The organism is Flavobacterium sp. (assembly GCF_040402835.1).
Taxonomy (GTDB): Bacteria; Bacteroidota; Bacteroidia; order Flavobacteriales; family Flavobacteriaceae; genus Flavobacterium.
The window spans coordinates 1-57,671 of record NZ_JBBALW010000009.1; the positions used below are offsets into that span (position 1 = coordinate 1).

Genomic DNA, 57,671 nt, shown 5'->3' on the forward strand with positions numbered 1-57,671 from the left:
ACAGTACCTAACAAAGGAAATTTAGATTTTTTCTAAAACTTTCGGATAGCTGTGAAAAAATTTATATCAAATTTAGGTTATGTTTTAATTTCATTATTAAACTTATTAAACCTCAAACGTTTCCAACTCTAGAACCCAAACCCAATAGCTCAATAAAATCAATAGTGATTAACCCGTTGGGTGTAATTAATTTATTTGATTCTTAATATTATTAATTGGTCTATCAAAGATGAATTTATTGACATATTGAACCAATGTTAATGCTGTTATTTTAGCTAAAATTCTTGTTTTAAATCCCTCGAAAGATTTAGCGTAATTGTTTCTAATTTTGAACTGGTCACATAATTGAGAAAATAATGTTTCAATTCTTTTTCTTGATTTTCTAAAGATATAAGCCTGTGGTTTATAATCTACTTGATTTTTTCTTTTTGGAGTTTCTAATTTGATATTTACCGTTTGAAACAAATCCAATTGAATAGTTTTTGACAAATAACCTCTATCTCCAAGTAGCACACAATCAGACATTTGTTGTTTTATATTCTTTAAAAAATGTACATCATGAACTTCTGCTTTTGTAATATCTAACGAATGAAAAATACCTGATACAGAACAAACTCCGTGAACCCTATTGATTTGTTCTCAAATCAAATCTTAAAATTTCTATCTGAATTAGTTGAAAAAATGCCGTGAAATTATATCGGATTTAATAATCAATTTTATTACAAAAATGTTGCTTGGCTTAATCTTCATTTTTTGCATATTTTTTCATTTTGAAGCTAATTTATATTTTAAGAAACTATATACTAATTTTTTGTTAGTAAACATAGATATGTAAACAAATTTGTTTATTTTTGTATTATGAAATCAGAATTAAATCACTTAAAGGGAATTCATCCCGGCTTGGTATTGAATCGCGAATTGGATAAACGCCATTTGCGAAAAGGTGCTTTTGCACTCTCTTTACAAGAATACCCTCAAACCCTGACCGCTATTACCAAAGGTAAAAGAGGAATGAATACAGCGTTGTCTCTAAAAATTGAAAAAGCTCTCGGATTAGAAGAAGGTTATTTTATGATTTTACAAGTGTATTACGAAATTGAAGAAGAAAAAAGAAAGCTAAATAAAAGTTGGACTAATTTACCGCAATTGCGACCTGTATTGTTCTGGGATACTAAAATGACATCCCTTGACTGGGAAAAACAGAAAAAAGCAATTATCAAAAGAGTTTTTGAGCGTGGTAATGATATAGAGAAAAACGAAATTATTCGATTTTATGGAGCTAAAACTGTTAATGACTTACTAAATAAACATCTGCAAAATGCTTCATTATAATACTGTAACGCCTTTGCTGCGTAAAATTTTAGCCGAATTAATGATTGCTGATGTCTTTGCAGATTTCAGACTTGTGGGAGGAACTGCATTAAGTTTACATAGAGGACACAGAATGTCTGTTGATATAGACCTTTTTACTGATGTCGATTACGGTTCTCTAGACTTTAATACCATAGATTCTTTTTTACGTTCTAATTATCCTTATGTTGACACCAACAATTATGACGTTATAGGAATGGGAAAATGTTATTTTATTGGTGAAAATAAACAAAACTGTATAAAATTAGACTTGTTTTATACTGATTCATTTATTGATAAAACCTTATTAATTGATGGCTTGCGTTTGGCCAGCATTGAAGAAATAATAGCGATGAAACTTGATGTAATAGTAAGAGATGGTAGGAAGAAGGATTTTTGGGATATACACGAATTAAAAGATGATTATTCAATTTCTGATATGCTTACCCTTCATGAAAAGCGCTATCCTCATACTCACGATAGAGCAACATTAATAGATAAGTTTAGTTATTTTAAGAGCGCCGACGATGATTTTGAACCTGATTGTTTAAAGGGCAAATATTGGGAATTTATAAAACTAGATATACTAGATTTTATAAAAGAAGTTAAATAGAAGGTTATAAATCTTTGAATTTCTATCTGAATTAGTTGAAAAAATGCCACAAAAAAACCTCTAGATTACTCTAAAGGCTTTTGGTTCAACAATGTGAAGGCAGAAGGATTCGAACCTTCGACCGCCTGCTTAGAAGGCAGGTGCTCTATCCAGCTGAGCTATGCCTCCATTGCTCATTAAAAAAGTCGGGGTGGCAGGATTCGAACCTGCGGCCTCCTGCTCCCAAAGCAGGCGCGATAACCGAGCTACGCTACACCCCGTTAAAAGATAATTAATATCTTTAGTAATCTCAATATTTTTTAATAATTCTTAAGTGCGACCTTCACGCCTTGCGTGACGCGATAACCGAGCTACGCTGCACCCCGAATAAAAACATAAAAAGCGGAGAGTAAGGGATTCGAACCCTTGGTACAGTTACCCATACGCATGTTTAGCAAACATGTCCTTTCGGCCACTCAGGCAACTCTCCAATGAAGAACGTGTCTTCTCCTTAAGCGGTTGCAAATGTAACGTACTAATCTATATTTTACAAATTATTAATCGGATTTTTTAAATGTTTTTTAATTGTTAATTTAAAATCATTAACTATCAATCGTATAGCGTTATTTAAATTCAAATATCAGTTATTTTATTGTACCACCCTCAAATAAACTCTTGAATAAATATAGAATTTTATATTTTACATCTTTTTTTGAAATAATAATCTCGGTTTTCTAATTTAGTATTTACTCAAAATGATTAAATTCGCAGTCTAAAACTAAAACAATGATAAATAAAAAAGTAGTAATCGTATCTGCCGTAAGAACTCCAATTGGAAGTTTCATGGGTTGTTTGTCCACTGTCTCAGCACCTCAACTTGGAGCTATCGCCATAAAAGGAGCCTTAAATAAAATTAATTTAGATCCTAATTTGGTCGATGAAGTCCTTATGGGAAATGTAGTCCAAGCTGGCGTTGGTCAAGCTCCTGCTCGTCAAGCAGCATTATTGGCTGGTCTTCCAAATACTGTAATTGCAACTACAATAAATAAAGTTTGTGCCTCGGGAATGAAAGCAGTAATGCAAGGCGCACAGGCAATTATGTCTGGCGATGCCGAAATTGTAATTGCTGGTGGAATGGAAAATATGAGTTTGATTCCTCATTATATACATCTTAGAAATGGACACAAATTTGGTCCTGCAAATATGGTTGACGGAATGCAAAGAGACGGTTTGTCTGATGCTTACGACAATAGTGCGATGGGAGTTTCTGCCGATTTATGTGCTTCTGAATATAAAATATCCCGAGAAGAACAAGATAATTTTGCAGTTCAATCCTACGAACGCTCAGCAAAAGCTTGGGAAGCCGGAAAATTTGATGCCGAAATAGTTCCTGTTGAAGTGCCTCAAAGACGTGGCGAACCAATTATTGTTTCTAAAGACGAAGAGTTTTCTAATGTCAAATTAGATAAAATTCCAACATTAAACCCTGCTTTCACAAAAGACGGAACGGTTACAGCAGCGAATGCATCTACCATAAATGATGGTGCTGCGGCAGTTATATTAATGAGTGAAGAAAAAGCAATTGCATTGGGTTTAAAACCTTTAGCCTATATTAAAAGTTATGCCGATGCTGCTCAAGAACCAAAATGGTTTACCACTACCCCATCAATCGCAGTTCCTAAAGCATTAGCAAAAGCAGGGATTTCCATTGGAGATGTAGATTTCTTTGAGTTCAACGAAGCCTTTTCAGTTGTGGGTCTTGCCAATTCAAAAATTTTAGGGTTGGATGCATCTAAAGTCAATGTTAATGGCGGTGCGGTTTCGTTAGGACATCCTCTTGGTTGTTCTGGTGTAAGAATTATCGTAACTTTGATAAATGTTTTGGAGCAAAATAATGCAAAAATTGGTGCTGCCGCAATATGCAATGGTGGCGGAGGTGCTTCCGCAATTGTGATTGAAAGAATTTAAAATTATTTTAAATTATGAATTATAAATTTTAAATTTAAATAAAAAAAAATGTTCGGAATTTGTAATTTAGCGATTATACCTTTAAGATTGGAACCAAACGACAGAAGCGAAATTGTTTCTCAAGTCTTGTTTGGAGAGCATTTTGAAGTGTTAGAACAGTTAAAACAATGGTCGAAAATTAAATTGCAGTTTGATAATTATGAAGGTTGGGTTGACACCAAACAATATCAGGTAATTTCAAAAGAAGATTTTAAATACATTTCCAAAGATGTTATTATTTTAAATGGCGACTTAATAGATTATATAACCGCTCCAAATAATTTTTTGCTTCCAATTCCGCTTGGTGCCTCACTTTCATTTCTAAATAATACAGCTATAAATACTGCCAATTATGATTTTGAAGGTGCAAAAGATAGTGGAATTAAACCAAAATCAGAGCTTATAAATACTGCTTTTATGTATTTGAATGCTCCCTATTTGTGGGGCGGGAAAAGTCCCTTTGGAATTGATTGCTCGGGCTTTACGCAAATGGTGTACAAGTTAAACGGATATAAATTATTGAGAGACGCATCACAGCAATCAAAACAAGGCGATGCTTTGAGTTTCATTGAAGAAAGTGAACCTGGAGATTTAGCTTTTTTTGATAACGAAGAAGGCAATATCATTCACGTGGGTATTATGATGGAAGACAATTATATTATTCACGCCAGTGGAAAAGTCAGAATTGATAGACTAGATCACTTAGGTATTTACAATGCGGAAGCCAATAGACATACGCACAAACTTCGAGTTATTAAAAAAATTATATAAAAAAATACCGACTTGTTTATTAACAGTCGGGATTTTAATTTTAAGAGAAAGAGTTTATTTTTTCAATTTATCTTTCAATAGTTTTGCTTTATCCGTAAATTCAAGTGCATTATAAACCCCAATTAGAGTTTTGATTGCATCAACATTTTCAGGGTCTAATTCTGTTACTTTTTCTAAATAAGGAATAGCACTTTTATAAACATCTTCTCTTTGTTTTTTCAAAACATCATATTTTTTCATTTCAGCAGGTGAAGTCCCTAACTTATTCATTTTTTCAATTAGTATTTTTTCAGAATCTAATTTCAAAATAGCTAAGTTTAAGTAGGCATTGGTATATTTAGGATTAATTTCTATGGCTCTCAAATAATATTTTTCCGAATCTACTAATTCCTTACTATTATAACTGACTACTCCTAAATTGAAAACTAAATCAGCATTGTTTGGATTTTTAATTAATGCTTCAGAAATCAATCTTTTGTATGTTATCATATCATTTGATTTCAAATACAAATCAGATTCGGTAATAATCAATGCTACATCGTCTGGGCTTTCAATTCTAGCTGCTTTAATAGCGGTTTTTGCTTCGTCTGACCTACCTAACTCTACTAATATCAAAGCAATGTTTTTAAAAATTTCAGGTCTTTTTGAAACAACTTTTTCATCACGGGGATCAGTATATAATTTTAACTTTGTCTTTGTTTCCCTATCTAATTTTGCATCAGGAGTATTTCCAAAGTAATCTTCTTTGTCTGTGAGGACACTTTTAGCATAATAGGCGGTACATTCTCCTGTGTAATTTAGATTTTTTAATTCCTGATAATATTGCAATGCTTTAACATACTCTTTCGCATTAACGGCGTAGTTTGCGGCAAAATACAATTTTTCAACATCTTTTTTATCTAATTCATAAATATTAGCTAAAACAAGCGCTGCATCTTTTAAATTTGATTCATTTGCTAGAGCAATAGCGTAATTAACCAACATCGGTTTAAATGAGTTTATTGTTTCTTCAATTTTTTTGGAATAAACCTGTTTTCCTGACTTTTTTTCATAGGCCAAAGTAGCATTTAAGTTTAAAACCAATTGATTGACATTTTCAACTGTTAAGTACTTGGTTATAAATCCAATTTTGTTAACGTTTTCTGGTTTTGACATAACAGAATTCAATTCCAAAACTGAAGTTATCGCCTTATAAAATCCGAAATAAACTTTGTCATCTTCGGTAGAATTTAAAACTAAAGGTTCTGTTTTTATTAAAGTTGCTTTATATTCTGCCAAATCTGCATCAGAGATTTTCTCTTTTGCATATAATTTTTTTAGTGTTTTTAACTCGTCTTTTTGAGCAAAAATACCTACCGACACCATAAAAAATCCAGTAAGTAGTACAATTCTAATTTTCATAATACCAATTTTAATGTTTTTACTAATTATTCTTCACTATCGTCTTCAGATTCATCATCAGAATCCGCATCGTCGTCTTCAGAAACTTCATCGTCGTCATCATCGTCATCATCAGCAGCGCCTTCTTCATCTTCAAGAATTTCCAAAACTGGTTTCACTCTTTCGATTGCTTCTACTTCAATAACATTTCCATCTTCATCCAAAACTTCTTCAACTACATCGTCTTTCATAACTTTGGTTACAGCTGCGATGGAATCATTTCCTTTAATGTTGATAAGTTTCACACCTTGTGTTGCACGACCCATTACTCTCAAATCCTCAACTGCCATTCTAATGGTCAATCCAGATTTGTTGATAATCATTAAATCATCGGCATCGGTTACGGCGTTAATAGAAATTAATTTACCCGTTTTCTCCGTGATATTAAGAGTTTTTACCCCTTTTCCACCACGGTTGGTAATTCTATATTCATCAATACTTGAACGTTTTCCATAACCATTTTCTGCAACAACAAGTATTTCACTACTCATATCATTTACAGAAACCATTCCGATTACTTCATCAGATTCATCTCTTAAAGTAATTCCACGAACTCCAGAAGCTGTTCTTCCCATTGGACGGGTTTTGCTTTCTTCAAAACGAACCATTTTACCAGATTTAACCGCAATCATAATTTGACTGTTTCCATCTGTTAGTTTCGCTTCTAATAATTCATCGCCTTCCTTAATAGTAATTGCGGCAACTCCGTTCACACGTGGTTTAGAATATTTATCAAGTGACGTTTTCTTAACTTGACCTTTCTTAGTAACCATAATAAGGTTGTGACTGTTGGTATATTCTTTATCTTTTAGATCTTGTGTACAAATAAATGCTTTCACTTTATCATCACTTTCAATGTTGATTAAGTTTTGTAAAGCACGTCCTTTTGCGGTTTTACTTCCTTCTGGAATTTCATAAACACGCATCCAGAAACATTTTCCTTTTTGAGTGAAGAACATCATATATTGATGATTTGTTGCTACAAACATGTGTTCTAAGAAATCTAAATCTCTTGTTCCAGCACTTTTTTGACCAACTCCTCCTCTATTTTGAGTTTTGTATTCTGTAAGATTGGTACGTTTAATATAACCCGCGTGAGAAATTGTAATTACTACATTTTCATCGGCAATTAAATCTTCAATACTTACATCGCCACCAGAATATTCAATTACAGAACGACGCGCATCTCCATATTTATCACGAATTTCAACCAGTTCTTCTTTAATTAAATCGGTTCTTAAATTTAAATCTGCCAATAACTCTTTCAAATGTCCAATCAATTTCATCAATTCATCATATTCCGCTCTCAATTTGTCTTGTTCAAGACCTGTTAACTGACGCAAACGCATTTCTACAATTGCACGAGATTGAATATCTGATAATTTGAATCTTTCAACTAATTTTTCTCTTGCTTCTTCTGTGTTTTTTGAACTACGGATTAATGCAATTACTTCGTCAATATTATCAGATGCAATAATTAAGCCTTCTAAAATATGCGCTCTTTCTTCAGCTTTACGCAATTCAAATTGCGTTCTACGAACGACAACTTCGTGACGGTGCTCGATGAAATAGTGAATCATATCCTTCAAATTCAACATCTGAGGACGCCCTTTCACCAAGGCAATATTATTTACACTAAAAGAAGATTGTAATTGTGTGAATTTATAAAGTGTATTCAAAACTACGTTTGGCGTAGCATCTCTCTTTAATATATACACAATTCGCATTCCGTTTCTATCCGATTCATCACGGATATTCGCAATACCTTCAATTTTTTTATCATTAACTAAATCAGCGGTTCTCTTAATCATATCGGCTTTATTCACCTGATATGGAATTTCTGTTACAATAATAGATTCTCTTCCGTCAACCTCTTCAAAGTTCACTTTAGCTCTCATTACAATTCTTCCACGACCTGTTTTGAATGCTTCACGAACACCTTCGTAACCATAAATTATTCCACCAGTAGGAAAATCTGGGGCTTTAATATGATTCATCAATTCGTCAATTTCAATGTCTGTATTGTCTAAGTACGCCAACGTTCCATTGATAACTTCCGTTAAATTATGAGGTGGCATATTGGTGGCCATACCAACAGCTATTCCCGTAGCTCCGTTTATCAACAAAGTAGGAACTCTTGTAGGCATTACTTTTGGTTCGTATAAAGTATCGTCAAAATTCAATTGAAAATCAACGGTTTCTTTTTCTATATCTGCCATAATCTCTTCCGAAATCTTACGCATTCTCGCTTCAGTATACCGCATTGCTGCAGGACTGTCGCCATCAACAGAACCAAAATTTCCTTGTCCGTCAACTAAAAGATACCGCATGCTCCATTCTTGAGCCATACGAACCATGGCGTCATAAACAGAAGTATCTCCGTGTGGATGGTACTTTCCTAAAACTTCTCCTACAATTCTTGCAGATTTTTTATGGGCAGATTTCGAAGTAATCCCCAATTCGTGCATTCCAAAAAGTACTCTTCGATGCACTGGTTTCAAACCGTCTCTAACATCTGGGAGTGCTCGTGATACAATTACCGACATCGAATAATCGATGTATGCTGTTTTCATTTCATCTTCTATGTTAATTGGAATTAACTTTTCTCCGTCAGACATATTATATAGTTATATTAAAATTATTTTGTTTCAAAAATCTTGCTAATATAGTCTTTATTAAATATTTTTAACGCTAATTTGCACATAAATTTAGGCAATTTATTAACAAAATTATTAGCGAATTCAGTTGATAAATTAATTTTCAATTTCTCTTTCATTATCAGATATTTTTTTGTCAATTAGCTGACAGTACTTACACGGTAGGTATGATTTTTGTATTTATTACATAAATTAACTAAATTTACAATAAGCAATAAGAATAATATGGATGATAATTTTTCACCAAGAGTAAAAGATGTAATAACATTCAGTAAAGAAGAAGCCTTTCGTTTAGGTCATGACTTCATTGGAACAGAACACTTAATGCTCGGTATCTTGAGAGATGGCAACGGAACAGCCATTGATATTTTGAATAATTTATCAATAGATTTGGATTTTTTACGCAGAAAAGTAGAAATTCTAAGTCCCGCCAATCCGGGGAAGGAGATCAACAATGAAAAGAAAAATTTGCATCTTACTCGTCAAGCGGAAAGAGCTTTAAAGACTACTTTTCTTGAGGCTAAAGTGTTTCAAAGCACCTTAATTAGTACAGCACATTTACTTTTGTGCATACTTCGAAACGAAAATGACCCAACAACCAAGCTGCTGAATAAGCTAAAAATAGATTATGACACAGCTAAAGAACAATATTTAAACATGACACCAAATAATAGTGAAGGTGAATTCTTAGAAAATTTACCAAAAGCAGAATCTTATAATGAAGATTCAGGACAAGATGACAGTCTGAAAGGCGATAGTTTTAATAATCCCGCCAATAAATCAAACAAAAAATCCAAAACCCCTGTTTTGGATAATTTTGGGAGAGATTTAACGGAAATGGCCGAAGAAGGAAAATTAGACCCTGTGGTGGGTCGTGAAAAAGAAATTGAGCGTGTTTCTCAAATTTTGAGCCGCCGTAAAAAGAACAATCCATTGCTAATTGGCGAACCTGGAGTTGGTAAATCTGCTATTGCAGAAGGTCTTGCTTTGCGAATTATCCAAAAGAAAGTATCTCGAATTTTGTTTAACAAACGCGTGGTAACCCTTGATTTAGCCAGCCTTGTTGCAGGAACAAAATACCGTGGACAGTTTGAAGAACGCATGAAAGCGGTAATGAATGAATTGGAAAAAAATGAAGACATTATTCTTTTCATTGATGAAATTCACACTATAGTTGGTGCTGGTGGCGCAACAGGTTCTTTGGATGCTTCCAACATGTTTAAACCCGCCCTTGCCCGTGGAGAAATTCAATGTATTGGCGCTACAACATTAGACGAATACAGACAATATATTGAAAAAGATGGTGCTTTAGAACGTCGTTTCCAAAAGATAATCGTCGAACCGACTTCTGTTGAAGAAACGATTACCATATTAAATAATATCAAAAATAAATACGAAGACCATCACAATGTAACCTACACAGACGAAGCAATTGAAGCCTGTGTGAAATTAACAAACCGATACATGTCAGAGCGTTTCCTTCCAGACAAAGCCATTGATGCGCTTGACGAAGCAGGTTCTCGTGTTCATATTACTAATATTGAAGTGCCAAAACAAATTTTAGAATTGGAACTTCAATTAGAAGAAGTTCGCGAAATGAAAAATACTGTTGTTAAAAGACAGAAATATGAAGAAGCAGCAAAACTTCGTGATGATGAAAAACGCATCGAAAAAGATTTGGCTATAGCTCAAGAACAATGGGAAGAAGATGCCAAAAATAATCGTATTTTAGTTACTGAAGACAATGTTGCCGATGTAGTTTCTATGATGACTGGAATTCCTGTGAATCGTATTGCACAAACTGAAAGCAATAAGTTAGCTAAACTTCCTGAACTTATTCAAGATAAGGTAGTTGGACAAAATGAAGCAGTTATGAAAATCGCTCGTTCAATTCAACGTAATCGTGCGGGATTGAAAGATCCAAATCGACCGATTGGTTCCTTCATTTTCTTAGGACAAACTGGGGTTGGGAAAACACAATTAGCCAAAGTTTTAGCCAAAGAATTATTCGATTCTGAAGATGCGTTGGTTCGAATTGACATGAGTGAATACATGGAAAAATTTGCCATTTCAAGATTAGTTGGAGCGCCTCCAGGATACGTTGGTTATGAAGAAGGTGGTCAATTAACCGAAAAAGTACGTAGAAAACCGTATTGTGTCGTATTATTAGATGAAATCGAAAAAGCGCATCCTGATGTTTTCAATATGATGTTACAAGTTTTAGACGATGGTTATTTAAATGATAGTTTGGGTCGCAAAATAGATTTTAAAAATACGATTATCATTATGACTTCTAATATTGGTGCGCGTCAACTCAAAGATTTCGGTCAAGGTGTAGGTTTTGGAACCGCTGCTAAAATTTCGCAAGCCGATGAAAATTCTAAAAGCATCATTGAAAATGCACTTAAAAAAGCATTTGCACCTGAGTTTCTTAATAGAATTGATGATGTAATTGTTTTCAATGCCTTAGAAAAACACGATATTGACTTGATTATTGAAATCGAATTGAAAAAATTATACGTAAGAGTAAAAGAATTGGGCTACAATCTTAATTTATCAGATAGCGCCAAAGCGTTCATTGCCGATAAAGGATTTGACAAACAATTTGGTGCCAGACCTTTAAAAAGAGCGATTCAAAAATATGTTGAAGATGCTTTGGCAGAAGAAATTATTACCAGTAAAATTAGTTCAGGAGACGAGATTTATATGGATTTGGATGAAACTTCGCAAGAATTATTCGTGAATGTAAAAAAAGCATCGGAACCTACAAATCAGTAGATTTTGGTGCTTTGAATTATTTAAAAAAACTTTTCTGTAAGTTTACCTTTTAGTAAATCAGATAATTTTTTATTAAAAAAATTCATATGTGTTTTCTTAAAGCTTCTTTATACAAGTCTTCATATAAAGGTACGATATTTTTAATGTCGAATTGCTTTGCAACGGACAACGCATTTTCTTTAAATTTAGCTAAGACAGCAGTATCACTTAAAATTTTGATAGCATTTTGAGCCATTTCTTGAGTATTTCCAACATCGCTTAAATAGCCTGAAACACCTTCAAAATTTACTTCTGGTAGTCCGCCAGAATTACTTGAAATAACAGGAACTCCCCAAGCCATTGCTTCTAAAGCTGCTAGTCCAAAACTTTCTGTTTCAGATGGCAAAAGAAACAAATCAGTATAACTCAGAATTTTATCGATTTCATTGCTATTACCGAAAAAAATAACTTTATCAGAAATGCCTAATTTTTTACACAAATTTTCTGCAACTTCTTTTTCTGGACCGTCACCAACCATCATTAATTTAGATGGTATTTGTTGTTGAATTTTATTAAAAATTTCGATTACATCTGGAATGCGTTTAACTTTTCTAAAATTACTAATATGCGTAATGATTTTTTCATTTGTATTTGCCATAACCGAGCGCCGACAAGCTATATTTGAATCTATTTTTATTTTATCCAATTCAATAAAATTTGGAATCACGTGGATTTCCTTTTTAATATTGAAAAGTTTATAGGTTTCATCTTTCAAATTTTGAGATACAGAAGTAACCACATCTGATTTATTAATACTGAAACTTACCGCTGGTTTATAGAACGGATGATTTCCAACCAAAGTAATATCTGTGCCGTGAAGTGTTGTTACCATTGGAATTTTAATCCCTTCGGCTTTCAACATTTGCTTTGCCATATATCCTGCATAAGCATGAGGAATAGCATAATGAACGTGTAAAATGTCGATTTTGTAAAGTTTTACCATATCCACTAATTTGCTTGACAAAGCCAATTCATAAGGTTGATAAAGAAACAAGGGATATTCTGGAACGTTTACTTCGTGATAATGAACATTGGGATTTAAAAGTGCCAAACGAACAGGCTGACTGTAAGTTATAAAATGAATTTCGTGCCCTCTTCGAGCCAATTCAAGACCTAATTCTGTAGCAACAACGCCACTTCCTCCAAATGTTGGATAACAAACTATTGCGATTCTCATTTTTGAATTTTAGTGTAACGAAAGTAACGAAAATTGATTGTAGAACAATTAAACTTACGTTAAAAAATATTTAATGGTAATTATCTCTCAATTGCATCGTAAATTACCTTCTGAATATCTTCCCGGATATTCTCTTTTGATAGTTTATTTACTGTTGCTTCTGGAAAAGTTCTATTGGATAAAAAGACATATACAATTTCATTTTCAGCATCTGCCCAAGCAATTGTTCCAGTAAAACCAGTATGTCCGAAACTTATCATTGGCACACAACCACACGTTGGACCAGAAGCACCCAATTGAGGTTTGTCAAATCCAAGCCCTCTCCTATTGCCTTCTTTGCAGAAATAACAGGTGTTAAAATCGTCAAAGGTTTTAGATGAAAAATACTGAACATTTCCATAATTTCCCTTTTGCAAATACAGCTGCATCATTTTTGCAACATCCATTGAATTCGAGAAAATCCCAGCGTGACCGCCTACTCCACCTTCCATAGCCGCTTCCATATCGTGAACATAACCCTGAATTATTTGGTGACGGAAATACGTATCGATTTCTGTTGGTGGAATTGCATTTTTATCAAATTTTGTTAATGGATTGTATAGTGTATTGTTCATTCCAAGTGAATTATAAAAATTTTCTTGACTCAAAACATCCAACTTTTTACCAGTCATTCTCTCTAAATAATCCTTTAAAATAATAAATGTAAAATCACTGTATTTATATTCTTTTTTGAGTGATAACTTACTGTTTACAATTATTTTCATAATTGTATCGTGATAATCATTTCTTATAAATAAGCTGTCAGCAACCTTTTTTGAAAATTGATCGTTACTTATTTTGCTATAATATTTAGGTAAGGGAACTTTCGAACTGTCTAATGTTGCTTTATAAAAAGGAATCCAAGCTTGAAAACCTGCATAATGCGATAATAAATCTTTAAATGGGATTGCAGCTTTATCAGAATTTTGGAAAATTGGAAGCATATCTCCTAATTTTGTATCCAAATTCACTTTATTTTGATCATTCAATTGCATTACATTTGGCAACGTAGAAATAATTTTTGTTAACGATGCAATGTCATAAACATCCGAATTTTTAACTTTTGCAGTGTTTTCATAAGTATGTGAACCAAACGATTTTTGATAAATTACTTTTCCTTTTCGAGCCACTAAAATTTGTAATCCGGGTGTCATTTTATTATCAATTGCTTTCTTTGCTAAAACATCTATTTGAGCCAAAATAGCAGGATTCATTCCAACATTTTCAGGGGTAGAAAAACCTAAACGATTAATTTTTTCTGTTGACAAGCCATCATTTACATTAAAATTTGGAAGAATAGAAACAGGAAGTTTTCCTTTTGCTTCAATAGCTCCGAATAGTAATTCGGCCGAAACTTCTTGAGCTATATCTGCATTTTGATACGAAACAACTACTGCTTCTATTTCATCAAAAGTGGTTACGGGAAGTAGCGAATAGGGTTTTGTAAATGCGTCTAAAATAACTACGTTTTTCTTAGCAATTTCTTGCAACCAAAGTAATTCCGTTTCTGTAAAATCTTGCTTTTTCCAAGCCTTGTCCGATTTATGGAAACCAACAATTACCGTATTAAATTTGCTTAATTGCACATTTAGACTATCAATATTTTCGTTTGTAATTTCTGTAATTTCTGTGTATTTTTTTAACGTTGAAACAAAAGAACTGTTTGTATCATCACCTAACTTTACATATGCTATCTTATTGTTTTCTAATGACTTGATAGGTAAAATTTCATTTTTATTTTTCAAAACGGTAATTGCATTTTCATACAATTGATACTGTAAAGCATCGTTTGAAGTTGGCGTAATTTCCTTAATTAAATTAACAGTATCTATAGGTTTGAAATTATTTAAACCTGCAAAATACTTGAATTTAAATATTTTCTTCACTGATTGAGACAATCTAAATTCAGAAATCAATCCGTTTTGGTATGCCAAACAAATTTTTTCAATTGCGGCTGGAACATTTTCTGAAAATAAAAGAATATCATTTCCTGCCAAGAATGCTTCCAAATCAATATCGCCAGGCGTTAACGGTATTCCATCTTCCCTTTTGTAGTTACTGGCGCCTTTCATATTCAAGGCATCGGTAAAAATTAAGCCGTCAAATCCCAATTGATTTTTAAGAATATTGGTAACTACATTATAGGATATTGATGTCGGATAATTAATTCTTGGCTCTAAACTTGGAACGCTTAAATGCGCAACCATCACTGAAGCCAGCCCTTCCTGAAACATTTTTTTGTAGGGATATAACTCAACCTCATTTATTCTTTCTTTTGAAAAACTAACTAATGGCAATGATAAATGCGAATCTGCTTCTGTATCGCCGTGACCTGGGAAATGTTTTCCAGTTGAAAAAACGCCTTGTTTTTGAACACCTTTCATCAATGCAATGGCGCTATTGGTAACGTTTTCTTTATTTTCCCCAAAAGAACGAAAACCGATAATTGGATTTTTTGGATTGGTATTGATATCTAAAACTGGGGCAAAATTGAAATGAACGCCCAATCTTTTGCTTTCAAATCCCATTTTATCACCAACTTTTTCAATTAATTTAGTGTCTCGAATGGCACCTAAAGTCATATTCCAAGGAAAACGATACGTAGAATCCAAACGCATACTCAAACCCCATTCGGCATCAATGCCTATAAATAATGGTAATTTAGATTTGGATTGGTAGCGATTTGTCAAATTGGCTTGACGAACGGGTCCGCCTTGAAAAAAAATCAAACCTCCAATTTTTGATTCTTTAATAAGTTTGTCAATGGAATTTATATGAATAGAATCTTTGTTGGAATAGGCAGCTACCATAAAAAGTTGCCCTACTTTTTCATCAAAACTCATTTGATTATAAACACTATCAACCCATTGTTCTTCTGCTCTTGATTCAGAAAAAAAAGGATTTTTGAAAGGTTTTTTATCTACAAATAAATTAGCATCAAATTCATTTGCAATTGAATTTTTAGATTTGACATGCTTAATTGAAGAACAAGAAATTCCAAATGCAATTAGCATTACACCTAAAAAAAAACGAAGAAGAACTGATTTCATTAAATGAATTTATTTTAAAAAAAGCGACTGTGCCAACTATCCATTGCTGGAACTTCCCAAGATTCATTGTATTCAGCGATATTATTTATCAAATTATTGAAGACAATTGTGTTTTCTGTAACTGCTTTGTCCTTTGCCATTTTTTTGAAATCAAGCAAGGTTTTATGTGCAACGTGTTCACCTAATTTGAAAGTAACATTCATTTTATCCAATAAATCTACTTCATATTTCTGTTCTAAATTTTGAATAAATTGAACCGAAGAATCTATAGAACAGCCTGTTGCTGCTTGAACTTCTTGATTTACGGCAAGAATTATAAACCGATTGTATTTTAATTCAAAAGACGCTTCCAAACTGGTTCCGTGTGCTGCCCAATTTTCAATAAACACTTTTAAATCAACTTCAATTGCTGCAAATTCCTCGTCAGAGAATTTTCTATTGGATTGATAAATCCATATTTTAGATTCTTCTGGTAAATTTTCGAAAGGAATATACATGATAATTTATTTTTTAAATTCTGATTTATATAATTACAAATCTTGAGCATTTGCAATTAGTTCGGCAATATCCATAACTTTAACATTGCCTTCTTTTTCTTTGTTTTTGATTCCGTCGGTCATCATTGTATTGCAAAATGGACAACCAGCAGCAATTATGTCAGATTTTGTTTCCAAAGCCTCTTCCGTTCTTTCGATATTCACTTCTTTATTTCCTGGTTCTGCATCCTTAAACATCTGCGCGCCACCAGCACCACAACACAAACCATTGGCTTTTGAACGTTTCATTTCAACCAATTCGGCATCCAATTTGCGAATTAGTTCTCTTGGTGCTTCATATACATTATTGGCTCTACCCAAATAACAAGGGTCATGAAAAGTGATTTTTTTGCCTTTAAACTGACCGCCTTCAATAGTTAATCGACCGTCATCTAACAACGATTTTAAAAATTCTGTATGATGAACCACTTCGTATTTTCCACCTAATTCGGGATACTCATTTTTCAAAGTATTGAAACAATGCGGGCAAGCGGTAACTATTTTTTTTGCTTCATATGCGTTCAAAACTTCAATGTTCATCATTGCTTGCATTTGAAACAAAAATTCATTTCCAGCACGTTTAGCAGGATCTCCAGTACAACTTTCTTCGGTTCCAAGTACAGCAAAGAAAACATTGGAACGATTTAATATCTTCACAAATGCTTTTGAAATTTTCTTTGCTCTATCATCAAAACTTCCTGCACAACCAACCCAAAATAAAACTTCGGGTTGTTTTCCTTGTGCAAGCATTTCTGCCATTGTTGGAACTACTAAACTTTCTGACATATTATTTATATTTATTTATGACAACTAATGCGTTATCATTATTTATTCGTGATGTTCGTCATCAAAAACCTGAATTGTAACTTCTTTATCAACTAAATCTGTAAATTTTCCTCTGTATCTTGTAGCTTTAACTAAGTGATTATCAATCCAATGGTAATTTCCTCCACGTGGTTTTCCCATTACCATTCCGTGGTATTTGAAACCGTGTAGTTTCAACCAAATTTCAGTATATTCTCTGTGCGCTTCTGTTCGTGAGGTAAAAAAGAAGATAATGTGCCCTTCATCGTACCATTTATTCAAGGTAATTAATGCGTCAGGATATACTGCTGCTGTCAACATTCTCTCAGGTTCTTCGTTTGGAATATCATCACTAACGGTTCCATCAATGTCTATTAAATAATTTTTTACTCCTTCTGGTAATATTGGACTAATTGTGTGACCATTTTCTGATGCAGCAACTAATTGCCTGTCTAAATCTTCTGAGTTCATTTTTGTTGTGTGTTGTGTTTGTAATTTAATTTAATTTAAAACATTTAAAGTTCTTAAGAACTCTCTTAAACTCTCCTGTAAGAGAATTTTTAATGTGATTATTGTTATTCGTTTTTCCAATTCAAACGATCTTGCTGATTGTATTGCCATGGTGCGCCGTTGTTTTCAATATTACTCATCATAGCATTTAAAGGCATTGGCGCAGCACTTTGCTCCATAACTAAATACCTTCTCATATCCATAATGATGGATAACGGACTAATATTTACGGGACATTCTTCAACACAAGCATTGCAGGAAGTACACGCCCAAAGTTCTTCAGGAGTGATAAAATCGTTTAATAATGTTTTGTTATCTGGAATAAAAATCCCTTTATTCGCATCTATATTTTTACCAACTTCCTCTAAACGGTCTCTGGTATCCATCATAATTTTTCGAGGAGATAGCTTTTTACCCGTTTGATTTGCAGGACAAACTGAAGTACATCGACCGCATTCAGTGCAAGTATAGGCATTCAATAGTTGCACCCAATTCAAATCTTGAACATCGCTTGCGCCAAATTTTGAGGGAAGGGCATTTTCATCAATTGGAGCTGTTGCATAAGGATCTGCATTTGGATCCATCATCAATTTCACTTCTTTTGTAACCGATTCTAAATTGTCAAATTGTCCTAAAGAATTTAAATTAGCAAAATAAGTATTTGGAAATGCTAATAAAATGTGCAAATGTTTTGAGAAATACAAGTAGTTTAAAAATATTAATATTCCAATAATATGCATCCACCAAACAGCTCTTTCAATCATCATGACCAATGATTCTGAAAATCCGTTGAAAATTGGAGCAATAAATTGTGAGATTGGAAAAGATCCTTCTTGAGAATAATGACCGAAACCTCCTGGAATATTTTGCAAATGTAAATCGGCGGCATTCATTAATAAAAACAAAGACATCAGCACGATTTCAAAATATAAAATATAATTGGCATCGCTTTTTGGCCACCCTTTTAAATCAGAATGAACAAATCTTTTTAGTTTAATAATGTTTCTACGAGCGTAAAAAACAAGTACTGCAACCAAAACTAAAAAGGCTAATATTTCAAAAGAGCCAATTAAAATATTATAAAATGTTCCTAAGAATGAAAATACACGATGGGTTCCAAAAAGTCCGTCAATTATGATTTCTAATAATTCTATATTAATGATTACAAAACCAACGTAAACAATTATATGAAGTACTCCAGCAATTGGTCTTTTTACCATTTTAGATTGTCCAAGCGCAATCATTGCCATATTTTTCCATCGAAAAGCAGGATTATCTGAACGATTAATAGGCTGTCCTAACTTAATGTTTCTGATAATTTTTCTAATATTAATAGTAAAAAAACCAAAACCTAAAAGTAAGATAATTGCAAATAAAATAGTGTCTAAATAACCCATAAAGTATTATTTTTTAGTATTTGAAAGGGTGTCTTTCGGACTTGTATACGGTTTGTTTTTCTTTCCAAAAAGAGAAACATTCACATATCTCGTGGGATTTAGGCGAACATCTTGAAGTAACAACTCCAATTCTTTTGAAGTTTTATCTAAATTATTATACATCGATTCATCTTTAACCATCTTTCCAAAAGTTCCTTTGCCAGATTGAACTTCACTCATTATCTTATCAACATTAACAAGGGTTTTCTCAAGATTTCTAACTATTTGTCCAAGGTTAGCTTTTGATAATGAATCTGAAATTTTAGTAAAATCAGAAGAAACTTTGTTTAAATTAGTTAATGTTCCATCAATTTTACTTTTATTATCTCCTAAAATAGCATTAACATTTTTAGCCGCTATATTAAATCCTGCTAATGTTTCATTTAAGTTAGAAATACTACTTTTTAAATTTTCCTTAGATTTTGTATCCAAAACATCGTTCAAATTTTTTAGTAATAAATCAGCATTAACTACCATTTTCTCTACTTTTTCTTGCAATGGAGATAATTTATCTGCAACAAGATCAGTCAATCCTTTTTTGACGGCGCTTTTCAAAGTATCGCCATTTATAGCCATATTTTTATCATCAAAATTTGGAATAATTTGGATTTGTTTACCACCAATTAAGCCAGGCTCATAAATAGCTACAATACTTGATTTAGAAAACGGAAAACCACTTTTTACTTGAAGTTGAACTACTAACTTTCCATTGGTATTTTGCAGTGTTATTTTTGAAACTTTACCCACAACCAAACCATTTATTGTTACGGGTGCGTTTGAAGCCAATCCTTCTACATTATCGTATTCGACGTAGATGATTTTGTATTCATTTAATAAATCTCTTCCTTTTAAATAGCTATAACCCCAAATAAATAGGGCGATAGACGAAAGAACTAATATTCCAGTTTTAATCTCTTTAGTAATTTTCAATTTCAGATATTTTGTACAAATTTAAAATAAAACTTTGGTTAATGTAGCATTATTTGATGGCATCTTTAACGGAAATACTTTTTCCGTTTTTAAAAGCAATCAAAAAGGCAGAATCATATCCTTTTGATTTTGCATCCGATAAATTTTTCTTCGCTTCAGAATAATCAGATGTTTGTCCGTAAGTATATTTATATGTGGTTCCGTTATAATCCGAATCAATATTTTTCAAACCTTTAAAATTACTTGGGTCTAAATCCATTTTCTTACTACTTGCAGCAATTTGAACTTTAAATACAACACCCGTTTCATTTTGAACTTCTTTTACTGGTTCTTTTACTGGTTCTTTTTTGATTTCTTTTTTCAGCTCTTTAATCGGTTCTTTTTTTACAATTTCTGCAAGATTTTTCACATCTTTTTTAACAGGAATAGTAGTGTCTTTAGAAGGTTTTTCAACTATTTTCTTTGATGGTCTATCTTTTTCGTTGTTATTGGAACCATTTCCAAAATACTCTTTTTTGTAACTTTTAATCGCTTCTGCAATAGCATTTGCAATTTTATCTTGACCTTCTTCCGAGTCTAATACAGCCCCTTCAATTGGGTTTGAAACAAATCCTGTTTCTATCAAAACTCTTGGCATATAGGCTTTATGCAAAACCATATAAGGTGCTTGTTTTACTCCGCCACCTCTAATTTTTTTACCCAATCCAGAAAATGAATCTTCAATTTTTGCTGCCAATGAAATGCTATTATTCAGAAAATCTTCTTGCATTAATGTCAATCCAATTAAGGTTTCAGGAGAATTCGGGTCGTATCCTTCGTATTTTTGTTTGTAGTCTTTTTCCAAAGTTACCACCTCGTTTTCACTTTTTGCAACTGCCAAACTCGATGCGTTTTTAGTCATCCCCATCACATACGTTTCAGTTCCATCGGCAACCGTATTTTTATTTGCATTACAATGAATGGAAACAAAAATAGTAGCATCTACCCTATTTGCAATGTTTGCTCTTTCAATAAGACCAATAAAAACATCTGTTTTACGAGTATAATTTACTTCAAAATCCGATTCGTCTTCTAATATTTTTCCAACTTTTAAAACAATTCCTAAAGCAATGTTTTTTTCTACGTGACCGTTATAAACAGCACCAAAATCGTGTGCTCCATGACCCGCATCTAATGTTATTTTAAATTTTTTACTTTGGCTAAAGCCTGCAATTGACATTGCAACTATTCCAATAAGAGATACGATTTTGATTTTATTTTTAATGTACATAAAGATATAAGTTAATTTTATTAGAACCTTGGGGCTATAAATTTATTATTTGACTATTTTTGACCGAAAATTATGTGTAGTTTTGAAACTTCAATAACTAATCCATACTTTACAAAAATAGCATTTAAACCTTTGCATACAAACTTATTTAATATCGTTTTATTAGCTTTTTTCCTAACAATAGGATCTGCTAAGTCGTATTCTCAAGATTTCCCTATTAAAGCGACAAAAATATCTACAAAAGAAGAACCAAAAACATTAAGTGTTAACGTAAAAGATTTGGTAAACGTTTCCGATACAATTAAAAAAGATACTGTAAAAACTAAAAAAGCACTTCTTGAGGGCAAAATTAAAAGAACAGCGCTTGGATATGAAAAAATAAATCAGAAGAAAAAACAGATGACTTTGTATGATAAAGCAGAGTTATACTATCAAGATATTGAATTGAAAGCCGGAATTATCGTTATGGATTATGAAAAAAACGAAATTTATGCTGGACGTTTAAAAGATTCGACTGGAAAATACACACAATTACCTGTTTTCAAACAAGGAACTAACGTTATAGAACCCGATTCTATTCGATTTAATTATAAAACAAAAAAAGCCTTAGTTTGGAATTCTAGAACTGAGCAAAATGATTTCAAAATTAAAGCTGAAGTTACCAAAAGAGAAAATGATTCCGTATATTTTATGAAACGTGCTCGATTTACAACTTCAAAAGATATTGACAATCCAGAATATTATTTCCAAACAAGTAAAGTTAAATTTGTACCAGGGAAAAAAGTTGTGGTTGGATTTACACACATGGTTATTGCCAATGTTCCCACACCAATTGCTCTTCCGTTTGCTTTCTTTCCGATGACTGAAACCAGCCAATCGGGAATTATTATGCCCACTTTCAACGATACAAGATTGCGAGGATATTCTCTTCAAAATGGCGGTTATTATTTTGCTTTGAGTGAAAATTATGATTTAGCGCTTTTAGGCGATTATTACACTAATGGAAGTTATGCACTTCGAGGAGAATCAGCTTATGCGAAGCGATACAAATACAGAGGTAATATAAATATTCGTTTTGAAAACCTAATTACAAGTGAAAGAGGTTTTCCAGATTATTCAAAAAGTAACATCTATAATATTCAATGGTCGCATTCGAAAGATCAAAAATCGAATCCAAATTCTCGTTTTTCAGCTTCCGTGAATTTAGGAAGTAGCACTTATTTTCAGCAATCTATTAACCAAATAAACAATAATTCAAGGTTAAACAATACGTTAAGTTCTTCTGTGTCCTATTCAAAAACTTTTAATTCAATTCCTCAAGTTAACATGTCATTGAGTGCCACTCATTCTCAAAATACGCAGACCAAAACCATAAATATGACTTTACCGTCACTTCAAGTAAGCGTAGATCGTATCTTTCCATTTGCGCCGAAAGACGGAGCTAAAAAAGGTTTTTTCAAGAATATTAATTTGCAATATTCCTTGAAAGCAGACAATCGAATAGCAACAACAGATGAGTTTTTCTTTAAACCCCAAATGTTTAGAGATGCGAAATCAGGAATTCAACATTCTATACCCTTAAGTACAAATTTTAAAATATTCAAATTTTTCAGTGCTTCTACAACTGTAAATTACAATGAAGTATGGTATTTAAAAACAAATAAAAAGAGTTTTGATGTGCTAACAAATAAAGTTATTGATACTGATGTAAATGGTTTCGATGCTTTTAGAACCTATTCGTTTAGTTCAAGTTTAGGAACAACAATATATGGAACATTTAATTTTGGCGACAAAAAACGCATTCAATCTATCCGGCATGTAATGCGACCATCTGCTTCATTTAGCTATACACCTAGTTTTGAAAAATATTTTGACACTTATGCCTCCGATGGAAGCGGAACTATTATTAAAGAGTATACTCGTTTTGAGAAAGGAATTTATGGTGCTCCAGGACTTGGAAATTCCAAAGTGGTAAGTTTCGATTTAAGCAATACTTTTGAAGCTAAAGTTAGAGATCGAGATTCAACAAAGACAGAGCCGAAGAAAATAATGTTATTGAACAACTTGAATTTCCATACTGATTACAATGCAACTTCCGATTCGCTAAGATGGTCACCAGTTAGAATTAGTGGAGGAACAACTTTTTTTAACAACAAAATGAATGTGAATTTTGGAACGACTTTAGATCCTTATGCAATTGACAATTCAGGAAGAAGAATCAACACTTTCAATATAAATAATGGTGGAAGTTTGTTTAGAATGACGAGTTCCAATATGACTTTAAATTATTCATTATCTAGTAAAGATGGCGATGATAAAGTTAAAAAAAATGATCAAGGGGAACGAAATGGAGGGCGTCCAGATGATTTATATGGAACCAATACTGATTTTAGTGACCGAAGACAAAGCCAGTTTAACGATAAAGATAAAAAAGATGATAAAGTCAACGAGTTTTTCAAATCAAAATTGCCTTGGGATTTAACCATGGCGTATTCTCTGACATATAGTAATATGAATAGAGAAAATAAAATAATCGGAAATTCCTTGAGCTTTTCGGCAAATGTAGATTTGACTCCTAAATGGAAAGTTGGTCTTTCTTCTGGTTATGATTTTGCCAATAAAGGAATCAACGGCGCGCAACTTCGATTTGAACGCGATTTATTGAGTTGGCGAATGGATTTCAATTGGATGCCAATAGGACCTTATGCAAATTGGGGTTTCTTTATTGGTATTAAATCCAGTGTGTTGAGTGATATCAAATGGGAAAAAAGAACAACTGCTGACAAACAATTACGATAAAAATATATGAAAACAATAATTTACACCGATAAAGCGCCTGCACCAATTGGACCTTATAACCAAGCGATTTTAGTTGACAATACCCTTTATACTTCTGGGCAAATCGCTTTAAATCCAACAACTATGGAATTAGTTTTGGATACTATTGAAATAGAAACTACACAAGTAATGGAAAATATGAAAGCGGTTCTTGAAGTTGCGAATATGACTTTTGCAGATGTTGTGAAAAGCAGTATTTTTATTTCAGATATGAATGATTTTGCAAAAATAAATACTGTTTACGGAAGTTATTTTGATGAAAAAACTGCTCCCGCAAGAGAAACGGTACAGGTTGCAAAACTACCAAGAAATGTAAATGTAGAAATTTCTATGATTGCGATTAAGTAAAAAAAAAGAAATAAAAAAACGAATTTGAAAAAATCAAATTCGTTTTTTTATGATGAAAATTCGCTTATTTCTAATTCAATAAATGAAATTGAATCAGACCGTCAATTGGTCTTCTCAATACATTTCCAATCGTTAAACCATTGAATTCCAAAACCTCTTTTAATTCTTCTTTGAGATAAAAAGCAATTGACCCAATAAAATGAACGGGAACTTCTTTGCAATTTTCATATTGTGTAATATAATTATCAACAAAAACTTGCATGTCTTTTCTAACCAACTTTTGACAATATTCTTCGTCTTTGTATTGAATTAAGAACTTTGCAAAAGTTGCCATATAGGCATTTGGATTTGGTTCTTTATATAAATTATGTTTGATTACATCGGCTTCCAAATCGTATGCTTTTTCAAATTTCTTTGCTAAAGCAGCTGGCATTTTACCAAAATAATAATCCCGAATTAATTGTCGTCCAAATTGGTTTCCACTACAATCATCCATAGCAATATAGCCCAAAGATTGTACTTTTTGATGCAGTACATTCCCATCAAAATAACTACAATTTGAACCTGTTCCTAAAATACAAACAATTGCTTTTTCATTTTTGGGAGTTGTTGCATAAACGGCGGCGTACGTATCTTCGTGAACGACTATAGCGGCATTTGGAAAATATTCTTGAAATACTCCGTGCAAAAAATTTTTCATTCTATCAGTTCCGCAACCCGCACCATAGAAAAATAAATTAGATACATTTTCTCTGTTTAGAGAAATATCAAAACGGTCATTTAAACGAGTAATAATTTCCTCTTTCACAAGAACTTCAGGGTTTAGTCCTAATGTTTGTGTTGTAAATAATATTTTTCCAGTTTCATCTATCGAAATCCAATCGGCTTTTGTAGAACCACTATCAACTAATAATTTCATAATTAAAAGGTATTAGGCTTAAATAAGTTAGTCGCAAGTTTTAGTGTCGTAAAGTCAAAAGTCTGTAAATAGTAAAAAACTATTTATAATCAGCGAAATACAATAAATTACATATTTTAAAATACGACACTTTATTAAACATACTGCTTATATACAAAATCCCCAAACAAAAATCTGAGGATTTCATATTTGTATTATTTTAAATTAGCAATGTGAACTGACAAGTCAATCAATTTACTTGAATATCCATATTCATTATCATACCAAGAAATGATTTTGAAAAAAGTAGAATTCAATCCAATTCCTGCATTGGCATCAATAATTGAAGTTCTTGTATCAGAAACAAAATCTTGAGAAACTACTAAATCTTCAGTATATCCTAAAACACCTTTCATGGTAGTTTCAGAAGCTTTTTTCAGTACAGCCATGATTTCTTCATAAGACGTTTCTTTGGCAACTTTTACAGTTAAATCTACCACAGAAACATCCGTTGTAGGAACACGCATTGACATACCCGTTAATTTTCCGTTCAATTCAGGAATAACTTTTCCTACTGCTTTTGCTGCACCTGTAGAAGAAGGAATAATATTTACACTTGCAGCACGACCACCTCTCCAGTCTTTTCTTGAAGGACCATCGGTTGTCATTTGCGTTGAAGTTGTAGCATGAACAGTAGTCATTAAGGCTTCAACTATTCCAAAATTATCATTAATAACTTTAGCCAATGGAGCCAAACAGTTTGTAGTACATGAAGCGTTTGAAACGATTAAATCAGTTGCTTTTGCAGTTTCATGATTTACACCCATAACAAACATTGGTGCATCTGCTGATGGTGCAGAAATAATTACTTTTTTTGCTCCACCTTTAATATGTTCTTGAGCGGTTTCGATAGTTGTGAAAAAACCAGTACATTCTGCGACTACATCTACTCCAACTTCATCCCATTTCAAGTCTGCTGGATTTCTTTCGGCTGTAATTCTGATGTGTTTGTCATTAACGAAAAGTTTTCCATCTTTAACTTCTACTTTTCCTGCAAAACGACCGTGAACTGAGTCGTATTTTAATAAATAGGCCAAGTGATCTACATCTAATAAATCATTAATTGCAACTACTTCAACAGTATCTCTGTTGTATGATTCTCTAAATACAATTCTTCCAATTCTTCCAAAACCGTTAATTCCTAATTTTACTGTTGACATTTTTTTTAAAAGCTTTAGGCAATAAGTACTATACTTTATGCCGGTTATATAATTAAATCTAATTTTTCAATTTAAGCCAATGACCTAAAATAATTTTGTTTCTTATGTTGACATAATATCTGAAACTCTCAATAATTCTTTATCAATTTCAGTATGTCCTTTAATGGCTTGTTCCAATGGAGTCAACGTTATTTTATCCCCCAAAATTCCTACCATATAATTTGATTTGCCTTCTAATAATGATTCCACAGCTTTCACACCCAATCTACTTGCCAAAACCCTATCAAAACAAGATGGCGAACCACCACGTTGCATGTGACCCAATACCGAAACACGAACATCGTATTCTGGTAAATTGGCTTCAACATAATCTTTTAGTTCAAAAACGCTTTTACCTATTTTATCTCCCTCGGCAATTACAACTATACTTGAAGATTTTCCTGAAGATTTACTTTTCTCTAAAGATTCTAACAAACGTTCCAATCCTAAATTTTCTTCAGGAATTAGAATTTCTTCAGCACCAGCGCCAATTCCTGCGTTCAAAGCAATGTGTCCTGCATCTCTTCCCATAACTTCTACAAAGAATAATCTGTTGTGAGAACTGGCAGTGTCACGAATTTTATCTATTACTTCAATGACAGTATTTAAAGCTGTATCGTAACCCAAAGTGTGACTAGTTCCAAAAATATCGTTGTCTATAGTACCCGGAATCCCCATAACTGGGAAACCAAATTCACTATTGAATACTTCAGCACCTGTGAAACTTCCGTCACCGCCAATAATTACAAGCGAATCGATACCCGCTTTTACCAAATTGGCGTGGGCTTTTTTTCTTCCTTCAACTGTCATAAATTCTTTAGAACGTGCCGATTTCAGAATTGTGCCCCCTTTATTGATAATGTTATTCACACTTCTAGGCCCTAGTTCTTTAAAATCACCGTCTATCATCCCCTCATAACCGCGATAAATCCCGATACATTCGATGTTGTGATAGGCACAAGTTCTAACAACAGAACGAATGGCAGCATTCATTCCAGGAGAATCTCCCCCAGAAGTCAAAACCCCTATTTTTTTTATTGTATTACTCATTTTTAGTGTATTAAAATGTAAACATACTCTATTTCACGCTTTCAAAAAGTGCATTTTTTATTAAATTAATAAATTGTTCAAATTCAAACGTTTTCGTTAATAAGTTTTTTAAAATAGATTCTCTTCTGTCATTTGAATCAAAAAAAATAAAAATTTTATCTTAATTAGTATTTAATTTCAGGGAAAATATTTTAATCACCATCTTTAGTTAAAACTCCTTCAGTATTTGCTTTTACCTTCTTTGAAGATTTACTTTTTTTAGTCTTGAAAATAGTTCCATCCGATGGTAATTCAGAGTCCAATTGAGTATTCGGTTGACTCACTTTCTTTGCAGGAGATTTTTTATTAAAAATCGTATTCACCAATTCTTTGAAAGTGTCAAAATCTATTTGATAGGTTAAACCTAATCCTTGCGTATATCCAATTCCTTGACCTATATAACTAATGTCATTTTCCTTATTAAATACTCGTAAATTTAGTGTACCCGCTTCATTTACTAAATATTGAACTTCTACATCGCCTACAATTGCTGATTGATTTATTCCGCCAATTGGGACACCCAATTTGCCATTAAAAGTGATTTTGTCATTAATTTTAGAAGATACCGTAACTCCAAATCTTCCATTTGTTTCAATTCCTGGTCGATTATCCGCCAATATATAATCTATTCCCAAATTGAATTTTCCTTCTTCATCTTTAAAAATATCATTGAATAATCCACTCGCTTTTTCAAATAAATTCCCTGTCAAATCAGATTGGCTCACTCCAAGAGGACTCAAAAAATCACCTGATGAAAGTAAATATAATGCTTGTTTTTGTCGGGCATCTCTGTCGTCTAATTTATATTGTATCTCCGATTTCAGAACTGAACTAACTGTTGGAAAATTGATTGAAAAATCGGGTTCTGGATTGCTCAAATTACCTTTTATTCCAATGACAACTTCCACTGGTACTTTTTTGTTAAAAGAGGTATTGTCTAATAAAACTGCGGGATTTGCAGTAGTTTCATACACAGCTTCCAGGTTCAAAATGGCACGAAGCGGATCGCCTTCCCAAACTATTGAACCAAATTTTTTGACCTTAAATTTCTTGTCAATAAGTCCGCCATATTTAAAATTATAAGTTCCTTCATAGACTTGGAAATCACCCGTCATAATAAATTTTCCTAAAGTATTTATTTCTAATAAAAGATTTCCATTCCCTCGACCTTTCATTCCATGTCCTGAATTTCTATTTAAAATTACTTCAATTTCTGCTTTTTGATTGATGTCTAAATTAAATTTTAATTCTAATCCGTTATAGTTTCTTGTTTTATCAAACACGCCTTTTCCAAGATTATATTTATCTTTTGTGGTTAGAAAATGGATATAATCATTTGTACCGACGGCATCAGCATCATTAATAGGTATTTTAATTGCTGTACCTTTCTCTGATTTTGCATCAATTTTTATCAATAATCCATTTGTTGGACCAGTTATAGAAGCAGTTCCATCTATAAAAGCCGTTCCAAAATAAGCCGCATCTTCCCTATCTTGTGTATCTAAAGCTAAAAACCGATTCGAATTTATTTTTAAATCCAATACCCAATCTGAAAATTTATTATGTCGAACTCTCCCTTCTAAAATTCCTTTTGAAGCATATTTAGAATCCATAATTATCGCATTTCTAACTATAAATAAATTTTCTGTAATATCTACTATTGACTTATTTTCAAATTCGTAATTCACATTCATATAAGGAATCGATATTCCCGAATTATCCAAATACATTCTACCGTTTACTTTTGGATCTGACAATGGTCCCTCGATATTAGTACTTCCAGAAGCAAAACCCTTAATATTTGTAATGATATCGCCTCCTATAAGTCCTAAAACGCCTAAGTTAAATCGGTTAAACCGTAAATCTAAATTTGTTGTAGTTTGATCATTTTCTAAAACAAAATCACCTTTTGCATTGAAAGATTCTACATTTTCATTTTCAATTGTAGCGTTTACATAAAACTTTTTCAAACTTTCGTCACCTGAAACGTCTAAATTCAATTTGCCTAAAACTACTTTATTTATGCTCAAATTATCAATAAACAAAGCTGCTGTAGGCTGAAAGATTTTATTTTCTTGTTTTAAATTGATACTTCCATTCAAAATTCCATTAAATGTGAAATTTGAAATATCTGGAGTTAATTTGTTGATGTCAATATTGGTAAAATTCAAATTTAAATCTTTTGTGTCAACCCCTTTTAAAAACCCTTTTAAATCTATTTTTTGATTTTCGTGTGATAAAACAATTGCGTCTATTGAAAAATTCTTAAGTTCTTTATCAAATATAATTTTGTTTTGATTGTTCTCATTTTCATTTAAAAACCACAAATAATCTTTAAATTTTATTTCTGATTTTTGAATTCCAACTACATTATTGTTTTGTTTATCAATTGTATGAAAGAGGTTTAAATTGTAATAATCCTCTGCTTTGTTTCCACCTTTAAATTCCGTTCTTATGTGTAAAGTGTCTTTTTGAGTAACATTTATCAAACTAAATTCAGATATCTTGTAACTCTTAGTTTTAATACTATCCATCGAAATATAAGCGTTGTACAAAGGGTTTTTGTTGTCCACTCGGATATTTATCTTATCGAAATAATTTTCAAATGCGGCAATTTGTGGCGAATTAAAATTGAATTTAAAATCGTTATTGTCTGAATTTATTGACCCTTGAAGCACCGTATTTGGAGCCACCGAAATTCCAGGATAGAAAACCTCGATGATTTTATTATACACTGAAAAATCAAATTTCAAGAACTGCCCTTTTATAACTTTGTTCGGAGAATAATTGGCGTAAAGACTTCCTAACGAATTTTCAATCATCTTTTGAAGTTGACTAATTTGGAATTTTCCAACTACTTTTCCTTGAACAATATCAGGAGAATTGAAAGAAATTGTTCTAATATTATTTTCATCAAAACTAGATTTCAAATCAAAATCATCAAAATAATACGTGTCTTTTACATTTTGATATGACGTGTTTTTAATATTTACCGCTCCTTTTAGATTGTCTAAATTGGTGCCCGTAACTTTCATGTCAATAACACCTTTGAATACTGAAATAGAATCTGATTTTACAAAATTCAACTTTGCTAAATTAGCATAATCAATTTTTGCATTGAAATTATAATTGATGTCTTTCTTTTCCAAATCTACTAAACCGTCAAAATCCATAAATAAATTAGGATCATTTACATAAATTTTCCCTTTAAATAGTGGTTTTTTAAAATTTCCATTGACAACAATATTTGTATAATTGTATCCTTTATAATTAATTTTATAAACATCCCCAGAAAATGATGTGTTTAAATTTGCCACTTTAAAGCCTTTTCCATCAATATCTAAATTCAAAGTAACCGTTCCCAAGTCTTTCTTTGAAAGGAATTTTCCAATATTGAATTGCTCTAAAATTACATTTCCAGAATAAGAAGAATTATCGATGTCATCTATAGTAGTCATCTTCAATTTTGACTGAATATTCCCCAAAGCGGTGGTCATATAAAAATCTGCATCGATAGTAGAAGTCGTAATTTCAGTTTTACCTCTCAAATTAAACTGCCCCAATTTACTAAGTGAACTCGGTAATTTCTTACCTAAAATGGTGGGTAATAAAGATGATAAATTTTTATAATTTGAAGAAACTTTATTGAAATTTCCTTTCATATAGAAATTGTGACCTTTCGTTCCCAAAAGGTTTTTGAAATTTACATTTCCAACTATTTGTGAATTATTCTGGTCAATCAAATTCAATTTTGAAACGTATAAATCATTCAAAGTTCCTCTGATATTTGAAGATAATTTGAAATGTTGATTTTTTCCTAACTCGTTATAAAAATAACGAATGTCATTAGTAGCAAGCGATGCCGAATCTACTTGAATGTCAAATTGTACTTTATTATTAAAATCTACAAAATCTTTTCTATCATAATTCAGAACCAAATTTCCTTTCAGAAAAGACTCTTTTGTAAGAATATTGAATTTTTCTAATTTGATATGTTTTAAAGTATACGCAAAATTACCATCCAAATTTTCAACAAACAATCCACGATGGTCTAAAAAAGACATTTTCATAATGTTTGTAGTAATTTCAGGTCCAAATATTTTAAAATTACTCAATTCAATATTGAGTTTTTTAAAATCTAAATCTTTGGGAACGATATGGTTTTCATCTGTTAAAATAAAAGTACTATTCGAAATATAAACATTCTTAGATTTCATCAAAAACTTTTTCGTTGACTTCTTTCCTGAATCAAAAAGAGCCACAAATTTTTCAATGTTGGAATCTTTTTCGCCTTTATAAGTCTTCAAGTTAAAGTACAAACTATCTATTCTAATTTCACCAAAAAGCAAATCGCCATTGTATAGTTTTTGGAAACTCAAAACATTCGTTTTAATGCTTTTAGCTGAAAATAAAGTGTCTTTTCGATAATCTCTAACAAACACTTTTTTAAGTTTCACACCCCCAAAAATGGAAACGGAAACCTGCTCCACATTAATATCTGCTTTATACTCTTTGCGGAGCATTTCGGTAACATATTTACCGATTTTCGTTTGAACTACAGGCAAAGAAAGGGAAATACCAAGTACCAATAAAAGTAGGATTAGTCCTAAGAGCGAACGAAATACTATTTTTTTAATTTTTTTGATACCTAATCTTGTTAATTAATTGATATAAATTTTATTTTGACTGTTTAAACGAGAGCACCTTAAATAAAAATTCTTTAATTTTGACTTTTCCGAACTTTTTTAAGGAATGGAATATCAAATACAAATCAAAATTTATGCCCTTTTATGCTTAATAAGCCCATTTTTATACTCGCAATAGAAAGTTCTTGTGACGATACGGCTACCGCTGTTTTACAAAACGATGTGGTTTTGTCGAATGTTGTTGCCAATCAACTCATTCATAATCAATACGGTGGCGTTGTTCCAGAACTTGCTTCTCGAGCACACCAGCAAAACATTGTTCCTGTTGTAGCTGCTGCACTTCGCAAAGCGAATATACAAAAAGAACAGTTAACGGCAATAGCTTTTACACAAGGGCCGGGATTAATGGGTTCGTTATTGGTGGGAAGTTCCTTCGCAAAATCATTGGCATTGGCATTAAACATTCCATTAATTGCTGTAAATCACATGCAAGCCCACATTTTAGCCCACTTTATTGCAGAAGAAGGATTTGAAAAACCAACCTTTCCATTTTTGGCTTTGACAATTTCTGGTGGTCATACCCAAATTGTGAAAGTAACCGACTTTTTTGAAATGGAAATTATCGGTGAAACCACAGATGATGCAGTAGGAGAAGCCTTTGATAAAAGTGCAAAAATCCTCGGATTGCTTTATCCTGGTGGGCCTTTAGTTGACAAATATGCACAATTAGGAAATCCAAAAGCATTTGCATTTACAAAACCAAAAGTCCCCGGATTGGATTTTAGTTTCTCAGGATTGAAAACCGCAATATTGTATTTTATTCAGAAAAAAGTAGCAGAAAATCCTGAATTTATTGCTGAAAATTTGAATGATATTTGCGCTTCAATTCAACACACAATCATAGAAATTTTGATGGACAAGTTGAAATTGGCTGTCTCAGCTTCGGGAATTAATAAAATCGCTATTGGCGGTGGCGTTTCCGCAAATTCTGGAATTCGAAATACACTAAAAGCAGCCGAAAATAAGTACGGTTGGAAAACCTATATTCCAAAATTTGAATACACCACAGATAACGCCGCAATGATTGGTATTGTCGGTTATCAAAAGTTTTTATTAGAAAATTTTGAAACTTCAGATGTCGTTTCTAAAGCAAGAATTCAATTTTAATTTATATGCAATTATTCTACAATCCCAACATAAATCAAACTACCGAAAGCTTTTCTTTTGATAAAGAAGAAAGCAAACACATTATTAAAGTAATGCGTAAAAAAGGTGGTGATATATTATTCGTAACTAATGGTTTAGGTTTTTTATTTAAAACAGAAATTGTTTTAGGTTCCGATATAAAATGTACCGTTAAAATTGTGTCTATTGGAAAATCGGAACTACCGAAATACCATTTGCATTTAGCGGTTGCACCCACGAAAATGAACGATAGATACGAGTGGTTTTTAGAAAAAGCTACGGAAATGGGCATTTCAGAAATCACCCCAATTATTTGTGATCATTCGGAACGAAAGTTTGTGAAAAGCGATCGTTTTGACAAAATATTGCAATCAGCAATGAAGCAATCGGTGCAATTTTATTTACCAAAATTAAACGAACCAATCACTTTTAAAGAGTTCATAAAACAAAAAAACGAAGGGTTACTTTTGATTGCGCATTGTGAAGAAACCGATAAAAAATCATTGAAATCGGTTGTAAAACCAAATGAAAGTGTAACATTGTTAATTGGTCCTGAAGGTGATTTCTCCAATAAAGAAATTGCTCAAGCACTTGAAAATAAATACACACCCGTAACTTTGGGAGCTACCCGTTTACGAACAGAAACCGCAGCAATTGTCGCGTGTCACAGTATTGTTTTTATTAATGAAAGCCCCCTAGCCCCCGAAGGGGGAATTAAAAGTAATGTGTAATTTGAAATCCATTTTATGAAAAAAATATATGTATTAGTTATACTATTTTCTTTAAATAGTTTTTCACAAGAAATTGCGTTGTTAAAATACAGCGGAGGCGGCGATTGGTATGCAAATCCAACTTCTTTACCGAATTTAATTAAGTATTGCAATCAGACTATAAATACGAAGATAAAGCCAAAAAATGCAATTGTAACCCCTAGTAGTCCTGATATTTTTTCCTATCCTTATGTTCACGCGACTGGACACGGAAATGTCGTTTTTAGCCCTTCAGATGTTGAAAATCTTAGGAATTATTTGACTTCTGGAGGTTTTCTACACATTGATGATAATTATGGAATGAACGAATACATCAGAAACGAGATTACAAAATTATTTCCTAATACTGCTTTGATAGAAATCCCTGCCAATCATCCAATATTTCAAAAACCAAATTCATTTCCAGCTGGGATTCCTAAAATTCACGAACACGATGGCAAACGCCCACAAGCTTTTGGAATTTTCATAGACAACAGATTGGTTTTATTATATACGTATGAAACTGATTTAGGTGATGGTTGGGAAGATGCAGATGTTCATAACGACCCGTTTGAAGTTCGAGAAAAGGCACTGAAAATGGGCGCTAACATCCTGAATTATATTTTTAATAATTAAATTATATAAAATAGTTTGGACAGCTCGCTCTTAAATCCTGAAATTCAAAAATTCATAACTGCAAATATTGGTAATGATAGTTCCAAACTTGCCCTTCAAAAAAATCCTTTTCCAGAAGTTAATTGGATTGCAATTTTAAATCAAATAGCTGCCAAAACAAAAGCTAAAGACAAACTACCCACGTTTTTTAAAACGGAAAATATCATTTACCCGAGTAAAATTTCAGTAGAGCAAACTTCCTCTGAAAAAACAGCACTTTATAAAGCTTCGATAGTTGAAGGAGAAACTTTAATGGACTTGACGGGTGGTTTTGGAGTTGATGCTTTGTATTTTTCAAAAGTGATGCAAAACGTTATTCATTGTGAAATTGATGCCGAATTATCAAATAATGTGAAGCATAATTTTGAGGTTTTAGAAATTCAAAACATTCAATGTAAATCGGGTGATAGTTATACTTATTTGAATAAAACGCAAACTAAATTGGATTGGATTTACATCGATCCGTCTAGGCGAAACGAAACAAAAGGCAAAGTTTTTATGCTTAAAGATTGTTTGCCAAATGTTCCAGAATTACTGCCTTTTTATTTTACAAAATCGGATAACATTTTAATAAAAACCGCACCGATATTAGATATTTCAGCGGGATTATTAGAATTGTCAAATGTGAAATGCATTCATATTGTGGCAGTTGACAATGAAGTCAAAGAATTAATTTGGGAATTATCAAAGAAATTTGCTGGCAATCCTACTATTAAAACCGTCAATATTACAAATAAAAATAAAGAAGAATTTGGTTTTAAATTGAATTTAAATAATCATTTTTCAAACTATAGTTTACCTAAAAAATACCTTTACGAACCCAATAGTGCCATAATGAAATCGGGCGGTTTTGACGAAATAGGCATTCAATACCAACTTGACAAACTACACCAGCATTCTCATTTATACACTTCGGAAGAAAAAATTGATTTCCCAGGAAGGATTTTTGAAGTTCAACTAGCTATTTCATACTCAAAAACCGAAATGAAATCCTTTTTAGAAAATAAAAAAGCGAATATTACTACTCGTAATTTCCCTGATAGCGTTGAAGAAATTAGAAAAAAATGGAACATTAAGGATGGAGGAAATTCTTATTGTTTTTTCACAACCGATATGAATAACCATAAAATAGTTTTAATTTGCACCAAAATAAAATAAAATGAAGCAGTTACTTTTCTCAATTATTATTCTACTTACCATAAACTTATTTGCTCAAAAACCTTGCGATTACAGCGTAAATGTTAAAGATAGCCTTGGAACATACAAAGAAACTAAAAGTAATATCGTGCAGGAACATGTATTTGGAAATACCTCAAAATATGTATTTTTTGCATTAGCAATAACAGACGAAATGCCAACTTTGACGGTTCAAATCCTACAAAAAAGTAAAGATTTTATAAAAGTAAATTGCTTTAATAAAAATTCTAGACTTTTCTTAGAATTGGAAAATGGAAAAATTGTGACCCTAATTGCTGCTGATCAAGAAAATTGTGGGGCACCCGTAAAAGACGATTTAGGGTTTAATAACCGGATTTTATCGGGAACTTTTATGTTTTTAAAAGGAACGCTCGAAGATTTGCAAACTTCACCCGTTTCTTCCATGAGAATTAAATTCACCACCGAAACTTTGGATTATATCTTTAAGAAGAAGTTAGTTTCCGAAATGGACGGAAAAACCTATAATCCGGGGAGTTATTTTATTGATAATTTAGCCTGTGTACTTAATTAATCACACTTCCATTTGAAATTAGATACCCCATCTGATTTGGCGTTTTTCATATTATAATGCCACCATTCCGAATCAAAAGATTGAAAATCGCACCGCAACATAATTTTCTTCAACAGCTTTCTGTTGTCCAAAATTGCCTTAGAAAAGTTTTTGTTATCGTGACTTGCTTCAATTCCGAAAAAGTCAAATGGCGTTCCCATATCCAGTTCCACACCGTTTTTATCCACCAATGAAATATCAACTGCTCCGCCTCTGTTGTGAATGGAGCCCTTATTGGGATCGGCTACATAGATAGGATTGGAAACAATAGTCCACATTTTTTTCTGAATGTCCAACGGGCGGTAGCAATCGTATAATTTGATTCTAAAACCCTTTTTCATGAATTTGGCATTGGCTTTCATTATGGCTTTAACGGTTTTTAGACGCAAATAGCATTCCGCACAATCATAAACCTTGGCTTTCAGGAAATTATCCTCGGTAGCATATTTCATATCATATACCAAATCCAAACTGTAGGATTTCATATTTACAAAGGTAGTATCGTTCAAATTCCCAAAAGGGAGTATTGGGGTATTTGAACCTTCTGTAACATGCGCAATAGAATGTGATTCCTTTTGCTTTTTATAAACCCAATTCGTTTTACAAGAAACCAAGAACAAACATCCGATAAGTATATAAATTTTTGAGTTTACTGACATATTGCTATAGTTATGAGTTGCAAAGTAAGGTATTAATTATGAGTTATGAATTATGAGTTATGAGTTATGAGTTATGGGTTTGTTGAATTGGTTAATCGTTGAATCGTCTCTTGTCTCATCGTCTCTTATCTTCTTTCGACTTTAAGACATTCAACTATTTTTTTTAACCACAAAAGGCATAAAAGTAAAACAAAAGAAACAAAGGTTTTAACACAGATTGCACAGATTTAAATAGATTTTATTTTGTCTTTTAGTCTAATGTCTATTATCTATTTGTCTATTATCTATTTGTCTATTATCTATTTGTCTATTATCTATTTGTCTATTATCTATTTGTCTATTTGTCTATTTGTCTATTTGTCTATTTGTCTATTTTCTCTTTGTCTCTTTTCTTAACCGCAAAGAGCGCAAATAAAGAAAGTATTTCTATTTTGTCAATCTGAATTTATTTCAGATTCTTTTTTCATTGAGATGCTGAAACAAGTTCAGCATGAAACTATCACGAGTGGATTAATTAGTCCCGATAGCTATCGGAATCTGTGTTAATCTGTGGCAAAAAACACTCCCCATTATTTCACTATATATCTCGTTTTATTGAGATGACCAACACTTTCAAATAAATTCATTTCCACTCCTTTTTTCAAATCTCTGCTTGCTGTGGCAGACGATAAATCTTTAAATATATTCATATAGACTTTTCTGTTAAACTCTTTTATTCCGAGTTTTAAAAAATACTCTAAACGATCACTATCTTTTAGAATTCTATTATTGTAATTGAGCAAAGCTTCCAATGATTTTTCAATAACGCCAAGCATATATTCAATGAAGATAGTTGACTTCCCAAATTTATCACTTAATGCTAATGATTTATAATATTCTTCTTGAGTTTTGCTGATTAATGTCTCGAAGGGTAAAAACTCAAAGACTGGATATTGAGACGCTAGAATCAGAGTTTGCCATAATCTTCCCATTCTTCCGTTACCATCAAGGAAAGGATGAATGAATTCCATTTCGTAATGAAATACGCAACTTTTTATCAACATTAATTCATCAGAATCTTTAAGATATTCAAATAAATCTTTCATTAAATACGGAACATTCTCATAAGGCGGAGCAATGTGTTCGACATTTGTTCCTTTAATTATTCCAACGCCTTGTTTTCTATACTTTCCAGCACTTTCAATCAATCCATTCATTAACTGAAGATGTGCGTTTAAGAAACTTTTATCAGATGAAAATTTATATTCTTCCAGTTTTTCATATACCTTAATGGCATTTAAAACTTCCAAAACATCTTTTTCAGGACCTATTACTCTTTTGTTTTCAATCAAAGCAGTGATTTGCTCTTCAGTCAATTTATTACCTTCGATTTGTAGCGAAGAATGAATTGTTTTGATTCTATTCTGTTTGCGGAGTTGCGGAGATTGTTTGCTTAGATAATTAGCGTTTACTTCTCCCATTTTCTCTGAAATAGAGCTTATCAGTTTTAGAATTTTGGGCGTAATCTCGTAAGGTGGATTCATTGATAACATCATTTGATAGTATCAAAAGTAGTTTTTTTTGGTGAACCCGCAAAATTATTGTTGCCAACTTCAGTATAGAACCTAAAACCTTCCATTTTTAACCGCAAAGAACGCAAAGGAAAAAAGTTATGAGTTATGAGTTATGAATTATGAGTTATGAATTATGAGTTATGAATTATGAATTATAAGTTATGAGTTATGAGTAATGGGTTTGTTGAATTGGTTAATCGTCCCGATAGCTATCGGGATTTGGTTAATCGGTTATTTGTGAATTCGGAATTCGTATTCCTTTTTTTAGTCTCTTGTCTCATAGTCTCTTGTCTCTCAGTCTCTTGTCTCTCAGTCTCTTGTCTCTTGTCTCACTTCTCATAGTCTCTTCGTCTATTATCTTTTATCTATTTATCTTCTTTCGACTTTAAGACATTCGACTTTAAGACTTATTTCCTTAACCGCAAAGAACGCAAAGGAAAAAAGTTATGAGTTATGAGTTATGGGTTATCGAACCTATAACCTATAACCTATAACCTATAACCTATAACCTACAACCTATAACCTATAACCTATAACCATCAACCATCAACCAACAACCTACAACTCACAACCCCAAAACGTATTTCATTTTTTTAAGTTCGTAAAGATACTACGTTAAAAAAACACATTGTACATTTTTATACCCAATTTTGTACTATTGTTTCAAACAAAATATATTATTTTGTAATAAATATAAACGCTTTTGTTTTTTCGTGTGGGAACACGAGTATATCTAACCAAAAATAACCGAATTTATTATGAAAAAATTACTACTTAATCAAAGAAATCTTTTGAAAGTTTTTTGTAGCCTGAGCTTTGTGCTGCTATTTGTTAACGTGAGTTGGGGGCAGACGACAGTGTTTAGTGAGACATTCGGTACTACTGCTTCGTCTCCTTATACTGGGGGTACTTCTACAACACCCTCTAATATCTCATACACGGTATCCACAACTAATGCCACCATTTCTAGAGTATTAGATGGGTCAGATGCGTATGTGAATTTTGTAAGTTCTAATGTATCTTCCAGACCATACTTATTGGCGCCTTTTTCGAGTTTATCTAACATCAATACAACGCTTTCGAGCAATACAGTTCCTGTAGAGTGGACTTTCAACATGAAAACTCAACGGGGAACTGTTATGAGTAGTAACTCTAGCTATTCGGATGGGAGTTACTATTCAGTTGTCATTTTGTGCGCAACAAGTTCAAACATTACATCAACCACAACAGGAACAAACGGATACGCTGTAATATTTCAAAGACTTACAGGTTCTACAACTCAAAACTCTATTCGTTTAGTAAAATTTAATAATGGACTCATATCTACAAGTACTTATACGAAACTAATAGAAAGTGCAGCGTTAGTTAACCTTACAAGGTCACAGAGTGTAAAGGTAATTTATACGCCAACTGGTAGTAGTGCTGGTACTTGGGAATTATTTACACGAGAAGACGCTACTTCTACAACTGTTAATCCAACAACAGGAACGTTAACAACTGCAGGAACATCAACGGATGCTACCTATACAGGAACGGCTATGACACATTTTGGTGTACTTGCAAGTCTTAATACTTCTACAAGTGTAGCAAATTCATTTCAGTTTGATAACTTGAGAATTGCGGTTTACACCCCAACAATTAATGCTCCTTCAGTGAATACTCTTAGTGGTTTTACCGCTACTAGTAGCACCTCATCAGCGGAGCAATCCTTTACTATTAGTGGGCAATATTTAACCAATTCAATTGTAGCGACAGCGCCAAGTGATTACGAAGTTTCAACCACATCAGGCAGTGGTTTTGGGGCAACAGCAACACTAACAAATACCGCAACCCAATCGGCTATTATTTATGTAAGGCTCAAATCGGGCTTGGCAGATGGTTCTAAAACAGGCAATATTACAATTGCTTCAACTGGTGCAACCACTACAAGCAGCTATACCGTTGCTTTATCGGGTAGTGTGGCTTCAACACCTACACTTGTTCCAAATGTTGCATCGCTTACACAATTTGCCAATACAGCAGCAGCGGCGAATAGCGCTTCGTCCAACTTTACTTTGTCGGGTGTTAACTTAACATCTGGTAATGTAACCGTAACAGCTCCCACTAACTTTGCTGTTTCTACAAATAACAGCACATTTAGTAGCTCGGTAACTATTACACCAAGCAGTGGTGCTGTTTCTTCTACCATATATGTTCGCTATAGCCCTACGGGTAGTGGTGGCTATAGTGGAAATGTAGTTATAGCTTGGTCGGGTCTTACAGACCAAAACGTTTCGGTTAGTGGTTATTTATCTACGTTTTATTACAAATTAGGGTCAACATCATTGGCAACTCCAGCAAACTGGTCTGGTACTGCTGACGGAACAGGTACTTCGGTGCCAAATAATTTTACAACTGATGGTGTAACCTATAAAATTCTTTCAAGCACAACAACAACTGATGTTTCATGGAATGTAGCTGGAACAGGTTCTATTATCTCCGTTGGTGACCCTTCAGTAGCAGGGGTTACTTTAACCCTTGCTAGTGGTTTTGACATTACAACAGCATTTAGCCCCGTTGTAGGTAATGGTGCAATAGATATTCCAGCTGCCCTTTCAGGTGCGAATAGTGTTGTGTTACAAAATCCAGGATCGCCTCCAAACTTTGGTACTATGCATGCAACCTCAGAAGTGCATTATCAAGCTGCAATTTCCACAGGAACAACCAAAACTTTTGGCAAAATTTTTATAGAAAATAATTCCTCTGTATCGTTTTCTGGAACTCCTACTATTCAAACAACATTAAATGTAGCGGCTGGATCTACTCTATCAACAAGTTCAACATCTTCAGTTTACATAACAGTTAATACTGGAGGAACTGTAGTTATTAACGGTACTTTATTGGTTTCAAAAGCAAAAGGCTTATTCGTTTCAAATACACCTGGCAGTTACGGTGGAGCAATTCAATTTTTTGGTACTGAGAATAATCTAACACTTGGCGCATTAAGCACGGTGGAGTACAATAAAGCAACAAATGCTTCAGTCTACTCTATCACCGGTATGCCTTACGTGAACTTGACAATTAGTGGATTGGATAATAATAAAACATTAGCAAGCGCAGCCACCGTTTCGGGTACATTAACTTTAAATATTAGTGGAACAAGCACTGTTACTGGTCTAAGCTACATAACTTTAGCAAATGGTGCCACAATAGTTAGATCTGCGGGTAGTTTTGACGCTGCTCCTATTTTTGGTGCATCTGTAAATGTTAGTTATAATGCCAGCAAAATGACTGTTAGTGCAACAACAATAACGCTAAGTTCTACATCTGTAACATTATCTGCAACAAATACTAATATTACCGTTGGAATGGGTGTAAGTGGTTCAGGAATACCAACTGGAACTACAGTTACGTCTATATCAGGAACAGCCATGACGCTTTCAAATGCAGCAACTGCAGCTGGTACAAGTGTTGCACTTACATTTGATATCTATTTACCTCAAACATCCAGTTTTGAAATACCAACTACAACTACAGTATTAAATAACCTTACAATTAATAATTCCGCTGGTGTGACTTTGGGGGCTAATACAACAGTAAATGGTTTGTTAACCTTAACTTCGGGTGTATTTGCAAAGGGTTCTTCTTCAATAACTTTAGTAAATGGTGCCACAATAGTTAGAACTGCAGGTAGTTTAGATGCTGCTCCTACTTTTGGGTCAACCGTAAATGTTAGTTATGGAGGAACGCTTACCACACAGTCCGGTACAACTACTGCAAGTAGTTCAAGTGTAACATTATCATTAGCAAATGCATTGATAGCTGTTGGAATGCCCGTGTCAGGTACAGGAATTGCTGCAGGTACTACTGTTTCAAGTATTTCAGGAACTGCGCTTGGACTATCTACAGCTGCTACAGCTACTGGCACAGGTCCTGTCACCTTAAGTTTTGCTTATAATACAGCTTTAACATCAAGTAATGAAATTCCTACCGATGCTACAAAATTAAATAACCTTACTATCAATCATCCGGCTGGTGTGACTTTGGCAAGTGCAACTAATTTAAACAACAAGCTAACCGTTACTTCTGGTGTTTTAACCACAGGAGGTTTTCTAACCCTAAAATCAAAAGAATGTTGTACGGCTTATGTTGGTCAATTAGCTGCTGGAGCGGTTTCAGGTGACGTAACCGTAGAACGCTACATTCCTGCAAAACGTGCTTGGAGAGCGTTGACGGCTCCGGTTGTGGGAAGTACCAACAACAGTGTTTTTTATAACTGGCAAAATAATGGTAATTCAGGAACTTCAACTAGTACAGGAGTAGAAATTTGGTCTAATGCTCCAACAAATGCAAGTGTTACTACTGGAGGTGGCGGTAGTTCAATGCTTTCCTATAGTTCATCAGGCAATAGTTGGTCAGGTATAACAGATACCAGTACAACAGCGTCTTTGTTTTCGGCAACACTTAACAGTCCTTTTATGGTTTTCCTTACAGGGCCGTATGCTAGTACCAATATTTCAAGTGGTGCAACTGCTACAACGCTAAAAGCTACTGGATCTTTAATAATTGGAACCCAAACCTATGCAACAACAGGTTTACAATATACTTTTATTGGAAATCCGTATGCAAGCCCATTGAGTTTAACAGCAATGCTTGCCGATACTGATAACTTAACTAATTTTAGTAACGGTATTTGGATTTGGGATTCCAACGGGAATGCAACTGTTGGTTCTTATAATTACTTTGATAAAATAGCGAGTGCATACTCTTACACTCTCCTTACAACTTCTATTTCAAACCCTATTGTATCAACAGCCGAGATACAATCAGGTCAGGCCTTTTTTGTGAAATCTGTTGCTAATGCAACATTTTCAATCAAAGAAGCACACAAAGGCACTTCAGTAATCAACACGGTTTTTAGAGATGCTGCACCTGCTCAATTATTGCGTGTAGGTTTGTACAAACAAATCAACTCCGAATGGTCGGGTCGTGATGGTGCCATGACAGTAATAACCCCAGATGCAGATGCCAATCAAACACCTAACAAAATGGCTAACGGAACCGAGAATGTTGCGTTTAATAAAAACTCAGGACTTTTTGCTAGTAACCACCACTTGCCATTAATAGCGTCAGATGTTTTGAATGTTAAAGTTTGGAATACTACGGCGGGAACGAATTATAAACTGAAAATCTATACCGAAGAGTTCACATCTAACCTGACTGCCACTTTGGAAGACTTGTTTACCAATGCTAGAACGCCATTACCTTTGGATGGTAGCGCAGTTGACTATCCATTTGCCGTTACTACCGATGCCTTGAGTACTGGAAATCGTTTCAGAATTGTGTTCCAAACTTCGGCTTTGGGAATCAACAATCCAAAAGCAAATGGTTTCAGTGTTCTTCCAAATCCAGTTACCGGAGATTCGTTTCAAGTGAATTTAGGAATATTGGCAACGGGAACCTACTCCTACTCTATCTGCAATGCTTTGGGTCAAGAAGTTGAAAAAGGGAGTATTAACAATGTGGCTCAAAACACGAATTACACCGTGAAATTCAGAGAAACAGCGGCTACGGGTATCTACATTATGAAAATTAAAGGAACAGACAATTCGGTGTTTACCGCTAAAATAATTAAAAAATAAAATCATGAAGACAACCGTAAAAACACTAATAGTAACCCTTTTGTTATTGACCAGCACACTGATTTTTGCACAAAATCCAGGTGATCCTCCAGTAGATCCAGGGGTAAGCCCAATAAACGACTACCTAATTCCTATGTTATTAATAGGAGTCGCTTTCGGCTATCACTTGTTGAAAAAGAAAACGCAAGAAGTTTGATAAAGATAAAAACCACGCTGAGCGTGGTTTTTTTGTTACACAAAGGAAAAGGAAAAGGAAAAGGAAAAGGAGTTATGAGTTGTGAGTTATGAGTTATGAGTTATGAGTTATGAGTTGTAAGTTGTGGGTTGTGGGTTATCAACGTAAAACATATAACATATAACCTAGAACATATAACTAAAAAAATCAACACCCATTTCCTCTATCGATTTTAAGACATTTGACTTTTTTTCTTAACCGAAAAGAACACAAAGAAGGAAAGTATTTCTATTTTGTCAATCTGAATTTATTTCAGATTCTGATTTCATTGAGATGCTGAAACAAGTTCAACATGACACTATCACGAGTGGATTAATTAGTCCCGATAGCTATCGGGATTCGTGTTCCTTTTTTTAGTCTAATGTCTATTCGTCTATTATCTCTTCATCTTCTTTCGTCTCTCATCTCATCGTCTCTTATCTCATCGTCTCTTATCTATTAGTCTAATTTTTTAACCACAAAAGGCATAAAAGTAAAACAAAAGAAACAAAAGTTAAACCGCAGATGCGCAGATTTTTTAATTAGTGATAATTCTTGGGATTCGTGTTCCTTTTTTTAGTCTAATGTCTATTCGTCTATTATCTCTTCATCTTCTTTCGTCTCTCATCTCATCGTCTCTCATCTATTAGTCTAATTTTTTAACCACAAAAGGCATAAAAGTAAAACAAAAGAAACAAAAGTTAAACCGCAGATGCGCAGATTTTTTAATGAATTTCATAAAAAAACCAAGCTCAAGGCGTGGTTTTAATATAAACAAAGAACTTGTATTTTAGTTATCTCTAATTACGTGAGCTACTCCAGTGATGGTATGTGAACCTGTGGAATTAGTAAAGGCACCATTGAATGTAATATCAATGTACTGTCCTACTGCACCAACGCTACTTAAATTGAACGAAACCGTATTAACCGTTTGAACATTAATAGGTCCTGTATCTGCTGACTCAATAGAAAACATTGGAGTAGTATAGATTCCTGGTATATTGGTGTTTCCAAACAAATAGAAACCTTGAGTGGTGTTGGGTGCCACGGTACTATAAGCAGAAATAGATAATCCATTAGTGGTTCCAGAGGCTGTTCCTCTTCCAGACGCCGTAATATTCGCAATAATATATTTTATAGGATTGGAATCGATACGATAGGAAATAAACTCTGAAATGGTATTACAAGCAGTTAAATTACCCACATTGGTTATCGGATTCGTAAAGGTATAATTTATAGAATTGGTAGTTTGTAGGTTATCATAGTCAAAACCTTGTAAACTAAATCCAGAATTGGTAGCACTACAAACTAACATTGTAAAACTAAAAGAGGCATTTGTAACCGTAGCTAAGATGTTTTGATTTCCATACCGCATTAATACATATCCGTTGGTAACATTAGTTCCATCGCATTTGAGTAGGTTTCCTTGAACCAATGTCGATTGAATTGTAGAATTTGCGATTACTAAGTTTGGTAAGGTCGTATCCGCAGCAAATGGTCCAATGGAAGTAGTACTCACACTATTTCCACAGGAATCATACACTATCATCGTTAAGGTTTCGTTTGAAGGAACTAATCCGCAAACTTGCCCTTGATTGTTTGTAATTCCGCTAACAGTATAGGTATTTGAAGCTCTTCTGATACCAACACGAACATTTGCTAGAGGCGTACCATTTGAATTTACAACAGTAACACACAATCTAATCATTGGAAATTGCGCATCGCAGTTCCACCATGAAAAGTGCGAAACGGTACCTACATATTTTGTTCCTTGCTTAGTAGCGACGCCTTCTTCTTTCCAATACCCTAGCGTTTCGTCAAAATGCCAAAGTGGAATTGTAGTAGGTGAAGATGCTAATTGTGATGTAGCGATTGGCATTTCAATTTGAGCCGTAGTAGAAAGTTGCAATTTTTGTGATGCAGCTCCTCTCAACTCAATATTCATCATTCCATACGTTTCTAAAACTCGCTCTTCACCGCTTGAATTCACTGCCAATAGCATTCCTGGCATTTTATCAACCGTGGTGGCATCTGAAGGGTCTAAGTGTTTCATAATTACACTTACCGCACCAGAATAAGCCATGCCAGTTGTTGTTTTAAAATTACCATCAAAGGTAACTTTTGCACCATTTGTTAAGGAAACACTTCCTGAAGTTCCTGAATTTACTGTGCCTACTATAGTTCCTGATAAAAGTGTAATTTTAAGATTGTTCATTCCGCTAGTAGGAACCAACGAACGAGAACCATCTAAATAGCCTGTTTTTTTAGCTGTTACAAAAGCAAATTTTTCATGAACCGTGGCATTATTAATAATGAAAACACCATTTACATCAGTTGTAGCTGTTTTATTTGAAATAGTTATAGCTACATTAGACAAGGGAATATTGTTTTCATCAATAATTTGTCCACTAAAATTTTTTGATACTTCACTTCCAAAGTTTAAAGGAGTATCGATTGAATTTCCATTGTTCCCAGAATCATTACTGCAACTGCTGAATAAAAATGGAAGCAACAAAACCAAAAGAAAAAGTTTTTTTGAAATCATAATGTCTTTATTAAGAGGTTAATAAGTATCAAATATAAATAAAAAATATTATTTACTTACCAATTCACTTATTAATTTAGTAAGTGCTGCATTTTCTTCCTTATTCAAATTAGGCGCTACTGTTTCGAAATAGGTTTTCACATTCGGATTTTTCAACAATAATCTGATTTTTTCTCTGCCAAATTTTGAGAATTGCCATTTATGACTGATTAGAGAGTTTACTAAAAAAGGAAATACATTTTTGTCTTTATCATTAATAAAAAGTAGGTTTTCTAAAGCATTTTGACGAATCGAACTTTCATATTTTGGTGAACAATAACTTAACAATTCATCATAAAATTTAGCTTTCTTATCCAATTCATACTCTTTTGTTCCAAGTGCTAAAGTCAGCCACAAAATTCGTAGGTTTTTATCGTTGAAACCAACCCAATTATTTGATTTTTCGAGATATTTTATTTGGTCTTCTGGAAATTGCGACCATAATGAACTTAATGCTACCTCTCTAGTTATATACGACTTATCATCTAATAAAGTCTCGAATTCAACTTTGAATTCTAACGGGATTTTAGGAGTTGTATTTGCAATTGCCTGCCGGACATTTATCTCATTTGTAGCCATTGCCAAACGAAATATAATTGCTTTATCAGCAAATGAAACATTCTGAATTTGATAAATAATTTCTTCTTTTATAGAAAAATACGCATCCGATTGCATTGTTTTTACAAAGAGTTCTTGCTTGTCTATAAACGGCTTATTTTTAAGTTTCTGAATTTCGAATAATGCCTTTATAGATGGATTTACAGACAGTAATTCAGTAGCTTTTTGGTTGTCAAAACCATGACTTTCCAACCATTTTATTCTAAAAGCATCCACATCGTATTTGGAAACTTTTCTTATTTCATCCAAGAAATCAGCTGTAGTTACATTTTTAAAGGAATACTTTTTCAAATAGTTTTGAACCGCTTTCTGAAAAACCTTAGCTCCAACTCCTTCTCGCAAAACGTGCAAAGCCCATGCTCCCTTTTGATAAAACGATAAAGAACTTGCTTTTTCATTCAAAATCGGAATCGTATCTGTTTTAGAAACCGACTTCAATTGCTGCGAAATGGAATACATTTTATAATAAAAATAATCGGCACCAAACACTTCTTTTTCAGCCAATAAAGCGTAATACGTTGCAAATCCTTCCTGCAACCAATGGTGTTTTCCACTTTCCGTAGTTACCAAATCACCAAACCATTGGTGCGCCAATTCGTGTGCATTTACGTTCACATAATTTTTATCTTCAAACCCAATTTCATCAACGACGAAATCTCTTGAAAAAACTGTTGCCGAGGTATTTTCCATTCCGGCGTACAAAAAATCACGAACGGGAATTTGCTTATAAACTTCCCAAGGGTACTTCACTCCTATTTCTTTTTCAAAAAAATCAAAGATAGTTTTAGAATACCGATACGTTGGTTCAAGCTTAGAAACATCCTCGTTTTCGATATAAAATTGCAATGGAATTCCACTTTTAGATTTCTCGTTTTGAACCTCAAATTTCCCAATAGCAAGCATCAAAAGGTAACTGCTCATTGGTTTTTTCATTCTATAATGCCAGTCAATTGTAGTGGAATTGACTGTTTTATTATCTAAAATTCCATTGGAAATTACTTGAAAGTTTTTATCAAAATTCACATCCAAATTGAAAATTACTTTTTCATTGGCATCATCAAAACTTGGAAACCAATTGCTCGTATATTTTCCTTGCCCTTGCGTCCAAATTTGAAGGTTTTCATCGGCACCAACAAAATACAACGCTTGCTTTGGCTTGACCAAATAATTAAAGGTCAAGGTGTTTTTACCTATTTTATAACCTTCAAAAAGGGCGATTTTCTTTCCTGAATTTTTATAAGTAACAACACAATTGTTAATTTGTAAATTCGTAAAAGTCATATTTTGAGCATCAATTTTAATAGTATCTATTGCGCTCGTGACTACAAAATCATAGGTTACTTCCCCAGAAACTAATTTCTCAATTGGATTGATTTCAATTTTACCCAAAACCGATTTGAAAGCAACAAATTTGGTTTGCTGGGCAAATGAAAAAGCGGAAAATAACAAGATTAAGTATTTCATTTATTATCGTTCTTCGTACATTTTTAATAATTGCGTCACCGTATTCCAATTCCGAATTGTTGCCGTTAGATTCAGTTTTTTCTCAATATATTTTTGGTCTAACCTTGTTTTTCCTGCACCAATATCATATTTTATAAAGATTCTTGTTCCGTCAATTCGGGCTTCATCAGGCTTGAATTGACTAATTTTTAAATCATTGATATTTTCACTTCGCAACTCTTTGGACACAAAAGCAACGTATAATTTTTTGACATCTACCTCTTTGTCTTTCAAAAAAGTATTGTTGATAAAACAAGCCTCTAAATCGGATTTTCCGATAACAATTATAGGCACATCATGACCAAAAACCTTGAAAATTTCTTGCTTAATTACAAAACCAACTTTGGCAGCACTTTCCTCATCGGTATCCACAAAAACATTTCCCGATTGAATGTAGGTTTCCACGTTTTGAAAACCTATTTTTTCTAATGTAGTTTTCAAAGCATCCATTTTTATCATATTATGCCCAGAAACATTGATACCACGAAGAAGTGCGAGATGAGTTATCATTATTTATATATTTAATGTTTCAAAGATATTGTGTTTGTGCTATATTTCACAATAATAGTTAAAATACTTATTCCTACACATTTTCAAATTTCCAAACAAAAAACTATCTTCGCAAGATGCAAAATAATCTACTTCAAACTCCTATAGAATACTTGAAAGGCGTTGGCCCTCAACGGGGGGATTTGTTGCGGAAAGAATTGGGCATTCACAAATACCAAGATTTAATCAATTTTTATCCCAATCGGTATATTGACCGCACCCGCTATTATAAAATCAATGAATTAGATAATAATAGTACTGAAGTTCAATTGATTGGAAAAATAATAAACATAAAAACTATTGAACCTGCCAAAGGGAAAAAACGATTGGTAGCTACTTTTGTAGATGAAACCGGGCAAATGGAATTGGTTTGGTTTCAAGGTCAAAAATGGGTTCGAGAGAGTTTAGAATTGAATGTTCCTATCGTAATTTTCGGAAAATGTGCGTCATTTGGAAGTGTCTATAACATGGCACATCCTGAAATTGAGTTACTTGCAGAACACGAACAAAGTTTGCGCTCGGCGATGCAACCCGTTTATCCTTCTACGGAAACGCTATCAAATCGTGGGATTACTAACCGCGTGGTTAACAAATTAATGCAGCAATTGTTTCAAGAAACACAGGCATTATTTTCGGAAACCTTGCCTGATTATCTGATGAACGAGCTGAAATTAGTTTCCAAAAAAGAAGCGCTTTTCAACATTCATTTTCCAAAAAGCGGAGAAGCATTGGCGAAAGCCCAATTCCGATTGAAATTTGAAGAATTGTTTTTCATCCAATTGCAATTAATTACTAAAAACCTAGTTCGCAAACATAAAATTAAAGGGCACGCTTTTGAAAAAGTAGGCGAATTATTCTCCGATTTTTTTGCCAATCACCTGCCATTTGAATTGACGAATGCACAAAAAAGAGTCATCAAAGAAATCCGAAATGATATGGGTTATCCTGCCCAAATGAATCGATTGTTGCAAGGCGATGTGGGTTCTGGAAAAACAATTGTGGCGTTTATGAGTATGCTTTTGGCATTGGATAATGGCTTTCAAGCCTGCTTGATGGCACCAACGGAAATACTCGCAAACCAACATTTTATAGGTTTGTCAGAATTAGCAAAAACACTAAATATTAACATTAAAAAGCTAACTGGTTCTTCCAAAACTGCAGAAAGAAAAATCATTCACGAAGAGTTAGAAAACGGAACGTTACAAATCCTAATCGGAACCCATGCCCTATTAGAAGACAAGGTGAAATTTCATAATTTAGGATTGGCAATTATTGACGAGCAACACCGTTTTGGCGTCGAGCAACGCTCTAAATTGTGGAAGAAAAACGACATTCCGCCACACGTTTTGGTGATGACCGCAACGCCAATTCCAAGGACTTTGGCGATGAGTTTGTACGGCGATTTAGACATTTCATTGATTGACGAATTGCCGCCGGGCAGAAAACCAATTCAAACCGTGCATCGTTACGATTCGAATCGGTTGAATGTTATGGCGTTCGTTAGTGACCAAATAGCTTTAGGACGACAAATTTATATGGTTTACCCCTTGATTCAAGAATCCGAAAAAATGGATTTCAAAGATTTAATGGACGGCTACGACACCATTTCTCGAGATTTTCCGCTACCAAAATACGCCATTTCCATTCTTCACGGAAAGATGAAAGCTGCCGAAAAAGATTTCGAAATGCAACGATTTTCCGAGGGAAAAACGAATATTATGGTAGCGACAACTGTTATTGAAGTGGGCGTAAATATCCCCAATGCCAGCGTTATGATTGTGGAAAGTGCCGAGCGCTTTGGACTCTCACAACTGCATCAATTGCGGGGTCGTGTGGGTCGTGGCGCCGATCAAAGCTACTGTATTTTGATGAGTTCCCACAAACTATCCAACAATAGCAAGACCCGAATGGACACGATGGTACGCACCAACGATGGCTTTGAAATTGCCGAAGTCGATTTGAAACTTCGTGGACCCGGCGATTTAATGGGTACCCAACAAAGTGGCGTTTTGAACCTTCAAATTGCCGATTTGGTTCGTGACAGAGACCTCCTTTATTTGGCTCGAAACTACGCCGTGAAAATCCTAAAAGAGGATGCACCTCTTGAAAAAAAAGAGCATTTAGTAATGCGAGCGGTATTTATAGAAATGACCAAGCGCAAGAATATTTGGAATTATATCAGTTAAAAATAGTATATTCTTATTTCTTTTTTAGTGAGTTATCCTCTCTAATTTAGAGTTTCAATTCCCACTTTTGGTTTTGAACACCTTCGGTATTATAAATTTATTAACAAATATTCCTTTTTAATTCAAATAGTTAAAGTTTACTTTTGTAAAAAATTTAAAATAATGGCAAGGTTCAAAGAAAATGATTTACCAAAATCAAAAATCACCAAAAGCTCTTTAAATAAAGCAATTTTAATTTTTAAATATGCTGAAAATCACAAATGGAAATTTTATGTAGGATTGATTTTCCTATTATTGACAGGCGGAACGGCATTGGCTTTTCCAAAATTGATGGGAATGTTAATCGATTGTGTCAAAAATAAAGACAACAGCCAAGCTAATTTTATTGCTGGTGGACTTTTAGTAATTTTGTTTTTACAATCTATTTTTTCCTTTTTCAGATTGTCATTATTCGTGAATTTTACAGAAAATACATTGGCAAATTTACGATTGGCATTGTACAGTAATTTGGTAAAACTACCAATGACTTTCTTCTCACAAAAGCGTGTCGGGGAATTAAACAGTCGTATAAGTTCTGATATTACTCAAATTCAAGACACATTAACTTCTACAATTGCAGAGTTTTTAAGACAATCAATCTTGATTATTGGTGGAGTTGCGTTACTTGCCAACGAAAGTTTTAAACTGACCTTATTAATGTTATCCGTTGTTCCTTTAGTAGCTGTTGCCGCCGTTATTTTTGGTCGATTTATTAGAAAATATTCTAAAAAAGTACAAGATCAAGTTGCGGAAAGTCAAGTAATTGTTGAAGAAACGATGCAAGGAATTAGCATTGTAAAGGCTTTCGCTAATGAATGGTACGAAATTGCACGTTATAATGGTAAGATTAAAGAAATTGTAAAAATCGCTATCAAAGGTGGAAAATACCGTGGCTATTTTGCTTCTTTTATTATATTTTGTCTTTTTGGAGCTATTGTTGCCGTAGTTTGGTTTGGTGTTCGATTGAGCATTAGCGGCGAAATGAGTGTTGGGCAATTGATTTCATTTGTATTGTATTCTACTTTTGTAGGGGCTTCTTTTGGTGGAATTGCTGAATTGTATGCTCAAATCCAAAAGGCTGTTGGTGCAACAGAACGTGTTTTTGAATTATTAGAAGAAATTCCTGAAAAAATAAAAGACACCCTTTCTGATTCCGATGCTAAAATTAAAGGAGACGTAAGTTTCAAAAATGTCGCTTTCTATTATCCTTCCAGAAAAGAAATCCAAGTTTTAAAGGAAGTTAGCTTCAATGCAAATTTTGGTCAAAAAATAGCAATTGTCGGACCAAGTGGAGCAGGAAAATCAACAATAGCTTCTTTATTATTGCGTTTTTATGATATTAATGGTGGCGAAATCAGCATCGACGGAAAAAATATTTACGATTATGATTTAGAAACCCTTCGTGGAAATATGAGTATTGTACCGCAAGATGTTATTTTATTTGGAGGTACAATTCGTGAAAACATTGCTTATGGAAAACCAAATGCTACTGAAGATGAAATAATTAAAGCTGCAAAACAAGCTAACGCCTATCAATTTATCAAAGGATTTCCTGAGAAATTTGAAACTATTGTTGGAGAACGAGGCATTAAACTTTCTGGAGGTCAACGCCAACGAATTGCCATTGCAAGAGCATTATTAAAAAATCCAAGCATCTTAATTTTAGACGAAGCCACGTCTTCATTGGATAGTGAAAGTGAAAAATTAGTTCAGGAAGCTTTAGAAATTTTAATGGAAGGAAGAACAAGCATAATAATTGCGCACCGTCTTTCGACCATTCGCTCGGCGGATCAAATTATCGTTTTGGATGATGGAACAATCAAAGAGCAAGGCACGCACCAAGAATTAATTGCCTTGGAAAATGGAATTTATAAAAACTTGAGTAATTTACAGTTTAATAATTTTTAGAGAAAAGTTTAAATATAAAATTAGAATATGGAAATATGGCGGTTTAAAAGCTGATTACTAATAGCTGACCACTGACAACTTTTTATTTCCCTTTTCTTCTGTCTCGTTCCGCTTTAATCAATTTTAATTCTCTGCTAGTTTGTCCCGCAACAGAAGTGTTTTCCTCAGCACGACGAATTAAATACGGCATCACATCACGAACAGGTCCAAAAGGTAAATATTTTGCATTATTATAACCATTTCCAGCCAAATTATAACTGATATTGTCGCTCATTCCGTACAATTGTCCAAACCAAATTCTTTGATCTTTTTTGTCAATGTTGCGTTCTTGCATAAATTCCATCAACTTATAAGATGACAATTCATTGTGAGTTCCAGCAAAAATTGACATTCTATCAATATTTTCAATCATATAATGTATGGCAGCATCATAATTTTCATCCGTCACTTCTTTCGATTCGCAGATTGGTGTTGGATAACCTTTTTCTTCGGCACGCAAATTCTCTTTTTCCATATACGCGCCACGAACTATTTTCATTCCAATGTAAAAACCTTCAGAATTGGCTTGCTGGTGCAAATTTTTCAAATAATCCAAACGATCCCAACGGTACATTTGTAAGGTATTGAAAACTATCGCTTTATCTTTATTGTATTTTTGCATCATTCGCGTAACCAAATTGTCGGCGGCATCTTGCATCCAACTTTCTTCAGCGTCAATTAATAAGGGTACATTTTTGGTATGGGCTTCACTACAAACCAAGTCAAAACGAGCTTCTATCCTAATCCATTCGGCAGTTTCCTCTGAAGATAATTCTGATTTATTTCCTACTTTTTCATACAAATCCAATCTTCCAAAACCAGTTGGTTTAAAAACTGCAAAAGGAATTGCTTGTCGCTCTTTGGCAAATTCAATTGTTTTTAAAGTCATTTTCAATGCTGCATCAAACTGCTCTTCCTCTTCTTTTCCTTCCACAGAATAATCCAAAACTGAAGAAACCCCTTTTGTGAACAATTTATCCACCACCGAAAGGCAATCCATTTCATTCACACCACCACAAAAATGGTCAAAAACAGTCGCTCGAATCAAGCCTTCAACTGGCAAATGTGCTTTGATAGCGAAATTGGTAACCGCGGTTCCAATGCGAACTAACGGCTGATTATCAATCATTTTAAAAAGAAAATAAGCTCTATCGAGTTCGGTATCACTTTTTAAAGAAAAAGCAACTTCAGTATTGTCAAAAATTTTTTCCATTTGTATCCTAAATAATTATGCAAATATAAGAACACAATCATTATTTTTAATCAAAAATTACCTTATTTTGCAGTATTAAATGTAATACTATTCACATCTTTAAATATGCAAACAATTTTAGCAAATGGCTATTCTGTAATTTTCAATGAAGAAGGTTACAAAGCACTAAATAATCACCTTTCTGAAAACAATTATTCCAATATATTTATTATTGTAGATAGCAATTCCAATGAAGTTTGTTTGCCAAAATTACTGCCTTATATTGCTACCGAATTGACCATTGAAATCATCGAATTTGAAGCCGGTGAAGTCAATAAAAACATAGAAACCTGCATTCAAATTTGGAGCGTTTTAACGGATTTAGGCGCAGATCGAAAAAGTTTAATTATCAATTTAGGTGGTGGCGTAGTTACTGATTTAGGCGGTTTTGTGGCATCAACATTCAAACGTGGAATCGATTTTATAAACATCCCAACCACATTATTATCAATGGTTGACGCTTCTGTTGGCGGAAAAACAGGCGTTGATTTAGGAAATTTAAAAAACCAAATTGGTGTAATTAATACTCCGAAAATGGTTCTAATTGACACCTCTTATTTGGAAACGCTTTCGCAAATGGAAATGCGTTCTGGATTGGCTGAAGTTCTGAAACACGGATTGATATTTGATATAAAATATTGGAAACAATTTTTAGATTTATCAAAATTAGATTTTGCCGATTTCGATACTATAATATACGATTCCATTAAAATTAAAAATGAAATTGTAATGCAAGATCCAACGGAACAAGGAATTCGAAAAGCATTGAATTTTGGTCATACTTTAGGTCACGCCATTGAAAGTTATTTTTTAGAAAATGAGAATAAAAAAACCTTGTTACACGGCGAAGCAATTGCCATTGGAATGATATTGGAAAGTTATATTTCAATGCGAAAAAACTTAATTTCTGCTGAGGAATATTCAGAAATTAAAACCACCATTACTTCTATTTATGAAGCCGTATTATTTGAAGAAAATGACTTAAATCCAATCTTAGAATTGCTTATTCACGACAAGAAAAATGAATACGGAACCATAAAATTTGTATTGTTAGACGGAATTGGTAAGTTTATTATGAACCAAGAAGTTGAAAATGAATTAATTATGGATGCTTTTTTAGATTACAAATCTTAAAAAAAAAATCCTTTTGATTGTAAATCAGAAATAATATTTTTTTACATTTGTCATGATGAATAAAAAACAAAATACAACCAACTTTTCCTTTTCAAAAAATGAGACGAATAAGGCTTTCAAAGCATTATTGAATCGTTATTTTGCAATAAATGGGTTGCTGAATTTTGATAAATTGAGACATTCAATTATATATGATGATAAACTGCAAATCATCTATGCAAATATCCGAGTTTGAAAATTAGATAAACTAAATTAATACATTTTTTTTAATCTAATTTACTGATATATAAATGAATACAAAATATTCTGATTTAATAAATCAAAATTATTATTTCCCTCAAGAAGAATTTACACTCAATAAAGACAACCTTCAATTTCACGATATCGATTTGATGAGATTAGTAGAAGAATACGGAACGCCTTTAAAATTCACGTATTTACCTCAAATTTCAAACAACATCAAAAGAGCCAAAAACTGGTTCAAAATTGCGATGGATAAAAATAACTATAAAGGTAAATATTACTTTTGTTATTGCACGAAAAGTTCTCATTTTGAATATGTAATGAACGAAGCGTTCAAAAATAATATACACATAGAAACGTCTTCGGCATTTGACATCAATATTGTTGAAAATTTGATGCAATCTGGGAAAATTAACAAAAGTACGTATGTGATTTGTAATGGTTTCAAAAGAGACCAGTACATAAAAAACATTGCGCGTATCATCAATAACGGACATAAAAATACGATTCCAATAATAGATAATTATGAAGAATTGGATTTGCTTCAAGCGCAAATAAAAGGAAAATTTAAAATTGGAATACGAATTGCTGCTGAAGAGGAACCAAAATTTGAATTTTATACGTCAAGATTGGGAATTGGATACAAAAATATTGTGCCGTTTTATAAAAAACAAATCCATGAAAATAAGAAATTGGAACTTAAAATGTTGCACTTTTTTATCAATACA

General features: G+C 33.2%; 38 protein-coding genes, 3 tRNA genes and 1 pseudogene (1 of these 42 running past the window's edge). 18 read left to right on the forward strand and 24 right to left on the reverse strand.

The window, feature by feature from the left end; translation table 11 throughout:
* Positions 1 to 186 precede the first annotated feature (186 nt).
* Positions 187 to 627, reverse strand: a pseudogene (locus AC9UEH_RS04495) (IS982 family transposase); the annotation flags it as partial.
* 231 nt (positions 628 to 858) lie between these two features.
* On the opposite strand from AC9UEH_RS04495, the gene AC9UEH_RS04500 reads away from it, so the two are divergent.
* Both AC9UEH_RS04500 and AC9UEH_RS04505 read left to right on the forward strand, forming a co-directional pair.
* Complete coding sequence (locus tag AC9UEH_RS04500; RefSeq protein WP_509528884.1) at positions 859 to 1,332, forward strand: helix-turn-helix transcriptional regulator; 474 nt, start codon at positions 859 to 861, stop codon at positions 1,330 to 1,332.
* Positions 1,319 to 1,963: a nucleotidyl transferase AbiEii/AbiGii toxin family protein gene (locus AC9UEH_RS04505; protein WP_509528886.1), complete on the forward strand. Its 645-nt coding sequence runs from the start codon at positions 1,319 to 1,321 to the stop codon at positions 1,961 to 1,963. The genes AC9UEH_RS04500 and AC9UEH_RS04505 overlap by 14 nt, the downstream gene beginning before the upstream one ends.
* Before the next feature lie 94 nt (positions 1,964 to 2,057).
* Here the strand turns inward: AC9UEH_RS04505 and AC9UEH_RS04510 are convergent.
* The 3 genes from AC9UEH_RS04510 to AC9UEH_RS04520 all read right to left on the reverse strand — a co-directional run bounded on the left by AC9UEH_RS04510 (position 2,058) and on the right by AC9UEH_RS04520 (position 2,432).
* A tRNA-Arg gene (locus AC9UEH_RS04510) sits at positions 2,058 to 2,131 on the reverse strand.
* 17 nt (positions 2,132 to 2,148) lie between these two features.
* A tRNA-Pro gene (locus AC9UEH_RS04515) sits at positions 2,149 to 2,223 on the reverse strand.
* A gap of 122 nt (positions 2,224 to 2,345) precedes the next feature.
* Positions 2,346 to 2,432: transfer RNA gene (locus AC9UEH_RS04520), tRNA-Ser, on the reverse strand.
* Positions 2,433 to 2,731: 299 nt separating this feature from the next.
* Between AC9UEH_RS04520 and AC9UEH_RS04525 the strand changes: the two genes are divergently transcribed.
* Together AC9UEH_RS04525 and AC9UEH_RS04530 are read left to right on the forward strand one after the other, a co-directional pair.
* Complete coding sequence (locus AC9UEH_RS04525; protein WP_509529048.1) at positions 2,732 to 3,910, forward strand: acetyl-CoA C-acyltransferase; 1,179 nt, start codon at positions 2,732 to 2,734, stop codon at positions 3,908 to 3,910.
* Between the two features lie 48 nt (positions 3,911 to 3,958).
* Complete coding sequence (locus tag AC9UEH_RS04530; RefSeq protein ID WP_509528888.1) at positions 3,959 to 4,720, forward strand: C40 family peptidase; 762 nt, start codon at positions 3,959 to 3,961, stop codon at positions 4,718 to 4,720.
* Positions 4,721 to 4,774: 54 nt separating this feature from the next.
* On the opposite strand, the gene AC9UEH_RS04535 is transcribed toward AC9UEH_RS04530, so the two are convergent.
* Together AC9UEH_RS04535 and gyrA are read right to left on the reverse strand one after the other, a co-directional pair.
* Positions 4,775 to 6,121 (reverse strand): tetratricopeptide repeat protein, encoded by a 1,347-nt coding sequence (locus AC9UEH_RS04535; protein ID WP_509528890.1) that lies wholly within the window; start codon positions 6,119 to 6,121, stop codon positions 4,775 to 4,777.
* Positions 6,122 to 6,147: 26 nt separating this feature from the next.
* On the reverse strand, positions 6,148 to 8,778 hold the full coding sequence (gyrA, locus tag AC9UEH_RS04540) for a DNA gyrase subunit A (protein ID WP_509528892.1): 2,631 nt from the start codon (positions 8,776 to 8,778) through the stop codon (positions 6,148 to 6,150).
* Between the two features lie 264 nt (positions 8,779 to 9,042).
* Here gyrA and AC9UEH_RS04545 point away from each other — a divergent pair, with 264 nt between their 5' ends.
* Positions 9,043 to 11,595 (forward strand): ATP-dependent Clp protease ATP-binding subunit, encoded by a 2,553-nt coding sequence (locus tag AC9UEH_RS04545; RefSeq protein WP_509528894.1) that lies wholly within the window; start codon positions 9,043 to 9,045, stop codon positions 11,593 to 11,595.
* A gap of 82 nt (positions 11,596 to 11,677) precedes the next feature.
* On the opposite strand, the gene bshA is transcribed toward AC9UEH_RS04545, so the two are convergent.
* The 8 genes from bshA to AC9UEH_RS04585 form a co-directional block, all read right to left on the reverse strand.
* Positions 11,678 to 12,811 carry an N-acetyl-alpha-D-glucosaminyl L-malate synthase BshA gene (gene bshA / locus AC9UEH_RS04550; protein WP_509528896.1) on the reverse strand — a complete coding sequence of 378 codons (1,134 nt, stop codon included), beginning with the start codon at positions 12,809 to 12,811 and terminating at the stop codon, positions 11,678 to 11,680.
* Between the two features lie 80 nt (positions 12,812 to 12,891).
* Positions 12,892 to 15,900: a serine hydrolase domain-containing protein gene (locus AC9UEH_RS04555; protein WP_509528899.1), complete on the reverse strand. Its 3,009-nt coding sequence runs from the start codon at positions 15,898 to 15,900 to the stop codon at positions 12,892 to 12,894.
* A 14-nt stretch (positions 15,901 to 15,914) separates the two neighbouring features.
* Entirely contained in the window at positions 15,915 to 16,397 is a 483-nt protein-coding gene (locus AC9UEH_RS04560) for an ABC transporter ATPase (protein ID WP_509528901.1), read from the reverse strand.
* 33 nt (positions 16,398 to 16,430) lie between these two features.
* Entirely contained in the window at positions 16,431 to 17,222 is a 792-nt protein-coding gene (locus tag AC9UEH_RS04565; RefSeq protein WP_509528904.1) for a (Fe-S)-binding protein, read from the reverse strand.
* Positions 17,223 to 17,264: 42 nt separating this feature from the next.
* Entirely contained in the window at positions 17,265 to 17,711 is a 447-nt protein-coding gene (locus AC9UEH_RS04570; RefSeq protein ID WP_509528906.1) for an LNS2 domain-containing protein, read from the reverse strand.
* 104 nt (positions 17,712 to 17,815) lie between these two features.
* Positions 17,816 to 19,147 carry a 4Fe-4S dicluster domain-containing protein gene (locus tag AC9UEH_RS04575; RefSeq protein ID WP_509528909.1) on the reverse strand — a complete coding sequence of 444 codons (1,332 nt, stop codon included), beginning with the start codon at positions 19,145 to 19,147 and terminating at the stop codon, positions 17,816 to 17,818.
* A gap of 6 nt (positions 19,148 to 19,153) precedes the next feature.
* Complete coding sequence (locus AC9UEH_RS04580) at positions 19,154 to 20,116, reverse strand: MlaD family protein (RefSeq protein WP_509528912.1); 963 nt, start codon at positions 20,114 to 20,116, stop codon at positions 19,154 to 19,156.
* 49 nt (positions 20,117 to 20,165) lie between these two features.
* Complete coding sequence (locus tag AC9UEH_RS04585; RefSeq protein WP_509528915.1) at positions 20,166 to 21,386, reverse strand: N-acetylmuramoyl-L-alanine amidase family protein; 1,221 nt, start codon at positions 21,384 to 21,386, stop codon at positions 20,166 to 20,168.
* A 72-nt stretch (positions 21,387 to 21,458) separates the two neighbouring features.
* Between AC9UEH_RS04585 and AC9UEH_RS04590 the strand changes: the two genes are divergently transcribed.
* Together AC9UEH_RS04590 and AC9UEH_RS04595 are read left to right on the forward strand one after the other, a co-directional pair.
* On the forward strand, positions 21,459 to 24,185 hold the full coding sequence (locus AC9UEH_RS04590; protein ID WP_509528918.1) for a putative LPS assembly protein LptD: 2,727 nt from the start codon (positions 21,459 to 21,461) through the stop codon (positions 24,183 to 24,185).
* A 6-nt stretch (positions 24,186 to 24,191) separates the two neighbouring features.
* Positions 24,192 to 24,572, forward strand: coding sequence for a RidA family protein (locus AC9UEH_RS04595; protein WP_509528921.1), 381 nt, complete (start codon positions 24,192 to 24,194; stop codon positions 24,570 to 24,572).
* 70 nt (positions 24,573 to 24,642) lie between these two features.
* Here AC9UEH_RS04595 and AC9UEH_RS04600 read toward each other — a convergent pair whose 3' ends face one another.
* From AC9UEH_RS04600 to AC9UEH_RS04615, 4 genes are all read right to left on the reverse strand, one after another.
* Positions 24,643 to 25,491: an N-acetylglucosamine kinase gene (locus AC9UEH_RS04600; protein ID WP_509528923.1), complete on the reverse strand. Its 849-nt coding sequence runs from the start codon at positions 25,489 to 25,491 to the stop codon at positions 24,643 to 24,645.
* Between the two features lie 194 nt (positions 25,492 to 25,685).
* Positions 25,686 to 26,690, reverse strand: a complete 1,005-nt coding sequence (gap, locus tag AC9UEH_RS04605) for a type I glyceraldehyde-3-phosphate dehydrogenase (protein WP_509528926.1) — start codon at positions 26,688 to 26,690, stop codon at positions 25,686 to 25,688.
* A 102-nt stretch (positions 26,691 to 26,792) separates the two neighbouring features.
* A complete protein-coding gene (pfkA, locus tag AC9UEH_RS04610) occupies positions 26,793 to 27,779 on the reverse strand; it encodes a 6-phosphofructokinase (protein ID WP_509528928.1) in 987 nt (328 codons plus the stop codon).
* A 191-nt stretch (positions 27,780 to 27,970) separates the two neighbouring features.
* Positions 27,971 to 32,407, reverse strand: a complete 4,437-nt coding sequence (locus AC9UEH_RS04615) for a translocation/assembly module TamB domain-containing protein (RefSeq protein ID WP_509528930.1) — start codon at positions 32,405 to 32,407, stop codon at positions 27,971 to 27,973.
* A 201-nt stretch (positions 32,408 to 32,608) separates the two neighbouring features.
* Between AC9UEH_RS04615 and tsaD the strand changes: the two genes are divergently transcribed.
* The 5 genes from tsaD to AC9UEH_RS04640 are packed head-to-tail and all read left to right on the forward strand — an operon-like array spanning position 32,609 to position 36,802.
* Positions 32,609 to 33,631, forward strand: a complete 1,023-nt coding sequence (gene tsaD / locus AC9UEH_RS04620; RefSeq protein ID WP_509528933.1) for a tRNA (adenosine(37)-N6)-threonylcarbamoyltransferase complex transferase subunit TsaD — start codon at positions 32,609 to 32,611, stop codon at positions 33,629 to 33,631.
* 5 nt (positions 33,632 to 33,636) lie between these two features.
* Positions 33,637 to 34,380 carry a 16S rRNA (uracil(1498)-N(3))-methyltransferase gene (locus AC9UEH_RS04625; protein WP_509528935.1) on the forward strand — a complete coding sequence of 248 codons (744 nt, stop codon included), beginning with the start codon at positions 33,637 to 33,639 and terminating at the stop codon, positions 34,378 to 34,380.
* A gap of 15 nt (positions 34,381 to 34,395) precedes the next feature.
* Complete coding sequence (locus tag AC9UEH_RS04630) at positions 34,396 to 35,034, forward strand: DUF4159 domain-containing protein (RefSeq protein WP_509528938.1); 639 nt, start codon at positions 34,396 to 34,398, stop codon at positions 35,032 to 35,034.
* A 15-nt stretch (positions 35,035 to 35,049) separates the two neighbouring features.
* Positions 35,050 to 36,231: a THUMP-like domain-containing protein gene (locus tag AC9UEH_RS04635; protein ID WP_509528941.1), complete on the forward strand. Its 1,182-nt coding sequence runs from the start codon at positions 35,050 to 35,052 to the stop codon at positions 36,229 to 36,231.
* Position 36,232: 1 nt separating this feature from the next.
* Positions 36,233 to 36,802: a hypothetical protein gene (locus AC9UEH_RS04640; protein WP_509528943.1), complete on the forward strand. Its 570-nt coding sequence runs from the start codon at positions 36,233 to 36,235 to the stop codon at positions 36,800 to 36,802.
* Here AC9UEH_RS04640 and AC9UEH_RS04645 read toward each other — a convergent pair.
* Together AC9UEH_RS04645 and AC9UEH_RS04650 are read right to left on the reverse strand one after the other, a co-directional pair.
* Positions 36,799 to 37,500, reverse strand: coding sequence for a M15 family metallopeptidase (locus AC9UEH_RS04645; RefSeq protein ID WP_509528945.1), 702 nt, complete (start codon positions 37,498 to 37,500; stop codon positions 36,799 to 36,801). The two genes, AC9UEH_RS04640 and AC9UEH_RS04645, sit on opposite strands and share 4 nt — an antisense overlap.
* 569 nt (positions 37,501 to 38,069) lie before the next feature.
* Positions 38,070 to 39,023: a Fic family protein gene (locus tag AC9UEH_RS04650; RefSeq protein WP_509528947.1), complete on the reverse strand. Its 954-nt coding sequence runs from the start codon at positions 39,021 to 39,023 to the stop codon at positions 38,070 to 38,072.
* Between the two features lie 788 nt (positions 39,024 to 39,811).
* Between AC9UEH_RS04650 and AC9UEH_RS04655 the strand changes: the two genes are divergently transcribed.
* Complete coding sequence (locus AC9UEH_RS04655; protein WP_509528950.1) at positions 39,812 to 44,674, forward strand: T9SS type A sorting domain-containing protein; 4,863 nt, start codon at positions 39,812 to 39,814, stop codon at positions 44,672 to 44,674.
* 4 nt (positions 44,675 to 44,678) lie between these two features.
* A complete protein-coding gene (locus AC9UEH_RS04660) occupies positions 44,679 to 44,870 on the forward strand; it encodes an Fjoh_0651 family PID-CTERM protein (protein ID WP_509528953.1) in 192 nt (63 codons plus the stop codon).
* Positions 44,871 to 45,678: 808 nt separating this feature from the next.
* Here AC9UEH_RS04660 and AC9UEH_RS04665 read toward each other — a convergent pair.
* Genes AC9UEH_RS04665 through AC9UEH_RS04675 form a run of 3 tightly spaced genes read right to left on the reverse strand, consistent with a single transcriptional unit; the run spans position 45,679 to position 50,103 of the window.
* Positions 45,679 to 47,433: a hypothetical protein gene (locus AC9UEH_RS04665; protein WP_509528956.1), complete on the reverse strand. Its 1,755-nt coding sequence runs from the start codon at positions 47,431 to 47,433 to the stop codon at positions 45,679 to 45,681.
* Between the two features lie 48 nt (positions 47,434 to 47,481).
* Positions 47,482 to 49,554: a M1 family metallopeptidase gene (locus AC9UEH_RS04670; RefSeq protein ID WP_509528958.1), complete on the reverse strand. Its 2,073-nt coding sequence runs from the start codon at positions 49,552 to 49,554 to the stop codon at positions 47,482 to 47,484.
* A 3-nt stretch (positions 49,555 to 49,557) separates the two neighbouring features.
* The gene (locus tag AC9UEH_RS04675; RefSeq protein ID WP_509528961.1) at positions 49,558 to 50,103 is read right to left on the reverse strand and encodes a DUF1697 domain-containing protein; all 546 of its coding nucleotides are present in this window, start codon (positions 50,101 to 50,103) and stop codon (positions 49,558 to 49,560) included.
* Positions 50,104 to 50,219: 116 nt separating this feature from the next.
* Between AC9UEH_RS04675 and recG the strand changes: the two genes are divergently transcribed.
* Entirely contained in the window at positions 50,220 to 52,328 is a 2,109-nt protein-coding gene (gene recG, locus AC9UEH_RS04680) for an ATP-dependent DNA helicase RecG (protein WP_509528964.1), read from the forward strand.
* A gap of 162 nt (positions 52,329 to 52,490) precedes the next feature.
* Positions 52,491 to 54,275 (forward strand): ABC transporter ATP-binding protein, encoded by a 1,785-nt coding sequence (locus AC9UEH_RS04685; protein WP_509528966.1) that lies wholly within the window; start codon positions 52,491 to 52,493, stop codon positions 54,273 to 54,275.
* Positions 54,276 to 54,357: 82 nt separating this feature from the next.
* On the opposite strand, the gene AC9UEH_RS04690 is transcribed toward AC9UEH_RS04685, so the two are convergent.
* On the reverse strand, positions 54,358 to 55,527 hold the full coding sequence (locus tag AC9UEH_RS04690; RefSeq protein ID WP_509528969.1) for a proline dehydrogenase family protein: 1,170 nt from the start codon (positions 55,525 to 55,527) through the stop codon (positions 54,358 to 54,360).
* Between the two features lie 105 nt (positions 55,528 to 55,632).
* Here AC9UEH_RS04690 and aroB point away from each other — a divergent pair, with 105 nt between their 5' ends.
* On the forward strand, positions 55,633 to 56,700 hold the full coding sequence (gene aroB / locus AC9UEH_RS04695) for a 3-dehydroquinate synthase (protein ID WP_509528971.1): 1,068 nt from the start codon (positions 55,633 to 55,635) through the stop codon (positions 56,698 to 56,700).
* A gap of 290 nt (positions 56,701 to 56,990) precedes the next feature.
* Positions 56,991 to 57,671 carry the start of a type III PLP-dependent enzyme domain-containing protein gene (locus AC9UEH_RS04700; RefSeq protein ID WP_509528974.1) on the forward strand. The gene runs 720 nt beyond the window's last position, so only the first 681 of its 1,401 coding nucleotides appear in the window; it begins with the start codon at positions 56,991 to 56,993; the stop codon falls past the right edge of the window.

Bases quoted from the DNA above. Each gene is read 5' to 3' on its own strand.
- AC9UEH_RS04500 (WP_509528884.1), top strand. From the start codon at position 859: ATGAAATCAGAATTAAATCACTTAAAGGGAATTCATCCCGGCTTGGTA.
- AC9UEH_RS04690 (WP_509528969.1), bottom strand. From the start codon at position 55,527: ATGGAAAAAATTTTTGACAATACTGAAGTTGCTTTTTCTTTAAAAAGT.
- aroB (WP_509528971.1), top strand. From the start codon at position 55,633: ATGCAAACAATTTTAGCAAATGGCTATTCTGTAATTTTCAATGAAGAA.
- pfkA (WP_509528928.1), bottom strand. From the start codon at position 27,779: ATGAGTAATACAATAAAAAAAATAGGGGTTTTGACTTCTGGGGGAGAT.
- AC9UEH_RS04625 (WP_509528935.1), top strand. From the start codon at position 33,637: ATGCAATTATTCTACAATCCCAACATAAATCAAACTACCGAAAGCTTT.
- AC9UEH_RS04645 (WP_509528945.1), bottom strand. From the start codon at position 37,500: ATGTCAGTAAACTCAAAAATTTATATACTTATCGGATGTTTGTTCTTG.
- AC9UEH_RS04545 (WP_509528894.1), top strand. From the start codon at position 9,043: ATGGATGATAATTTTTCACCAAGAGTAAAAGATGTAATAACATTCAGT.
- AC9UEH_RS04560 (WP_509528901.1), bottom strand. From the start codon at position 16,397: ATGTATATTCCTTTCGAAAATTTACCAGAAGAATCTAAAATATGGATT.
- AC9UEH_RS04675 (WP_509528961.1), bottom strand. From the start codon at position 50,103: ATGATAACTCATCTCGCACTTCTTCGTGGTATCAATGTTTCTGGGCAT.
- AC9UEH_RS04555 (WP_509528899.1), bottom strand. From the start codon at position 15,900: ATGAAATCAGTTCTTCTTCGTTTTTTTTTAGGTGTAATGCTAATTGCA.
- AC9UEH_RS04650 (WP_509528947.1), bottom strand. From the start codon at position 39,023: ATGAATCCACCTTACGAGATTACGCCCAAAATTCTAAAACTGATAAGC.
- gap (WP_509528926.1), bottom strand. From the start codon at position 26,690: ATGTCAACAGTAAAATTAGGAATTAACGGTTTTGGAAGAATTGGAAGA.
- gyrA (WP_509528892.1), bottom strand. From the start codon at position 8,778: ATGTCTGACGGAGAAAAGTTAATTCCAATTAACATAGAAGATGAAATG.
- AC9UEH_RS04600 (WP_509528923.1), bottom strand. From the start codon at position 25,491: ATGAAATTATTAGTTGATAGTGGTTCTACAAAAGCCGATTGGATTTCG.
- tsaD (WP_509528933.1), top strand. From the start codon at position 32,609: ATGCTTAATAAGCCCATTTTTATACTCGCAATAGAAAGTTCTTGTGAC.
- AC9UEH_RS04685 (WP_509528966.1), top strand. From the start codon at position 52,491: ATGGCAAGGTTCAAAGAAAATGATTTACCAAAATCAAAAATCACCAAA.
- AC9UEH_RS04505 (WP_509528886.1), top strand. From the start codon at position 1,319: ATGCTTCATTATAATACTGTAACGCCTTTGCTGCGTAAAATTTTAGCC.
- AC9UEH_RS04630 (WP_509528938.1), top strand. From the start codon at position 34,396: ATGAAAAAAATATATGTATTAGTTATACTATTTTCTTTAAATAGTTTT.
- AC9UEH_RS04660 (WP_509528953.1), top strand. From the start codon at position 44,679: ATGAAGACAACCGTAAAAACACTAATAGTAACCCTTTTGTTATTGACC.
- AC9UEH_RS04585 (WP_509528915.1), bottom strand. From the start codon at position 21,386: ATGTACATTAAAAATAAAATCAAAATCGTATCTCTTATTGGAATAGTT.
- bshA (WP_509528896.1), bottom strand. From the start codon at position 12,811: ATGAGAATCGCAATAGTTTGTTATCCAACATTTGGAGGAAGTGGCGTT.
- AC9UEH_RS04670 (WP_509528958.1), bottom strand. From the start codon at position 49,554: ATGAAATACTTAATCTTGTTATTTTCCGCTTTTTCATTTGCCCAGCAA.
- AC9UEH_RS04665 (WP_509528956.1), bottom strand. From the start codon at position 47,433: ATGATTTCAAAAAAACTTTTTCTTTTGGTTTTGTTGCTTCCATTTTTA.
- AC9UEH_RS04570 (WP_509528906.1), bottom strand. From the start codon at position 17,711: ATGAACTCAGAAGATTTAGACAGGCAATTAGTTGCTGCATCAGAAAAT.
- AC9UEH_RS04640 (WP_509528943.1), top strand. From the start codon at position 36,233: ATGAAGCAGTTACTTTTCTCAATTATTATTCTACTTACCATAAACTTA.
- AC9UEH_RS04575 (WP_509528909.1), bottom strand. From the start codon at position 19,147: ATGGGTTATTTAGACACTATTTTATTTGCAATTATCTTACTTTTAGGT.
- AC9UEH_RS04590 (WP_509528918.1), top strand. From the start codon at position 21,459: ATGTGTAGTTTTGAAACTTCAATAACTAATCCATACTTTACAAAAATA.
- AC9UEH_RS04530 (WP_509528888.1), top strand. From the start codon at position 3,959: ATGTTCGGAATTTGTAATTTAGCGATTATACCTTTAAGATTGGAACCA.
- AC9UEH_RS04595 (WP_509528921.1), top strand. From the start codon at position 24,192: ATGAAAACAATAATTTACACCGATAAAGCGCCTGCACCAATTGGACCT.
- AC9UEH_RS04535 (WP_509528890.1), bottom strand. From the start codon at position 6,121: ATGAAAATTAGAATTGTACTACTTACTGGATTTTTTATGGTGTCGGTA.
- recG (WP_509528964.1), top strand. From the start codon at position 50,220: ATGCAAAATAATCTACTTCAAACTCCTATAGAATACTTGAAAGGCGTT.
- AC9UEH_RS04655 (WP_509528950.1), top strand. From the start codon at position 39,812: ATGAAAAAATTACTACTTAATCAAAGAAATCTTTTGAAAGTTTTTTGT.
- AC9UEH_RS04565 (WP_509528904.1), bottom strand. From the start codon at position 17,222: ATGTCAGAAAGTTTAGTAGTTCCAACAATGGCAGAAATGCTTGCACAA.